Below are 56,073 nucleotides of genomic sequence, written 5' to 3'. Positions count from 1 at the left end.
GTTCCAGGGAGATGTCGATCAGCGGCCGCATGAAGCCGTCGAGCTTGTTCTTCGGGCAGTGGTCGGTGTGCAGCGCCACCGTGACGGGATACTTGGCGGCCACCACCCTGGCGTACTCCGCCAGCGCCGTGGCGCCCGTGACCATGTCCTTGACCGTCGCTCCCGAGAGGAACTCCGCGCCACCCGTCGAGACCTGCACGATGCCGTCGCTCTCCGCCTCGGCGAAGCCGCGCAGGGCGGCGTTCAGCGTCTGCGAGGACGTCACGTTGATCGCCGGATAGGCGAACCCCCCGGCCTTGGCCCGATCGAGCATCTCGGCGTAGATCTCTGGAGTCGCAATAGGCATGGATTCATCTCCCTGAGAAGTTGCGGCGGCACGCCGAGCCCCAGTATTCCGGGTCACTACCCGCTCGGGTAGACACAACGCGTGCTTGTTGGTCATCTCCCCCCACGCCGCTCCAGGTAGGCTCTCGGCGTGGACTGGCTTCTGAATCTCCTCGACCCGACGTGGTGGCTCACGATTCTGGGTGCTTTCGCCACCGTCGGCGTTCTCGCGATCATCTTCGCCGAAACGGGTCTGCTGCTCGGCTTCTTCCTGCCGGGCGACTCGCTGCTGGTGGCCGCGGGGATTTTCAGCTCGGCGTCGGTCGCCGCGGGAATGGGCATCGAACCGCTCTCCTTCCCCGTCCTGCTGATCGGCACGCCCCTGTGCGCGATCGCCGGGGCCCAGCTCGGGCATTTCCTCGGGGCACGATTCGGCCGCAAACTCTTCGACAAACCCGATTCGCGGTTGTTCAAGAAGGATCACGTGCTCCGGGCCGAGGAGTTCTTCGAGAAGTTCGGCCCCGCCAAGGCGGTCATTCTGGCCAGGTTCGTCCCGATTGTGCGGACGTTCATGAATCCCGTCGCGGGCGTCCTGGAGATGGCCCCGAAGCGTTTCTTCCTGTGGAACGTCGTGGGCGGCCTCGTCTGGGTCGAGGGCCTGCTCCTGCTCGGCCATTTCCTCGGCGGGCAGGTGGACCCGAAGCAGATCGACCGCTACATCCTGCCGGGCGTCTTCCTGATCGTGCTCATCTCGCTGATCCCGATCTTCGTCGAGGCCGTCAAGCACCGGCGGGCCGGCAAGCAACTGCCGAGCCCCAACGGCAAGCACCACCGCGTGCCGTCCAGCTTCGACGGCCAGAGCTGACCCACCCGACCTGACCCCGGGCCGGGCCCGCTCCGGCGGTTGTCCGCCACAGACGGCGACGGTGGATCACCGCGAGGTACGCTGCCCCTTGTGGGACGCCACAGGTCAGATCCGATGGGCCTCGCCCGATTAGCGCTCGCCGTCCTGGCGGTGGGAGCCGTGGTGACACTCCTGGTCATCGGCGGTCGCGCGCTGCTCGACCTGTTCGACACGCCCCCCGAACGAGGGCCCTCCGCGGCCCCCGCCTCCAGTACGGCCACCGGTCCGGCCTCCGCCGCCGCGCAGGTGCCCACCGTGCGCATCGAATGCCTCGCCGAGACCTGCCCCCTCGTCACCGTCCGCGTGCCGGGGGGCGACGTGCTGCAACATCGGGAGATGAGCAGGGGCGAGGAGGTGCGCTACTTCGAGCCGGAACTCGACGTGGTGCTCAGCGACGCGGGCACCGTCCGCGTCACGGAGAAGGGCACGCCCCGCGCGCCGGGCGCACCCGGCGCCCGTGCGGCCTTCACCGTCCACGACGACTGACCTCACGGAGCGGCGGGCGGTCAGAGCCCCAGGTCCGGCAGGGTGAAGGCGGTCCGGTACGCCAGCCCGCGCTCCTCGATCCGCTCCCTGGCCCCCCGGTCGACGATCGTCGCCACGGCCACCACCTCGGCCCCCGCCTCGCGCAGCGCCTCCACGGCGGTCAGCGGGGAGCCGCCGGTGGTGGAGGTGTCCTCGACGGCGAGCACCCGCCGCCCTTTCACCTCCGGCCCCTCGATCCGCCGCTGCATCCCGTGGGCCTTCTGCGCCTTGCGCACCACGAACGCGTCGAGGGAGCGGCCCCGTGCCGCCGCCGCGTGGAGCATCGCGACCGCCACCGGGTCGGCCCCCATCGTGAGCCCGCCCACCGCCTCGTAGTCGAGGTCGGCCGTCAGGTCGAGCATCACGCTGCCGACAAGGGGCGCGGCCACCCCGTCGAGGGTGATGCGCCGCAGGTCGAGGTAGAAGTCCGCCTCCTGGCCGGAGGAGAGCGTGACCTTGCCGTGAACGATGGCCTTGCTCTTGATCTCGGCCAGCAGGTTGTCGCGATCCGTCATGGCCCCAAGCTTAGGACCGTCGCCGCCGCCCGCTTCGGGCCGGTGCGCGGGCACGGGACGTCCTGGGGCGGGTCGCCGTCACGGCTCCGTGCCCAGCATCCTGATCATGGCCAGGGCCTGCCCGTACGCCCGGGGCAACGGCCGTACGCTGACCCGGGGGCGCCGCCCGTACAGGATGTCGGAGGCCCGTAGCCGCGCCACCTTCGCGGGCAGCCGCTCGTCGATCCGGGTCACCGCCCCCACCCGTACGGGCCCGAGCAGCGCCAGCGTCTCGTCCCCAGGGAAGGCCCGGCGCAGCGCGGTCGCCAGGTTGAGCGCCGTGGCGAGCCGTTCGGCCAGTTCCTCGGGGGCCGCCGCCGGCTCGGCGGCCACCAGGCACGTGCCTCTGGCGGTGTCGCGGTAGAGCTGCGCGAGCCGGGTCCGCAGGTACGCCGCCGAGGCCAGCCCGGTCAGCGGGTCCTCGCAGTGCAGTTCGCCGAGGGGCGCGAAGCTGTGCTCGGCCCACCCCGCCGCGAACGAGCGCAGCACCGCGAACGGCGGCCCGCCGGCCCCGGCCACGGCGAACAGGGCCGCCAGGTCGTTCAGCCCCTCGTCGACGCTCACCCCGGCGCCCGCCCGCGCCGAGCCGAGCGCCCAGCACGCCTGTGCCAGGTCGCAGCCGCCGCACAACGCCTTGACCACGACCTCCACCTCTGGTGTCCACCAGTCCGCGGCGAGCGACCAGCCCGCCGCCAGGCTCCTGCGCCGCCAGCGCGACAGCACGTCCTCCTCCATCTCCATCTGTCCCCTCCGGTTCGATCTCCCGGAGTAAAGACGCGCGTGCGGTTTAGTCATGACGGGGAATGCGGAATGATTGCGCGTGGCAACCCCGCGTAATCATGAGGTCACTATGGGTGGCGATTTGCCGCAAAGCGATGCACATCTGCTTCAAGCGGCCAGAGACGGCGACGCAGCCGCGTACGGGCAGCTCTACGAGCGCCACGTCGCGGCGGCGCGTGCGCTGGCCCGGCAGCTCGTTCGCGGCGCCGAGGTCGAGGACGTGGTCGCCGAGTCGTTCACGAAGATCCTCGACCTGGTGGGCCGGGGCGGCGGGCCGGAGTCCGGCTTCCGCACCTACCTGCTCACGGTGGTGCGCCGCACGGTCTACGACCGCTCCAGGGTCGAGAGCCGCCAGGTGAGCACCGGCGAGATCGAGATGTTCGACCCGGGGGTGCCCTTCGTCGATCCCGCGCTGGTCGGGCTGGAGCGGTCGCTGATCGCCAGGGCGTACCTGTCGCTGCCCGAGCGCTGGCGGGCGGTGTTGTGGCACACCGAGGTCGAGCGGGCCAAGCCGGCCGAGGTGGCGCCGCTGCTCGGCCTGACGGCCAACGGCGTGGCGGCGCTGGCCTACCGGGCCAGGGAGGGGTTGCGGCAGGCGTACCTGCAGATGCACCTGGGCTCCCCGCCGCAGCACGAGTGCCGCCCGGTGCTGGGCAAGATGGGCGCGTACGTACGGGGCGGGCTGGCCAGGCGCGACTCCAAGGCGGTGGACGAGCACGTCAACGCGTGCGAGGAGTGCCACGGCGTGCTGCTGGAGCTGACCGACGTCAACCGCGGCCTGCGCGTCATGGTCGGGCCGCTGATCGCGGGCCCGCTGTTCGGCGGGTACGCGGCGGCACTGGTCAAGGCGGTGGCCGGGCGCACCGGGGCGACCGGGGCGCTGCGGCTGTTCGGCAGGCTGCGGCGGGTGCCGAAGCAGCAGGCGGCGGTGGCCGGCGGCACGGCCGTGGTCGCGACGGCGGCCGTGCTGGGCGCGCTGCTGCTGGTCTCCGACGAGGAGCCGACCGCCCGCCCGCCCGTGGCCACCCAGGCCGCGCGGCCACCCGCGTCGGCGGTCCCGGATCCGGACCCGGTGCCGCGGCCGAGCGAACGTCCGGCGCAGGTGCCGCCACCGGTCAAGAAGGACAAGCCGGGCAAGGCGCGGCTGCGGGCCACGATCGACGCGCTCGGCTCCCTCGTCCGCGCCCAGCCCGGCATCGTCGGCATCCGCCTGCGCAACTACGGCGGGGGCCCCAGCGAAGAACTGGCGGCGCACGTCGACCTGCCGCCGGGCGTGACCCTCATCCCCCCGGCGCGGCGCGGCCAGAGCGCCGCCCTGCTCACCCCGGTCGGCACCGTGGACGGCTGGGCCTGCCGCCCGGCCGGCGGCGGCGCGCGGTGCGCGCGGGCGCCGCTGCCGGCGGGGCAGGGCACGGCGCTGTTCCTGCGGGTGCTGGTGGCCGATGAGGCGCCGGAGGGCTCGGGCCCGGCCGTCCGCGTCGCCGCGGGCTCGCTGCGCGTGCGGGCGCGGGCCCAGGAGGGGGTACGCATGTCCGGCGCGCCCGCGAGGTTCGCCACCGACGGGAAGGTGACGGTGCGGGCGATCGGCAACTCGCTGCTGAGCTGCCCCGAGGAGCGGGCCGGCTGCCTGGAGGCCAGGCGGCGGCAGGGCGAGCAGCGCGACAACGACCTGTGGCCGATGACCGCGCTCGACCAGGACGACCGCTCCGACACGGCCGCCTCCAGCGGGGCGGTGCTGTCGCTGCCGAAGGGCAGCGAGGTCGTGTGGGCGGGGCTCTACTGGTCGGCGTCCGGGGAGGCGGCCGGGCCCATCAAGATCCGGCCCCCTGGGCGGCGGAAGTACCTCACGGTCCAGCCGAGCGAGGTGACGGTCAGGGACCTGCCGCTGGGCCCCGCCTACCAGGCGTTCGCCGACGTCAGCGAGCTGGTCGGCGACGCGCGCAGGAACGGCACCTGGTGGGCGGCCGACGCCCCGATGCGCGAGGGGGTCTCGCGCCACGCGGGCTGGAGCCTGGTGCTGATCGTCACCGATCCGGCGGAGCCGTACAGCCAGGCCGTGGTGCTCGACACGGCGACGGTGGTGGGCGGCGGGTCGCGGCGGGTGCGGATCCCGCTGGGCGGGCTGAGCCCGGCCGCCGCGCCCGCCCGGGTCGAGCTGGTCACCTGGGAGGGGGACGCCGACCTCCGGGGCGACAAGGTCTCGCTCGGGTCCGGCGCGCTGACTCCCGTGGGCGGCGACCGCGACCCGGCCAACGTCTTCGACGGCTCCTCCAACGGCGTGGGGGAGATGACGTTCGGCACCGACGTCGACACGGTCGGGGCCGAACTCGGGGTCGATCCCGGGCTGACGATCGCCACGGACAAGGACGTCGTCCTGTTCGGAGTCGCGGCGCTGAGCGTGCGAGCGCGCTCATGACCGAAAACGGGACAAAATGGTACGGTCTGCCTAAGTGGCCTGGCGTGATGGCGAGCGGGGGCCGAATCGTCGGGATTAACCCTCGCGCGATCACCTGCTTTCATTACTCTGAGAGAGGGCCGCCGAGTCCGGTCTCTGACGGTGCAGAGCCAGCAAGGTCGGACCACCAGGAAAGGGGCGGGGTCAGTGGATCGCTGCGCGCTGTTCGTGGACGCTGGCTATCTGCTGGCTGACGGAGCGATGGCCGTGCACGGCACGCGTCATCGCGAAGCGGTTTCCTGGGATTATCCAGGGCTGCTGCAACTGATGACCAACCTCTCCCGCGAGCGCACCGGGCTGCCGCTGCTGCGGTGCTACTGGTACGAGGCCACGGTCGAGGCCCGCCGCACACCAGAGCACGACGCGCTGGCCGACATCCCGGGCCTGAAGCTCAGGCTGTCGCGCATCCGGCCGGGCCGGCGCGAAGGCGTCGACGCCCAGGTCCACCGCGACATCATGACGCTCGCCCGCAACAACGCCATCTGCGACGCGGTGGTGGTCAGCGGCGACGAGGACCTCGCGCAGGTCGTGTGCGACGCCCAGGACCTCGGCATCAGGGTGAGCGTCATCCACATCGCGGCCGACGGCGGCTGGGCCGTGTCGCGGTCGCTGCGGCAGGAGTGCGACGACCTGGTCGAGCTGGGCGCGCCCCACCTGCGGCAGTACGTCAACCTGGTCGCAGGCGTCACCGAGTCCTCCAACGGGCACCACCAGCCGGTCAGCAACGGGCAGGCGTCGCTGCCGCCCGCGCAGCCGCAGTCGCTGCCGCCCACCTCGCTGCCCTCGTCGTTGCCGTCCTCACTGCCGACTTCACTGCCTTCCTCGCTGCCCGCGCCGCTGCCGCAGGCGCCGAGCGGCAGTCACGCGGCGCCCTCCTCGGCCTCCGGCAGCAACGGCCAGTCGCCCAACGGGTCCGTCCCGTCCGGGCGCGGCCAGCCGGCCACACCGCCCACGTTGCCGACGTACGGCAGCTACCAGCAGGCCGAGCAGCCGCCGCCGCCCGCCGCGCCGGTGACCGGGCCGATTCAGTCGCAGTCCCCGCCGTCCAGCCCCACGACCGGGCAGTTCTCCACGTCGTCGAGCGGCACGTACCAGCCGTCGCAGCTCGGGCCGTACACCGGCCCGCAGCCGGCGCCGGTCAACCCGCCCGCCGCCGCCACGGCCGGGGCCACCACGCTGGCCGACGCGGTCAAGGCCGCCCACCGCGAAGGGCACGACTTCGGCGAGTCGGTGGCCCGCGACGCGCCCGCCCTGTGGCTGGAGGCGGTGCTGGCCCGCAAGCCGCGCATGCCGTCCGACCTGGAGGCGAGGCTGTTGCAGGGCTCGTCGCTGCCGATCGACTTTCTGCTGCACGACGAGGTGCGGCACGCGCTGCGGCGCGGCTTCTGGGACGCTTTGGAACGCGCCCGTCACTGACCTCTCACCAACCACCACCCGGGGCCGGCCCTGGCCCCCGGGATGGGGTGGAGACGCTTCAGGAGAGCGCGTCGAAACCGGCGCGCAGATGGTTCAGGCGATCGGTCAGGTCCGTCAGGGGCACGGCCAGCGCCGGGTCCTGAGACTTGCGGGCCAGCTCTCTGACCCGGGTCAGCTCGTCCTCCACGGCGGTCAGCCGCCGCGATAGCTCGGGCAGGACCGACCCCTGGTCTCCCGCGCCCGGCGGCAGCTCGCTGGTGAGCCGGTCGCGCAACATCGACGCCTGTTCCGCCAGGCGCTTGTTCATGTTGTACAACTCGGCGAAGACCGACACCTTCGCCCGCAGCACCCACGGGTCGAACGGCTTGGTCAAGTAGTCCACCGCGCCCGCCGCGTAGCCGCGGAAGGCGTAGTCGGGGGCGCTGTCGACCACGGTCAGGAAGATGATCGGGATGTTGCGGGTACGCTCGCGCCGCTTGATGTGCGCGGCGGTCTCGAAGCCATCCATGCCGGGCATCCGCACGTCCAGCAGGATCAGCGCGAACTCGGTGTTGAGCAACGCTTTGAGCGCCTCCTCGCCCGACCTGGCGCGCACCGGCACCAGGTCGAGAGAGCTGAGGATGGCTTCGAGGGCGATCAGATTCTCCTCGCGGTCATCGACGAGGAGGATCTTGGCACGATCCGGCATCGATCACGACCCTTCGGCTGACGAGGCTGACGCGTCGGACGTGGAGCCCCGCCCACGGCTGAGCCAGCCGCGCAGCCGTTCGAGCAGCCGGTCGACGTCGACCGGCTTGGGCACGTAGTCGGAGGCGCCCGACGCGATGGACTTCTCCCGATCGCCCCGCATGACCTTGGCGGTCAGCGCGATGATCGGCAGATCGGCGAACTGGGGCATCCGGCGGATGGCCGACGTCGTCGCCCAGCCGTCCATCTCCGGCATCATGATGTCCATCAGCACGAGTGCGACGTCCTCGTTCCGTTCGAGCTGTTCGATGCCCTCCCGCCCGTTTTCAGCGTAGACGACGGTCGAGCCGTGCCGCTCCAGCACGCTGGTCAGCGCGAACACGTTACGGATGTCGTCGTCCACGATCAAGATTTTGGCACCGCTGAGCGGGTCGTCGCCCTGCCACTGGCTGGGCGTCTCGGCCGGCGGCTCGACCAGCTCGGGCAGCGGCAGGTCCAGCGGCAGCGGCGGCTCGGGCGCCGCGGCCGCGATCTCCTCGGCCGGCGGCGTCATGAGCTGCCTGCGCGTCGTGCCGGGGTCAGTCGCGGCCAGCGGGCCGGTGTAGGAGGCCGGCAGGTAGAGCGTGAACGTGCTGCCCTTGCCCAGCTCGCTGTCCACGTGGATCTCGCCGCCGAGCAGCCGGGCGATGTCGCGGCAGATCGCCAGGCCGAGGCCCGTGCCGCCGTACTTCCTGCTCGTGGTGCCGTCGGCCTGCCTGAACGCCTCGAAGATGACGTCGCGCTTGTCGGGCGCGATGCCGATGCCGGTGTCGATCACCTGGAACGCCAGCAGGTCGGTGGCGTCGTGCAGGCTGTCGTCGTCGTAGTCGACCCCGGGCGGGGCCGCCGAGACGCGCAGCTTGACCTCGCCCCGCGGGGTGAACTTGACCGCGTTGGACAGCAGGTTGCGCAGCACCTGCTGCAACCGCTGCTCGTCGGCGCGCAGCTCGTGGGGCACGTCCGACTCGAGGTCGACGGTGAACGACAGGCCCTTGTCCTGTGCCAGCGGCGCGAACGCGGCCTCCAGCAGGTCCACCATCTTCGGCAGCGACACCTGGATCGGGTGGATGTCCATCCGGCCCGCCTCGACCTTCGACAGGTCGAGCATGTCGTTGATGAGCTGGAGCAGCGCGGAGCCGGCGCTGTGGATCGTCCGGGCGAACTCGACCTGCTGCGAGGTCAGGTTGCCCTCGGCGTTCTCGGTCAGCAGCTTGGCCAGCACCAGCAGGCTGTTGAGCGGCGTGCGCAGCTCGTGCGACATGTTCGCGAGGAACTCGGACTTGTAGCGCGAGGACACCGCGAGCTGCTCCGCGCGCTCCTCCAGGGTGCGGCGGGCCTGCTCGATCTGGAAGTTCTGGATCTCGATGGCGCGGTTCTGCTTGGCCAGCAGCGCCGCCTTGTCCTCCAGCTCGGCGTTGGACCTGCGCAGCTCCTCCTGCTGGCGCTGCAGCTCGTCGGAACGCTCCTGCAACTCGCGGGTGAGCCGCTGCGACTCCGTCAGCAGGTCCTCGGTACGCGAGTTGGCGATGATCGTGTTCATCGTGACGCCGATGGTCTCGACGAGCTGCGTCAGGAAGTCGAGGTGCACCTCGCCGAACGGCGTGAACGAGGCCAGCTCCAGGACGCCGAGCACCCGGTTCTCGAACAGGATCGGCAGCACCACGATCTGCGCCGGCGTGGAGCGGCTGAGCCCGCTGTCGATGGTGACGAACTGCGGCGGCACGTCGTCCAGCACGATGTGCCGGCCCTCGGCCGCCGCCTGGCCGACGATGCCCTCGCCGATCCCGAAGCGCTGGCGCGGGCCCCGGTCGGGACGTACGCCGTAGCCGCCGATGAGGATCAGCTCGTGGTCGCCCTCGGGGTCGATGCTGTAGAAGGCCCCGTAGCGGGCCGAGACCAGCGGCGTCAGCTCGCTCATCGTCAGCTTGGCCACTTCGAGCAGGTCGCGGTGGCCCTGCATGAGCCGGGAGATGCGGGCCAGGTTGGACTTGAGCCAGTCCTGTTCCTGGTTGGCCTGCGTGGTCTCGCGCAGGCTGCCCACCATCGAGTTGATGTTGTCCTTCAGCTCCGCCAGCTCGCCCTGCGCCTCGATGGCGATGGAACGGGTCAGGTCGCCGCGCGCCACGGCGCTGGTGACGGTGGCGATGGCGCGGATCTGCGTGGTGAGGCTGCCCGCCAGCTCGTTGACGCTCTCGGTGAGCCGCTTCCACGTGCCCTCGACGCCCTCGACCCGGGCCTGGCCGCCGAGCTGGCCCTCACTGCCGACCTCGCGGGCGACTCGGGTGACCTCGGAGGCGAACGAGGAGAGCTGGTCGACCATCCGGTTGACGGTCGTCTTGAGCGCGAGGATCTCGCCCTGCGCGTTCACGTCGATCTTGCGGGTGAGGTCGCCGTTGGCCACGGCGGTGGTCACCTCGGCGATGTTGCGCACCTGGTAGGTGAGGTTGTTGGCCATGGAGTTGACGTTGTCGGTGAGGTCCTTCCAGACGCCCGACACGCCCTTCACCCGCGCCTGGCCGCCGAGTTGCCCCTCGGTGCCCACCTCGCGGGCGACTCGGGTGACCTCGTCGGCGAAGGACGAGAGCTGGTCCACCATCGTGTTGAGGGTGTCCTTGAGCTGGAGCATCTCGCCCTGGGCGTCAACGGTGATCTTCTTCGACAGGTTGCCCTGCGCCACCGCGGACGACACCGCCGCGATCTGGCGCACCTGCGAGGTGAGGTTGTTGGCCATCGAGTTGACGTTCTCGGTGAGGTCCTTCCAGACCCCGGACACGCCCCGGACCTGCGCCTGGCCGCCGAGTTGCCCCTCGGTGCCCACCTCGCGGGCGACTCGGGTCACCTCGGAGGCGAACGACGAGAGCTGCTCAACCATCGTGTTCATGGTCGACTTGAGCTCGAGGATCTCGCCCTGGGCGTCGACGTCGATCTTGCGGGTGAGGTCGCCGTTGGCCACGGCGGTGGTGACCTGGGCGATGTTGCGTACCTGGTAGGTCAGGTTGCGGGCCATGGAGTTGACGTTGTCGGTGAGGTCCTTCCAGACGCCCGAGACGCCCTTCACCTCGGCCCGGCCGCCCAGCTTGCCCTCGGTGCCCACCTCGCGGGCCACCCGGGTGACCTCGTCGGCGAAGGACGAGAGCTGGTCCACCATCGTGTTGAGGGTGTCCTTGAGCTGAAGGATCTCGCCCTGCGCGTCGACGTTGATCTTCTTCGACAGGTTGCCCTGGGCCACCGCCGTCGCCACGGTGGCGATGCTGCGCACCTGCGAGGTGAGGTTGTTGGCCATGAAGTTGACGTTGTCGGTGAGGTCCTTCCAGACGCCCGACACGCCGGTCACCTGCGCCTGGCCGCCGAGTTGCCCCTCGGTGCCCACCTCGCGGGCGACCCGGGTCACCTCTTCGGCGAACCCGGAGAGCTGGTCGACCATCGTGTTGACGGTGTTCTTCAGCTCGAACATCTCGCCCACGGCGTCGACCGTCACCTTGCGGCTCAGGTCGCCCTTGGCCACGGCCGTGGTCACCACGGCGATGTCGCGCACCTGCGCCGCCACGCGGGACGACATCGTGTTGACCGCCTCGGTGAGGTCGCGCCAGCTCCCCGACATGCCGCGCAGGTTGGCGCTGCCGCCCAGCCGCCCCTCCGTGCCCGCCTCGCGCGCCACCCTCGTGACCTCGGAGTTGAACAGCGCGAGCTGGTCGACCATGCCGTTGATGGCCTTGCCCAGGCGCCGCACCTCCCCGCGGGCCGAGCGGTCGAGGTCGATCCGTCGTGACAGGTCGCCCTTGGCGACCGCGTCGATGACGTCGGCCGCGCCGCTGACTGGGCTCACCAGGGCGTCGATGAGCATGTTGACCGACTCGACGCTCTCCGCCCACGCGCCGACACCGGGGCCGGGTGTCAGCCGTTCGGCGAACCGGCCTTCCTTGACGACTTCTTTGCGCACCCGGACCAGCTCGTTCGCGAGATGCTCGCGACGGTCGGCCACTTCGTTCAGCAGCAGCCGCACCTCGCTGAGGATGCCCGGAGGCGCGTGAGGGACCCGACGTCGGAAATCGCCGTCACGCCAGGAGAAGAGGGTCTCCAGGATGGGAACGAGATCCGATTCGGTGTAAGTCCTCTCCTCTGAGCTTGTCGCGGCCTTGGCCGTGGTCATGGGGCCTCCTTCACTCGTCGCTGCCGCCGGCGAGTGATTCAAGTCTGTCACGATGAGTAGCTCGTAGTCCTGTCCTTGGATTTACCCCAAGTCAGCGGGAAGTGTGGTAGGCACGTTGGGATGACTGCTTCTCCCCATGCGGTGCTCGCTGCGACGTTCGCGCCGGGCGATACCGCTGTGACGGCTGCGATGAGGTTCACGCGTGAGGTGATGACCGCGTGGGCCACCGGCGGCGTGCTCCATTCCGCCGAGCAGGCTGCCGGAGATCTGGCCGAGCAGGTCGCTGACGAGCCGTTCGAGGTGATCTGGAAGCACTTCGGGGACGCAGTCCAAGTGGAGCTGCGGCAGCGAAATCTTTCCCAAGCCGATCCGAAGGCTCCTTCCGTGCACGTCGAGGAGTGGGGAGTCACCTTCGCGGGCGATTCCCGTGTCCGTTGGGCAAGGCTCACGCTACCTGGCTCCGCGGACCGGGTCGCCGCCGAATGGATGGAGGAGAGCAGCCGCGGGCCGCACTGGCTGGGGTTCCTGGCCGACGCCAGCGACCTACTGGCGGGCACGCTCGACCCCGACATGGTGCCGGCCATCATCGCCCAGGTGGTGGTGCCCCGGCTGGCGAGCTGGTGCGCCGTCTACACCTCCGACAACTCCGGGCCGCAGCGGCTGGTCTACCTCTGGCACGCCGACGAGGCCAGGATCGACGGCCTGCGCGAGCAGCTCGCCGAGATGGACATCGGCGCCGCCGACCCGCGCGTCACCTCGATGATCCACCTGCCCGAGTCGCAGGCGCTCGCCGTGCCGCTGACCGCTCGTGGCCGCAACCTCGGCATGATGTGCCTGGGCCGCTCCGACCGCTTCCCCGACGAGGTCATCCAGTTCGCCGAGGACATCGGCCGGCGTGCCGCGCTGGCCACCGACAACGCCCGGCTCTACGCCCAGCAGGCCGCCGCCAACCGCGCCCTGCAGCGCAGCCTGCTGCCGCCCAACGAGCCCGAGGTGCCCGGCCTCGACTACGGCGTCATCTACGAGCCCGCCGGCGAGGCCAACGAGGTCGGCGGCGACTTCTACGACCTGTTCAAGGCCGGCGACGACTCGTGGCGCTTCGCCATCGGCGATGTCTGCGGCACCGGCCCCGAGGCCGCCGCCGTGACCGGCCTGGCCCGCCACACGCTGCGGCTGCTGGCCCGCGAGGGCTACGGCGTGGCCGCCGTGCTCGGCCGGCTCAACCAGGCGATCCTGGAGGAGGGCGAGCGGGCCAGGTTCCTCACCCTGCTGCACGGCGACATCACGCCGGTGCCCGACGGGCTGGAGGTGCGGCTGGTCTCCGCCGGTCATCCGGAGGCGCTGCGGCTGCGGCCGGGCGGCAAGGTGGAGGCGGTGACCACCCCGCAGTCGTTGCTCGGGGTCTTCCAGGAGGTCGTCTTCGAGGCCGACACCCTGCATCTCGACCACGGCGACGTGTTGCTGGCCGTGACCGACGGGGTGACCGAGCGCCGCTCGGGCGGGCGGCTGCTCGACGACGACGGCGGGCTGGCCAAGCTGCTGGCCGAGTGCGCGGGTCTGTCGGCCAGGGCCGTGGCCGAGCGCATCCGCAGGGGCGCGGCGGATTTCGCCTCCGAGCCGAGCGCCGACGACCTCGCGATCGTGGTCCTGCGCGCCCGCTAGGCCGCCCCGCCGCCAGGGCGGGAGGTGCGGCGGACGAGCTGCCGCCGCGAGCGCGGGCGTTGCCGTCATGCGTTCGCGGCTGCGGGCGTCGCGGCGGCGACGATCGCGGAGGTACAGGGCACGATGCGCCTTTCCGGCTGAGCTACGTGGGCGAGATGTTGACAGCCGGGCCTGCCGACGTTCAAGGACAAGAGTCAGGAACATTCTTACAGTTCGTCAAGAATTCTGGCTAGCCCACGTGCTTGTGCGCGAACTCGAGCTGCAACGCCGTCTGCGCGATCCGCTCCGCGACCACGAGGGAGCCGCGCATCGCGTCGTAGGTGTACACCTCGTGGTGCCGGCCGTGCTCTTCGAGCTTCTTGACGTACTTCTCGATCTGGCGCAGCGGGCAGCGGGTGTCGTTCTCGCCGGCGAGGATCAGCAGCGGGCTCTTGACCTGGTCGACGTAGGTGATCGGGGAGCTGGCGGCGTACCGCTCGGGCTGTTCGTCGGGCGAGCCGCCGAACAGCGCGCGGTGGTAGGCGCGCAGGCTCTCGGCCTCGTCCTCGTACGACGTCTGGTGGCAGGCGATCGGCACCGCGGCGATGCCGCACGCCCACAGGTCGGGTTGGGTGCCGAGGCCGAGCAGCGTCAGGTAGCCGCCCCACGCCGACCCCGCCAGCACCGTCCTGGCCGGGTCGGCGATGCCGTGATCGATCACCCACTGCCGGACGGCCGCCACGTCGGTCAGCTCGATGTGCCCCACGTCGCCGTGCAGCGCGTCGCGCCAGGCCGAGCCGTAGCCGGTCGAGCCCCGGTAGTTGACCCGCACCACCGCGAACCCGGCGTCCACCCAGGCCGCCACCGTCGGCGAGAACGTGTCGCGGTCGTGCGCGGTAGGGCCGCCGTGCAGCAGGAAGACCGTGGGGTGCGGTGACGTGCCGGTCTCCGGCCTGGAGACCAGCGCGTGGATGCGGCCGCCCGGGCCCTCGACGTCGATGTCCTCCACCGGCACGCTCGGCGGCGCGGGCGGGCCGATGGGGTTGACCACGACCTGGCCGTTGCTGGACCGGATGACCGGCGGGCGCGAGCCGCTGGACCAGGAGTACTCGACGTGGCCGCCGGGCCGGGGCGCGGCCTCCTCGATCACGCCGTGCGGCGTCTCGATGGGGGTCAGGCCGCCGCCTCTGAGGTCGTAGCGGTGCAGGTAGCTGCGGGCGCGGTCGTCGCGCAGGATGAGCAGGCCGCGGCCGTCGTCGTACCACTCGGCCGTCAGGTCGCCGGAGTCGCGCAGCCAGATCTCGCGCTGCTCGCCGGTCGCCGGGTCCCAGACCAGCGGTTCCTGGCGTTGGCGGCGCTCGTGCAGGGTCAGCAGGCGGCGGTCGCCTGCGACCGGGGCGAAGCTGAGGCCGGTCACGCCCTTGCCGGGGCCGTCGTGCAGTTCGCCGACCACGTGGCCGTTCGGGTGCACGACGCGCAGCGCCGGGTGCCGGAAGTCGCCGTACTCGCCGTGGTTGATCGCGATGAGGGAGCCGTCGAGCGACATGGCGGCCACCCAGGCGGCCTCGGTGTGCTCGTACAGCGTCTCGGAGGGCTGGCCCTGGCGGGCGAGGTGGATGCGGAAGGTGCCCTCCCCGGCCAGGCTGATCGCCGCGGTGCCGGTGGTGGACAGCGCGATGCCGCCGGGCTGGCCCGGTGGCAGGTCGGGTCCGACCGGTTCGCCGGGGCCGCCGGTGAACGGCTGGCGCCACCAGCCGCCGTACTCGTCGCCGTCGGTGTCGGCGAACCAGTAGATCCACTGGCCGAGGGGGTCGACGGCGGCGTACGCGGTGCCCTTGGGCTGGTCGGTGACCTGGCGGTTGACGCCCGCCACGCGGTCCCAGGCGTACACCTCCCACTTGCCCGTGGCGTTGGAGCGGTAGATGGAGCGGTTCGGGGCCTGGCGTGCCCAGGACGGCAGCGTCATGCGCGACGCGCGGAACCTGGCCTGCCAGCGTTCCTCCGCCTTCATCCGGTGCGCCCCCTCCCGTTGATGTCCCGTGCCTCCGGGCCCGGGATGCCGTCCAGTATTACGCGTGTACCGAGGAAATACTCCGAGAATGTGGGGGAATTTCGGACTAAACGCCCCATGAGTAACACCAGTCACACGGTTCCGTCAAGGAACAGGTCTTGTGGGCTGTGCCGGCTCGTAGATAGACAGGTGGAACGCGGCACGCGTAACTACTTTTTGCTGCCTTTTCATGACGCTTCGGGAGACAAATGCGGCGATTCGCTCATTGAGCGTATTCGCCTGGTTATGCCACGCACTCGGACCCATCCCGACGACCTCCGCGATGTCGTCATGATCCAGCTCCATCTCGAAGTCGATCGAGCGCCGCCCGGTCTCGGTGAACCCGTCGAGACTCCGGGCCACCCTGCGCTCCTTCTCCTCGTCGACGGAGAGCAGCCCGAGTTCCTCGACGAGCGGGCTGAGGTGCGCGGCGGCCGGGGTGACGACCACCGCGGCGCCGCCGGGCCGCAGGATCCGCCGGAACTCGGGCCCGTTCCTGGGCGCGAAGACGTCGATCACCACGTCGGCCACCCCGCTCCTGATCGGGAGCGGGCGCCACACGTCGGCCACGAACGCCCCTGCCCTGGGATGCACTCGCGCCGCCCGGCGCACAGCGTGCTTCGACACATCGAACGCCATCCCGATGCCATCGTTGACCGCGTCGAGCGTGGCCGCCAGGTAGTGCCCGGTGCCCGCGCCCGCGTCGACGATCACCGGCGCGGTTCTGCCCTCCGCGTGACGATCATCGACTGTCTCCGGCCCGCCGCCCGCGGGCACCGTGCCGGAACCGGCCTCCACTCTCGTACCACGGTACGCCCTCAACCCCGTGCCGTCATAGGTTTCGGTAGAGGACTCATGTTTTTCTGGAACGTTCTCAAGTGTCAGATATGACCGCACTGCGTCCGCCACCGCCGTCGCGAGCGGGGCGTAGTGGCCCTTGTCGAGGAAGGCCGCCCTGGCGGCCACCATCTCGGGGGTGTCGGCGGTGCCCGGGGGCCTGGAACCGGTGAGGAGGCTCACGTAGCCCTGCCTGGCCACGTCGAAGGTGTGCTCGCCGGCGCATCGCACGGTCGTGCCCGTCAGGCGCAGGTCGGCGCGGCAGACGGGGCAGATGAGGTATTCGACGATGTCAGCCAGCATGCGGCCCATTCTCGTGCACGTCCGGGACACGGGACGGCCCGCTGCGCTCAGGGCGGACAGCCCGGTCAGGCGCCGGCCGCCTCCATGAGGAACGCGGCGTTGGAGGGGGTGGCGCGGAGCTTGTCCTGGAGCATCTCCAGCCCCTTCTGCTTCTCCAGCGCGGTGAGCATGCGCCGCAGCCGCCACACCACCTGGCGCTCGGCGGGGTGCAGCAGGATCTCCTCGCGCCGGGTGCCCGAGGCGTCGAGGTCGACGGCCGGGTAGAGGCGGCGCTCGGCGAGTTCGCGGACGAGGTGCACCTCCATGTTGCCCGTCCCCTTGAACTCCTCGTACAGGCTGTTGTCCATCCGCGACCCCGTGTCCACGAGGGCGGTGGCGAGGATGGTGAGGGAGCCGCCGTCCTCGACGTTGCGGGCGGCCCCGAAGAAGCGCTTGGGCGGGTACAGCGCGCGGGCGTCGATGCCGCCGGTCAGGACGCGCCCGCCGCCGGGCGCGAGATTGTTGTACGCCCGGCCCAGCCGCGTCAGCGAGTCGAGCAGCACGACCACGTCGCGGCCCGACTCCACCAGGCGCTTGGCGCGGTCGATGACGAGTTCGGCGAGCGCGGTGTGGTCGCGGTCCGGGTGGTCGAAGGTGGAGGCGAAGACCTCGCCCGCGATGGTGGCCCGCATCTCGGTGACCTCCTCCGGACGCTCGCCCACCAGCAGCACCATGAGGTGCGCCTCGGGGTGGTTGCGGGAGATCCCGTCGGCCAGCGCCTGCAGGACCATGGTCTTGCCGGCCTTGGGCGGCGCCACGATGAGGCCGCGCTGCCCCTTGCCGATGGGCGCGAACAGGTCGATGACGCGCGTGCTGAGCGACTCGGTCTCGACGTTGAGCCGCTCGGTGGGGTGTATGGGCGTGAGCTCGTCGAAACGCGGCCGGTCGCGCCACGAGGTGACGCCGTTGACCGACTCGACGCGGACGAGCCGGTTGCCGTCGAAGGACGCGGTGACGTGGTCCCCGGGACGCAGGTCCCACTGGCGTGCCTTCTCGGCGGTCACGCGTACGTCGCCCGGCCCCGGCAGGTGCGCCGCCCGGATGTACGCGGATTTATCGCGTATATCCAGGAGGCCGCCGACCTGACGGACCGGGGCGGAGGCACGCTGTTCAGGAATGGTGTGCACAGACATGATGAGCCCCTTGGGGGAGATGCGCCGGGCACTGTGGAAAAGGCCCCGGCGGGGTGATGAAAGCGGTCAGGCCGGGCCCTGCGGAAAACGCGATCAGGGGAGGCCGGAGCCGAATGGAAGATCAAGCGGAGCTGAAGCTCGACGCTTGGTGGCAAGGTACCACACGTTCCGACCCATACAACGCCTAGCCCTTGTGGGCTATTCCCGGACTGTTCTCGTGTCTTCGCCCACGTACGCGGGCGCGAGGGGTGACAATGTTGTCCTCGGCGCCGTCAAGCGAGGAAGTCGCCGCTCCCGGTGTGCCGAGGGACACACAACCCCCATCAATGCAGCGTCATCGTGTCAAGTGGCATGCAGGGTCCCTGCAACTCGGTGAGGGTTCGATAGGGACTACAGCGAGACTCCTTGGGGGAGCATCATGAAGACCGTCACCCACTGCCCGCGGTGCCACCACGAGCTCGACGAGGGCCCGATCATGTACCGGTGCGCCCACTGCTGCCGCGCCGTCTACGCCGCCGACCTCGAGAACGAGTACGTTCCGGTCGAGCCCGTCGCCGCCTAGTCTTACCGGGTGCCGCATCAACCGATAAGCGTCTCCGGCGTCGAGGTGACACCGCTCTGCGACGCCGTGGGCCCCATGGGGGCGGCGATCCGCCGCCCGCTGCCCGAGATGTTCGCCGGCTCCGGGCTCCGCGACGAGCCCTGGGTCCTGCACTTCCACTGCTACCTGATCCGTGACGCCGCCGACCGGCTGACGCTGGTCGACACCGGCATCGGGGCCGCCGACTCGCCGGCGTCGAGCTGGGCGCCGGTCCCCGGCACGCTCGCCGGTGAGCTGGCCGCGGTGGGGGTCGCGCCGGCCGAGATCAGCACCGTCATCCTCACGCACCTGCACAGCGACCACGCCTCGGGCGCGGTCGCCGGCGGGGAGCCGATGTTCGCCAACGCCCGCTACGTGGTGCAGAAGGCGGACCTGGACGTCGCGCAGGGGCCGGTGCTCGACGAGATCGTCTCCGCCATCAAGGCGCAACTCCACGTCGTCGAGGGCGACGCGGAGGTCACGCCGGGCGTGCACGTGCGGCACACCCCCGGCCACACCCCGGGCCACCAGATCGTCCGGGCCGGGGAGGTGGCGATGACGGGCGACCTGGTCCTGCACCGCGCGCAGCTCGACGACCCGAGCCTCCCCTACCTCTACGACGACGACCGGGAGGCGGCGACGCGCATCAGGACCGAGGTGCTGGACGCGCTGCGGGCCGAGCGGGCGATCCTCGCCACCGCTCACTTCAGCGAGCCGTTCCTGCGTCTTCACCCTCTCCTCGGGCACGATGTCTTGTCATGAAGATCTCCCTCGCGGCAGGCACCGTCGCGCTCACGGCCTTCTCGCTCCCGGCCTCGGCCGCCACGCCTGAGCTGTCCGGCGCCGCGGTCTACGCGGGCAGCCCGAGCAACCAGCTCAGCCGGTACGAGTCCGGCGAGTGGAGCACGATCGCCCGACCCGGCTCCATGCCGCAGTTCGCCGCCGCCCCCGACGGGAAGAAGGCGGCCTGGGTGACGACGAACGGCCGCCTCGAAGTCAGGGACGGCACCAGGACCGCCACCGTCGTGAGCGGGCTCCAGGGCGGCACGCCGTGCCTCACGCCGGTCTGGTCGGCCGACTCGACGCAGGTGGCGTACGCCGTGGGCGACACGATCATGGCGGTCAAGGCCGACGGGAGCGGCGCGCCGCGCAAGCTGGGCGGCTCGCCGGGCGTCTGCCACCTCGCGTGGTCGGCCGACGGCCGCTACGTCGCGGGGTACACCGGCGAGGCGAACGCCCTCTACCGGCTCGACGTCAAGACCGGCAAGGCGGCCAAGGCCAAGGGCGTCAAGTGGATCACCCACGTGCAGAGCCTGTCGCCGAACGGCCGCAACGCCGTCGTCGAGTTCCCCGCCAACGCCGACACGCTCGGCGACGGGAGCTGGCCGGCCGCGTTCAAGCCGGTCGTGCTCGACATGGTGACCGGCAAGCGGCACGCGCCCGCGGTCAAGGGCAAGCTGCTCGGCGCGCTCTACCTGAAGGACGGGCGGATGGTCGTGCGGGTCGCCGGCTCCGGGCACAACACGCTGGTCGTGCTCGACGCCGCGGGCAAGGAGGTGCAGCGCGTCGTGGAGCCGGCCAGGGCGAAGAAGCAGGCGCTGCTGCAGGTTCTGCCATAGTGCCTGTGTGAGCGATGATTTCTGGTCCACGGTCAATCGCGTGGTCACGGGCGCATCGGCGTACATCACCGACGAGCGCGGCCGGGTGCTCCTGGTCGATCCCAACTACCGGGAGCACTGGTCGTTCCCCGGAGGCATGATCGACGCCGGCGAGCATCCCGCCCAGGCGTGCGCCCGGGAGGTGGCCGAGGAGGTCGGCCTCACGGTCGAGGTCGGCAGGCTGCTGACCGTGAGCTGGGTGCACGGCCTGTCGCACGTCCCGTACCCGGTGGTGCTGTTCACGTTCGACTGCGGCGAGATCGCCTCCGACACCCCGATCACGCTCCAGACCGAGGAACTCGACGACTACGGCTTCTTCACGCTGGAGGAGGCCGAGCGGGTGCTGGCCGGCCACGCGTACGAGCGCCTGCGGGCCAGCGCCGCCGCCCGCGACTCGGGTGTCCTCACCTACCTGCCGCCCGGCTCACCGCCCGGCCAGGGCGGGCTGGTCGGCGAGCAGGGCTGAGGGCAGGGCGACGATCGCGGTCAGGCCGCCGTAGGGCGAGGGCGCCAGCACAACCTTGACGTTGTGCCTGGCCGCGAGCCTGGCCACGACGAAGAGGCCGAGCCGGTCGCTGTGCGCCAGGTCGAACTCGGGCGTGCGCGTCAGCCGGTCGTTCAGCTCGTCCAGCTCGGTGCGCGGCAGGCCGAGGCCGCGGTCCTCCACCTCCACGACGAGGCCGTGCGGGGTGATGGAGCTGCGCACGTCCACCCTGGTCTGGGGTGGTGAGAAGAGGGTGGCGTTCTCGATCAGCTCGGCCATCAGGTGGGCCACGTCGGTGACCGCCGCGCCGCTCAGCGCGACGGGCGGCGGCTGCATGACCTCCACCCGCTCGTACTCCTCGACCTCGGCCACGGCGGCGCGCAGCACGTCGAGCATCGGCACGGGGTTGCGCCAGCCGCGGCCCGGCACCTGGTCCGACAGGATGATGAGGCTCTCGGCGTGCCGGCGCATGCGCGTGGTGAGGTGGTCGAGCTTGAACAGGTCCGCCAGCGTCTCCGGCGCCTCCGTGGCCCGCTCCATGCCGTCGAGTTGGAGGAGCTGGCGGTGCAGCAGCGACTGGTTGCGCCTGGCCAGGTTCACGAAGACCTGGTTGACGCCGTGGCGCAGCCTGGCCTGGTCCACGGCGGCCTCGACGGCGGTGGACTGCACGTCGTCGAAGGCCCGTACGATGTCGACCACCTCGGAGGTGTGCGCCTTGACCTCCAGCGGCGCGACCTCGGCGGCCGTGGGCGGCCCGGAGTCGGAGCGCAGCCGTCTGACCAGCCCGGCCAGGCGCACCTCGGCCAGCTCCGTGGCCGCGTCGCGCAGCCCGGCCAGCTCGCGGACCAGGCGCTTGCGGAAGCGCAGCGAGAGCAGGACCGAGGCGATGACCGCGATGAGGCCGACGCCGCCGGCCACGCCGAGCTTGACGAGCAGGCCGATGGCGGTCGGCATCACCCGCTGCACGATGTCGCCGGTGGCCTGGGCCTGGTTGCGCTCGACGGCGGCCCACAGGTTCTCGCCGTCGACGGGCCAGGTGGCCGCGGTGGCGGGCAGCCCGTTGGCGACGGCCTGGCTCCTGATGGTGTCCTCGGCCTCCAGGAACTCCTTGTAGACCGGCGAGGTGGACAGCCTCTCGTACGGCCCGCGCAGGCCGCTGTCCAGGTGCGACAGCGCCTGGGAGAACAGCAGCCGCCGGGTCGCCACCATGCCGGTGAACGCCTCCCGCTCCCGCGCCTCGACCCGGCCCCTGGCCAGCACGATCGCGATCAGCGCCCGCTCCCTGGAGAGCACGTCCTTGGCCTCGCCGAGCATGGTGACCGCGCGGGCCTGCTGGTAGAGGGCCATGTCGGGGACCAGGACCATGGAGTCGTACATGCGGAAGGAGGCGTCCACGATCTGGCTGTAGGCGTCGATGACGTCGAGCGGCGTGATGACCCCGCGGTCGACGCCGCGGCGCAGGTCCGCGAGCTGCTCCAGCCTCAGGTTCAGCGCGGTGAGCTGCGTGCTCAGCTCGGGCGACAGGTCGTGCAGGTTCCGGCCCAGCGACCGGTACGTCGTCACGGCCCGGTCGGTCCGGCCGCGCTGCTTGGCCATCGCGTCCGCGCCCTGTCCGGTCACCAGGAACTCCACCGAGGCCAGCCGCTCGTTCTGCAGCTCGATGTTGACCTGTTCCGACGGGGTGGCCAAGTTGGTGGCCAGGTCGTTGATCGCCAGCAGGCGCATGCCGGCTCCGCCGGTCAGCCCGGCCGCGAACGCCCACAGGCCCACCAGGGACAGCAGCGGGACCAGCAGGAGGATGAGAAGTTTCAGCGCAATGGGACGGCCACGCGTGGGGGGCATGCGACCTCCGGGTGCATGATGAGATCGCCTCGCAGAGTACACCCCCCTTTGGAAGGATTTCTGTGCGTCTTCCGCGTTCTTTCTCCGGCTGGACCATCGCCGTGTTCGGATTTCTCGCCTTCGCGCTCGGTCTGCTCGGACTGATCTCGCCCGACACCCTGCTGGGCATGCTGGGGTTCGAGGTGCTCGACGTGCGGCCGGCCGGCGACTACACGCTGGTGTACATGGCGGCCAGCTCGATGGCGGCCGTGAACATGGGCGTCTACTACCTGTTCGCCTCGTCGCACGACTACACGCCGTTCTTCCGCTGGACGGTGCCGTTCCGGCTGGTGACGTTCGTGGTCTTCAGCACGCTGGTGCTGACCGGGGCGGCGCCGGGCGAGTTCTTCGGCGTCGGGCTCTGGGAGGGGCTGGGGGCGGTGATCACGGGGTTCGCGCTCTGGCGCGAGGGCAAGCTGTTCCCCTCGCGCCAGAGCGCGGACGTGGTCTAACGCGGGTCCTCCGCGCCGGCGACCAGACGGTCGCCGGGCACGGCGGTGTGCTCGCGCTCCAGCTTCCGTTCCAGATCGCGCTTCTCGCCCTCCAGCCGGGCCATCCGGTTGGAGGTCTCCGCCCTGGCGGCGCGCAGCCTGCGACGCTGCCTGGCGGCCCGGCGCGACCCCGAGCCCAGCAGCCAGACGCCCGCCAGCAGGACGGCCGCGGCCGCCGCCCCCGCCAGGAACATCTGGACGTGGCCGAGCTCGAAGGTGTAGCCGAACAGGATGTACCTGGCGCTCTCCTCAGTGAGCACCAGCGCGAACGCACCGCCGGCGAGCAGGACCAGGAGCAGTCCCAGTACGATCACCTAACTCACCCCTTGTCGTAAGAGGGGTTTCTTCTGCCCGGAGATCGACCGGGTATGCGCGATGATGGCGTTCATGAGACCCGAACCGGGCCAGGTGCTGCACTTCTCCGAAGACCCGACGATCGAGCGCTTCGTCCCGCACATGGCGGTGACGAGCGTCCTGAGCGAGCCGTACGTGTGGGCGGTCGGCTACGACCGGTGCCCCGACTACTGGTTCCCGCGGGCCTGCCCGCGCGCGATGGCCTGGGTCGGGCCGCGCACCACCGAGGCGGACACGGCCCGGATCGTCGGGTCGGGCTGCGGCACGCGGGTGCACGCCATCGAGTACTGCTGGCTGAAGGCGCTGGTGGAGGTGCGCCTGTACGCCTACCGTCTGCCGGCCGACGGGTTCGCGCCCATCGGCGAGCCGCCGCACGCCGTGGTCTCCCAGGCGCCCGTGGTGCCGCTGGGCCCGCCCGAGCCGGTCGGCGACCTGTTCGAGCTGCACGAGGAGGCGGGCATCCAGCTCAGGGTGCTGGACAACCTGTGGCCGTTCTGGAACCAGGTGACCGACAGCACCCTGGAGTTCAGCGGGATCAGGCTGCGGAACGCCCGTCGATGAGGGCCAGCAGGGTCTCGGGCGGCATCGAGCCGGGCGGCAGCTTCTCGCGGGCGGCCCTGTTGGCCTCGCGCCGCAGCGTCTCGTTGACCGGCGTGGGCAGCCCGTGCTCGCGGCCGAGCAGGACGATCTCGCCGTTGAGGTAGTCGGCCTCGATCGAGCCGGCTCCTCTGGCCAGGCTCTGCCACGACGACCCGCCGCTGCGGTCGATGCCCTCGATGGGCTGCGCGTCGACTTTGTGGCCGCGGATCTCGGCCTCCTCCTCGGCAGTGGCGTACGCGATGCCGGCGTGCTCCAGCACGGCCCTGGCCTCGGCTCTGGCGCGGCCGACCACCTCGTGCAGGGCAGGCCCGTGGCCGAGGAGCGCCTCGGCGGCGTTGCCCAGGTTGCTGAGCAGCTTGGCGTACTTCCAGCGCATCACGTCGGGGACGGCGCGTCCCACGAGGCCGCGTTTGCCGAAGTCGTCGGCGATCTTCGCGGCGAGGTCGTCCACACCCTGTGGATAGCGGCCGAGGTGCAGCATGCCGGAGTAGGGGTGGGCGTGGGCGGCGATGACGCCCGGCTGGGGGATCTGGGCCGGCAACCACACGCAGACGCCGTAGACGCGGTCGAAGCGGCGCAGGACCATGCGTTCGTTGGCGACGCCGTTCTGGGCGCACACCACGGGCAGGTCGGGCGACCACGGGGCCAGCGCGGAGATCGTGTCCTGCGACTTGGTCGCGAGGATGAGCACGTCGTCGTCGCGGGTGGGCACGGGGCCGTCGGAGGCGGGGATGTCGAGGGTCTCGGAACCGTCAGGGGTGACCAGGCGCAGGCCGTCGCGCTTGATGGCCTCGTAGTGGGCCCCTCTCGCGATGAGGTGAACGTCGTGCCCGCCCTGGTACAGGCGGGCGCCGATGGTTCCCCCGACTGCTCCTGCTCCGATCACTATGTAGCGCATTGTCCGAGGATGTCACTCCCTACTTGGCCAGCGCCACTTGGGCCTGCGCCGTCACGGCGGTGCCGCGGGCCCGCTCGCGCAGGATGGTCTTGAGCACCCGCCAGCCGTCGCGGACGGCGTTCAGGTTGCTCACGCCGTGGATGCGGGAGCGCTCGTGGCTGGGGACCTCGCGGATGATGAGGCCGGCCTGGGCGGCGCGGACGTTCATCAGGGTCTCGATCTCGAAGCCGTCGCAGTCGAGGGCGAGGGCGTCGAGGTGGCGGGCCCAGAAGGCGTTGTAGCCGTAGCAGAGGTCGGTGTAGCGGGTGCCGTAGAGGATGTTCGTGAGCCCCGTCAGGACCTTGTTGCCGAGCGAGCGGATCGGACTGAGGTCGTCCGAGCCGCCACCAGGGGCGTAGCGGGAGCCCTTGGCGAAGTCGGCGCCGTTCATGAGGGTGGCGACGAAGGAACGGATCTCCCTGCCGTCGGTGGAGCCGTCGGCGTCGATCATCACGATGATGTCGCCCCGGGCGGCCTGGAAACCCTCGATGAGCGCATTGCCCTTGCCACGTCGGCTCTGGACGACGACCCGCAGGTCGGGGCGCAGCCCTCGCGCGACGGCGATGGTGTCGTCGGTCGAGTTGCCATCGACGAGGACGACCTCGTCGATCCAGTCGGGCAGCGTCGCGAAGACGTGGGGGAGATTCTCGGCCTCGTTCATCGCGGGCACGATGACGCTTACGCTGGCGGCGAAGGGCTGCTTGTTCATGGAACCAAGGTTCCTCCGGACGCATGCAGCCCGCTTGACACCGCCTTGCATAAGATCAGCGCAACGGCGGGCCCTCCGCGACGACGGCCTCCGCGGCCCTGGAGAGGATCTCCTCGACCGTCTCCGCCACGCTCTGCCGCGAGGTGTCCAGCCACAGGCCGATGCGCGCGCTCTCCTGCCGCAACACGGTGTCGAGCCGGGCCGCCGTCCATCCGCCGCCGTAGCCGGACTTGGCGCGGGCCCGCTCCCGGCGCTCGACCTCGGCGGGGCCGGGCGCCAGGACGATCACGTGCAGCGGACGTGACCGAACCGTCTTCGTGAAGTGTTCCAGTTCACCTCCGATGACCACATCCTGCACCACCGGCGTGAAACCCGCGTCGACGTACATGTCCGCGACGGTGGCCGCGATCCGGTGCCGGAGACGGAGCTGGCGCAGCGCCTCCGGCGTCGGGTCCGGCGTCATGTCGGCGCGGTCGCTGACCACCATGCGCCGGAACGCGTCGCCCCGCACGTGGACCGAGCGGGGCAGCCGCTCGGCCAGTGCCTGCGCCACGGTGGACTTGCCGGCCGCCGGCACACCCGTGACGAGGACGACGCCCTTCACTCACCCACCAGCTTGCGCACCCGGTCGGCGCCCACGGCCATCAGCAGCGTGGGCAGGCGGGGGCCGGTGTCACGGCCGACGAGCAGCCGGTAGAGCAGGGCGAAGAAGGCCCGCTGCGCCGTCTTCAGCTCCGGCGTGGCCTTGGCGTCGGCGGGCAGGCCCGCCTGGAGCTTGGGCACGCCGTACACCAGCGCCGTCAGCGCCTCCAGCGTCCAGTTCTCCAGGCCGTCGGCCAGCAGCCGCAGCGCCTCCCGCTCGGAGCGGCCGAGGGAGTCGAGCAACTCGTGGTCCGGCGACTCGCGCACGCGGGTGCGCTGGTCGGCGGCCAGGTGGGTGTCGACCCAGCGCTGCGCCCGGTCGAGGCGCGGCCGGGTCTCGTCGAGCGTCTCGACTCCGTCGAGGTCGCGCAGGATGCGCAGCGTCTGCTCGGGGTGCCCGGTCGTGATGTCGGCCACGGAGGCCAGCGTGCGGTAGGCGACCGGGCGTGGCGTGGCGGGCAGCGGGCCCGCGGTCGTGGCCACCGCCCGGTTGTAGGCGGCCAGCTCGGCGGGCTGGGCCTGACCGGCGGCGACCTTGCGGCCCAGGGCGTCCCACTCGTCGTAGAGCCGCTGGATCTCCTGGTCGAAGGCGATCTTGAAGGACTGGGCGGGCTTGCGGCGGGCGTACAACCAGCGCAGGACCGGCGCCTCCATGATCTCCAGCGCGTCGGCCGCGGTCGGCACGTCGCCCTTGGAGCTGCTCATCTTGGCCATGCCGGTGATGCCGACGAAGGCGTACATGGGGCCGATCGGCTGCTCGCCGCCGAACACCTCGCCCACGATCTGGCCGCCCACGATCCAGGCCGAGCCGGGGGAGTGGTGATCGACCCCGGACGGCTCGAAGACCACGCCCTCGTAGGCCCAGCGCATCGGCCAGTCGACCTTCCACACCAGCTTGCCGCGGTCGTGCTCGGCCAGGCGCACGGTCTCGCCGAAGCCGCACTCGCAGGTGTAGGCCAGCTCGGTCGTCTCGTCGTCGTAGGCGGTGACCGTGGTCAGGTCGCGCTCGCACAGGTCGCAGTACGGCCGGTACGGGAAGTAGCCCTCGGCCGCGACCTGCTTGGCCCGGTAGCGCGACAGCACGGCGTCGATCCTGGCCCGCTCGCGCACGGCCGTCAGGATCTGCTCGCGGTAGACGCCCGACGTGTACTGCGCGGTCTGGCTGATGCCGTCGAACTCCACGCCCAGCTCCGCCAGCGCGGCCACCATGGGCGCCTTGAAGTGCTCGGCCCAGTTGGCGTGCGGGCTGCCGGGCGGGGCGGGCACCGAGGTCAGCGGCTTGCCGATGTGCTCGGCCCACGACGGGTCGATGCCCGCGGGCACCCTGCGGAAGCGGTCGTAGTCGTCCCACGACAGCAGATGGGTGCACTCCAGGCCGCGTCGCCTGATCTCGTCGGCGACCAGGTGAGGTGTCATGACCTCACGCAGGTTGCCCAGGTGGATCGGGCCCGACGGGCTCAGCCCGGAGGCGCAGACGATCGTTTTTCCCGGGGCGCGTCGCTCCGCCTCGGAGATCACCTCGTCCGCGAACCTGGAGACCCAGTCGGTCTCGGCACTGTCAGCCATCGCGCCATTGTCGCGGGTCCGCCCGCTTCAAGCCAACGCGTCACTCCTCTCCCGGCTTCCGCGGGCCGGAGAAGACGACGACCAGATGCCTTTGCGCAGCTTCACGTGGGCGGCGACGGAGCCGTCGCCGCCCGCGCGGTCACGACAGGGTGGCGGCGTACGGGTCCCAGCCCGCGGGCAGCGGTTCCGGGGCGGCCGTCGTCGAGGTGATCGGCCGGAACTCGGCGCGTTCCCCCGACTCCGTGATGGCCGTCATGAGCTCCAGCACGTGCTGGGCCAGCCCGCCCGACGCGCGGTGCGGCGTGCCCGCGCGGATCGACCTGGCCAGGTCCAGGACGCCGATGCCGCGCCCCGCCGTGGTGCCCGACAGCGGCAGCTCCCGCCAGTCGGCGTCGGCCGGCCCGCGGGCCAGCAGCGGGCCCTCGAACGTGTTGGGGTCGGGCAGCGACAGCGCGCCCTCGGTGCCGATGATCTCGATCATCCGGCGGTTCACGGCCGAGTCGAAGCTGAACGTGGCCGCCGCCGTGGCCGTGCCGGGGAAGTCGAGCAGGGCGTTGACGTGGGTGGGTACCTCCACGGGGAAGAGCGTGCCCGCCTTGGGCCCCGAGCCGATGACGCGCTGGTCGCGGGCCCTGCGCGTGCCGGCCGCCACCCGGGTGACGGGGCCGAGCAGGGACACGAGGGCGGTCAGGTAGTAGGGGCCGAGGTCGAACAGCGGGCCGCCGCCGCGCGCGTAGAGGAACTCGGGGCTGGGGTGCCACGACTCGGGGCCCAGGCTCTGCGTCGCGGCCGTGACGGCGACCGGCTCGCCGATCAGGCCGGAGCGCAGCGCGTGGGCGGTGGACTGGAGCCCCGCGCCGAGGAACGTGTCGGGGGCGCCGCCCACCCGCAGGCCCCGGCTCTCGGCCTCGGCCATCACCTTGGCGGCCTCGTCCATGTCCATGGCCAGGGGCTTCTCGCCGTACACGTGCTTGCCGGCGCGCAGGCTCTCCAGCGCGACGGCCGCGTGCGCGGCCGGGATCGTGAGGTTGACGACGAGCTCGACCTCCGCCAGCGCGAGCACGTCGCCGAGGGTGCCGGACACCCGGACGTCGTGCTCCCTGGCCACGGTGGCGGCCCGGTCGGTGTCGATGTCCGCGACGGCGACCACGCGCACGTCGGGGAAGGAGGTGAGGTTGCGGAGGTACTGGCCGCTGATGACTCCGGCGCCGACGATCGCGACGCCGACCGGGCCGTTGCTCAAGAGCTCTCCAGGGAGGTGAGGTAGGCGTGACTGCCGGCGAGCGCGGCGAAGACGTCGCCCGCGCACTCGTCGAGTTCGACGACACGCCAGGCTTCGGGGGCGGCGGCGAGGATCGCGGGCACGGGCATGACGCCCCCGCCCACCGCGACGTGCGGCTCGCCCTTGACGCCCGGGCCGTCCTTGACGTGCAGCGCCAGGACCCGTTCGGCCAGGCGGCCGAGCAGGGCGGGCACGTCGGCGCCGCCCACGGCCGCCCAGTAGGTGTCGATCTCCAGGAAGACCTGCGGATCGAGCAGGCCAGCCAGCGTCTCGATGGCGGGCCGGCCGTCCACCTCCGGCTCGATCTCCCACCAGTGGTTGTGGTAGCCGATCCGCATCCCGTGGGCGGCGGCCTGCTCGCCCAGGCCGTTGAGCAGGTCGGCCGTGCGCGAGAGGCCGTCGCGGGTGGTGAACTCCGTCTCCGGGATGCCGCCGGGGATGATCACCTGGTCGGTGCCGACGGTGGCGATCGCGTCGAACACCCTCGCGGGCTCCTCGCTGAGCAGCGCGTACGCGTGCGTGCTCGACACGGTGAGCCCGAGGTCGTCGGCCACGCGGCGGAATCCCTTGGGGTCGGTCATGGGGTCGTAGGGCTCGACGGCCCGGTATCCGATCTCCGCGACGCGGCTCAGCACCGCGTCGCGGTCGGCGGCCAACTCGTCTCTGACGGTGTAGAGCTGGACACTGATCGGTCGGGTCATCCGCGTACCCCCATGAGGTGTTCGAGCGCGAGCTGGTTGAGGTGGGTGAAGTGGAAGCCGCGGGCGGCGGCGGCCTCGACGTCGAAGTCGTCCTTGGCGAGGTCCTGCCAGGTCTCGCCGGCGGCCAGCGTGGGCTGGGCCAGCTCGTCCACGCGGGAGGCGCGCAGGGCCTCCTGGACCTCGGGGTCGGCGCGGAAGGCGCGCGACTTCTCCTTCAGGATCAGGTACGTGCGCATGTTCGCCGCCGCCGAGACCCACACGTCCTCGGGGTCCTCGGTGCGCAGCGGCTTGTAGTCGAAGTGGCGGGGGCCGTCGTAGCCGCCGTTCTCCAGCAGGTCCACCAGGAAGAACGCGCTCTTCAGGTCGCCGTGGCCGAAGATCAGGTCCTGGTCGTACTTCGGGCCGTGCTGGCCGTTGAGGTCGATGTGGAAGAGCTTGCCGTGCCACAGCGCCTGGGCGATGCCGTGCACGAAGTTGAGCCCGGCCATCTGCTCGTGGCCGACCTCCGGGTTGAGTCCCACCATCTCAGGGTGCTCGAGTTCGCCGATCAGCGCCAGGGCGTGGCCGATGGTGGGCAGCAGGATGTCGCCGCGGGGCTCGTTCGGCTTGGGCTCCAGGGCGAAGCGGAGGTCGTAGCCCTTGTCGATGACGTACTGGCAGAGGAGGTCCAGGCCCTCCTTGTAGCGCTCCATCGCGGCCTTGACGTCCTTGGCGGCGTCGGACTCGGAGCCCTCGCGCCCGCCCCAGCACACGTACGTCTTCGCGCCCAGCGAGGCGGCCAGGTCGATGTTGCGGATGACCTTGCGCAGCGCGTAGCGGCGCACGTCGCGGTCGTTGCTGGTGAAGGCGCCGTCCTTGAACACCGGGTGGGTGAACAGGTTCGTGGTGGCCATGGGGACCTTCATGCCGGTCTCGTCCAGGGCCTTCCTGAAGGCGGCGACGGCCTTGTCCCGGTCGGGCTCGACGGCGAGCAGGTCGTCGTCGTGGAAGGTGACGCCGTGCGCGCCCAGCTCGGCCAGGCGGTGCACGCTCTCGACGGGGTCGAGGGCGGGACGGGAGGCGTCGCCGAACGGGTCGCGGGCCTGCCAGCCCACGGTCCACAGGCCGAAGGTGAAGCGGTCGTCGGGAGTGGGCGTGAAAGCGGTCATTTCCATCCTTCGTCGGCTTTAGTCCATAATCTGTATTAATCCTGAGGAGGTGGGTGTGGTGTCGTCAAGGGGTGTCCGGCATGATTCCATGCGCGCCCGTAACCTGGCCGTAGTCCTGGCGACCATTGACCGATCAGGACCTCACACCCGCGCCGCGCTGGCCGAGAGGACCGGGCTCACCAAGACCACGGTATCCAGCCTGGTCGCGGACCTGCTGGAAGCGGGCGTGGTGACCGAGAGCGGCGCCGTACGGGGTGGCGAGCGGGGGCGGCCGGGCGTCGCGGTCAGCATGAGCGGGCACCGGGTGGCCGCGCTCGGGCTGGAGATCAACATCGACTACCTGGCGGCGTGCGTGGTCGATCTCACCCGGGCCGTGCGGCTGCGGCGGGTACGTCCGTCCCGCAACCGCGACTCCGACCCCGCCGAGATCCTCGAAGGGCTGCGGGACCTGGTGAAGGAGGTCGCGGCCGAGGCGGAGGCGGAGGGGCTGCGACTGGCCGGCGCGGCCCTGGCGGTGCCGGGCACGGTCGAGGACGGGGTGCTGCGCAGCGCGCCGCATCTCGGGTGGCGGGACGTACGGGTGGCGGGCCTGGTGGACCTGCCGGTCGATGCCGTTTCCGTCAAGATCGACCCCTTCGAGATCGACAACGAGGCGAACCTGGCGGCGCTCGGCGAGTTGTGGTTCGGCTCGCGGGAGCCGGACTTCCTGTACGTGTCGGGCGAGATCGGCATCGGCGCGGGCCTGGTGGTCGAGGGGCGCGTGTTCAGGGGCACGTTCGGGCTGGCCGGCGAGCTGGGGCACGTGGTGGTCGTGCCCGACGGGCCCGCGTGCCGGTGCGGCGGGCGGGGCTGCCTGGAGGTGTACGCGGGCCAGGACGCGCTGCTCGGGGAGCTGTCCTCGGTGGGGGAACTGGTGGCGCGTCTGGAGGCGGGCGACGGGAGGGCGCTGGAGGCGTGCGAGGTGGCCGGGCACGCGCTCGGCGTGGCGCTCACCTCGGCGGTGCACCTGCTGGACCCCGGCCGGATCGTGCTCGGCGGGATCTTCGCGCCGCTGTACCGCTGGCTGGAGCGGCCGGTCTCGGAGGGGCTGCGCGCCCGGCTGGCGCAGATGCGGGGGAGGCCGCCCGCGCTCGTGGTCTCGGCGACGGGCGGTGACGCGGCCGTGCTCGGGGCGGCCGGGCTGATCGTCCAGCAGATCCTGGCCGAGCCCGCCCGACTGCTCGGGCTGTGACGCCGGGTTGTGGCGCCGGGGCGCAACGCGGGGCCGCAACGCTGGGGCTGTAACGCCGGGATATAAGCGGACATTTCGTACTATGGCGAGGTGAAGATCGAGGAGCGGCCCGCCACGGACCACGAGCTCGCCACCCTGCTCGACGCGGCCTTCGCCGAACTGGTGGCCCGCTACGGGCCCGAAGGCCGCTCGCAGGTGAAGGAGGGCGCCAGGTTCCTGGTCGCCTCCGTGGACGGGCAGGCCGTGGGCTGCGGCGCCGTCCAGCCGATGGCCGACGGCGCCGGAGAGCTCAAACGCATGTACGTGGTCCCGGCGCAGCGCGGGCGCGGGATCGCCACCGCGCTGCTGTCGGCCCTGGAGGACCTGGCCAGGAGCCTCGGCCACCACCGGCTGCTGCTGGCGACCGGGCTGCGCCAGCCGGAGGCCATCGCGCTGTACGAGCGGTGCGCGTACACGCTGACCGAGCCGTACGGCCGCTACGTGGGCGCCCCGCTGACCCGCTGCTACGTGAAAGCGCTGTGCGCAGCGGATGCAGGGGGCCTGGCCTGAGCGGACAGGCCGCGGGCCCAGGCGTCGAGTGGCTGTCACCCGCCGAGTTCGACGCACCGACCAGGCACCCGGCGCGAGCCGACACGGGATGAGCCTCCGTCAGAGGTCTCGGGCGCCCTGGTGGCGGGTGGGGCGGCCGGGGAACGAGGCGCTCAGCGCGCGGGGGTCTGGGCGGCAGGCGTGGGTTTCGCGTTGTCTGGGCTGTTCGGGGCGAACGGGCGGGCGGCCCGTCGCCCGTGCCACGGCCGCGGCGCGCGTGTCGTGGTCGTCCTCCTCGTGGGCGCGTTCGGCGGAGAAGAGCCGTACCAGGCCGGGCAGGTCGTACCGGGTGGCCTCGGGGGTGTCCCCGTGGTGGGGGCGGGCGAGTTGCGCGTCCACGAGGTTCTCGCACAACGTCTCCGCGTCCGGGAGCGGCACCTCGGCGAGCGCGGCCACCGTGCGGGCGGTGAACCCGCCGGGCAGGCTGAGCAGCCCCAGCCGGCGGAAGGCGCGCCTGGCCGTGGGCGGCAGGTGCCGGTAACTCTGTGCCAGGGCCTTGCGCACCTCCAGCTCGTCGTGGCTCAGCTCGTCCAGGCGGCTCTGCTCGTTCTCCAGGCGGGCCGACATGCAGGAGAGCGTCCAGTCGCTCCGGGACAGCAGCTTGGCCCCGGCGATCCGCAGGGCCAGCGGCAGCCGGTCGCACAGCTCGCCGACCCTGCGGGCGGCGCCGCGCTCACCGGCCGTCCGCTGGGCGCCCACCATCCGTTCGAGCAGTTCTTCGGCCTCCTGGGGGCTGAGCTCGTCCAGGCCGAGGCAGCGGGCGCCGTCCTGGGCGACGAGCCCCCCGAGCGGCGAGCGGGCGGTGACGATCACGCAGCAGGAGGCCGACCCCGCCAGCAGCGGGCGCACCTGGGTGGCCGAGGCGGCGTCGTCCAGCACGATCAGCACGCGCCGGTTCTGGAGCAGGCTGCGGAACAGCGCGGCCCGCTCGTCGAGCCCGTCCGGGACGGCTTCGGACCCGACGCCGAGCGCGCGCAGGAACCTGGCCAGCACGGCTTCCGGCGGCAGCGGCGGCGCGTACGGGTCGTGGCCGCGCAGCCCGGCGAACAGGTGCCCGTCGGGGAACCGGTCGGCCACGCGGTGCGCCCACGTCACCGCCAGCCCGGTCTTGCCGACCCCGGCCATGCCGTACACCACGCAGAGCGGCAGCTCCCCGCGGTGGTCCTGGCGATCGAGCAGCCGGTCGAGCGCGGCCAGTTCCGCGCCGCGGCCCGTGAAGGCCGACACCGCGGGAGGCAACTGGGCCGGACGGACCCTCGGGGGGCCGCCGGCGGGTCGCCTCCCGGCGCCGGCCCAGCGGATCCCGGGCTCGTCGCGCAGGATCGCCGCGTGCATGTCGCGCAGCGACTGACCCGGACGCAGCCCCAGCTCCTCCGCCAGCACGGTACGGCCACGGTCGTAGACCGTCAGTGCCTCGGCCTGACGTCCGGAACGGTGCAGCGCGAGCATGAGCTGCGTGCGGATGCGTTCGCGCAGCGGGTGCTCGGCCACCGCGACGCCCAGCGTCCCGACCAGCTCGCGATGCCTGCCGAGGGCCAGTTCCGCCTCGGCCCAGTCCTCCAGCACGCTCAGCCGCAGCTCCTCCCACCGGCCGGCGGCGGCCCGCAGCGGCGGGCTGGTGATCCCCACGAGCACCTGGCCGCGCCACAGCCCGAGCGTCTCCCGCAGCAACGCGGCCTTCTCGGCGGGCGGCGAGCGCCGGGCCCGCTCCCGATTCGCCTCCGCCTGGTGGGCGTCGAGCTCGGCATGACGGATCCGGTAGCCGGAGCCCACGGTCTCGATCAGGTCGGGATCGCCGCCGGCCGTCCGGAACGACTTTCGCAGGGTGGAGATGGCGATCATCACCTGGTTGCGCCCGGAGGCGGGTGGCTCGTCGCCCCACACCTGGTCGATGAGCCGGTCGATGGGCACGATCTGGCCGCCCGACAGGAGCAGCGCGGCGAGCGTGGCCTGCGCCCTCGACCCGCCCAGGCGGACCGGACGTCCCGCGATGGTGACGGTCAGCGGCCCCAGGATGCCGAACCAGGTCCGGGAGCCGATTGTCCGGGCTCGCGCCCGGGGTGCGTTGATGTTCTCGTACATGACGACGATCCCCCTGATGCCCGGCCCCCTGACGCCGGCCCCATGGCACCGGCCCCCATGTTCTCCGGCCCCCCGAATGGCCGGATCCCCGCTCGACGGCCGCTGAACTGCCGGATCCCCGTTCCGCCGGCCCCTGTTCCGCCGGATCCCCGTCCCGTGCGTTCCTCGGCCGCGGCCGAGGTCAGCCGCAGTTCCACTCGCAGTGCCCGCCCGCCTGGACGCTGGTGGGAGCCTCCTGGGCGGCGCTGAAGGAGGCTGCCCCGGCGGTCGCCCCCACGACCGCCGAGAGCGCCAGGACCAGCGCCGCGATCTTGCCCTTGAACATGTGAATGCTCCTTCCCTGAGGTTCCAGATCACGGAGTATGCTGCCAAGATCCGATTTCAGTTCGTTTACAGCGGATTGGCAGGGGCTTCTCACCTCGGGCAGCCAGTTCGTACCCCGGGGGGATACGAATGGTTCACCAGCCGGAACGGCCCGTGCCGGCGATCCGCGTGCTCGGGCCCCTGGAGGTCAGGGTCGCGGGGCGCGAGCTGTCCGTCCCGGGACGCAACGGGCCGTGGCTGCTGTCGGGGTTGGCGCTCGCGGCCGGCCGGCCGATGCCGGAGGACCGGCTCGTCGAGTGGGCCTGGGGGCCGGGCGGGGCCAGCGTGGGGGCGCTCCGTACCGGGATCTCGCGGATCCGGGCCTGGCTGCGCGACCAGATGGCGCTGACCGACGCCATCGAGCTGACCGGGCACGGCTACCGGCTCGACATCACCTGCGTACGGCTGGACGCCGCGCGCTTCATGGAGTTGTCCGAGGCGGCGGCGGCCGAACGCGAGCCCGCGCGCCGGTTCGATCTGCTCCGGCGGGCGTCGGCGGAGTGGCGGGCGCCCGTGCTGCTCGGCGCCCCCGAAGGGCTGCGCTCCTGCCCCGAGGCCCACCGGCTGGAGACGACGCGGCTCGCCTGCGTGATCGACCTCGCCGACCTCGCCCTCGCCCTCGACCGGCCGGAAGAGGCGGTGGACCACCTGGCCCCCCTGGCCGAACTGCATCCCTATGACGAGCGGCTGCACGCGCGCCTCGTCACCGTGCTCGGCGCGTCCGGCCGCCGGGCCCAGGCGCTGCGCTGGTTCGAGGCCACCAGGAGGAGGCTCGCCGACGAACTCGGCGTCGATCCCTCGCCCGGACTCCGCGACGCGCACGCCGCGCTGCTGGCGGAAGACGGGCGCACAGGCGGGCGCATGGATGGGCGCACGGGCGGGCCCGCGGGCGGCCAGGAGGCGGACCGCCCGGCGGCGCCGAACATGCTGCCCCCCGACGTGCCCGACTTCACCGGGCGCGAGGGCATCCGGCAGGAGCTGCGGCGCTACCTGGAGGACACGGACAGGAACACCGTCGCCATTGCCGCCCTCTCGGGCATGGGCGGCATCGGCAAGACCGCGCTCGCCCTGCACCTGGCGTACGAGGCCCGCGCCCGCTTCCCCGACGGGCAGCTCTTCATGGACCTGCACGGCACCGGGACGCAGGTCGAGCCGGTCGGCCCGGCCGAGGTGCTCAGCCGGTTCCTGCGGATCCTGGGGGTGGGCGGCGACTCCGTCCCCCCGACGCTCGACGAGCGGGCGGAGCTGTTCCGCACGCTGATGTCCGACCGCCGGGCGCTGATCATCCTGGACAACGCCTCCGACGCTGGCCAGGTCATGCCGGTGCTTCCGGGAAGCCCGTCGTGCGCCGTCATCGTCACCAGCCGCAGGTCGCTGGGCGCGCTCGCCGGAGCCCGGCACGTCGATCTCGACGTGCTCAGCCCCGCGCAGTCGGCGACCCTGCTGGAACGCATCGTCGGCCGGGACCGGCTGGCCCGCGATCCCGCCGCGCTCAGGGACCTGCCGTCCCTGTGCGGGCACCTGCCGCTGGCGCTGCGCATCGCCGGGGCGCGGCTGGCGGCCAAGCGGCACTGGAGCACGGCCACGCTCGTGGCGCATCTCAGCGACGAGCGGCGCAGGCTGGACGAGTTCGCCTACGGGCCGATGCACGTGCGTGCCGTCTTCGAACTCAGCTACCAGGGGCTGGAGGAGGACGAGCAGCGCGCCTTCCGGCGGCTGAGCCTCGTCGAGGTCACCAGCTTCCCGTCGTGGGCGGCGGCGGCGCTGCTCGACATCGGCGTCCCCGAGGCGGACCGGCTGCTCGAGACCCTGGTGGACGCCCAGTTGCTGCAGGTCGCGGCGAGCGACTTCGCGGGGCGCACCCGCTACCGCTTCCACGACCTGGTGCGGCTGTTCTCACGGGAGATGAGCGAGGCCGAGGACCCGGCCCCGGTCCGCAACGACGCCCTCGGCCGTATGCTGAGCTGCCTGCTGTCGGTGTGCCGGGCGGCCTACAGCGCTCTGTACGGCGGTGAGCACCAGATCGTCCGCGGTTCGCCCAAGCGCTGGTCCCTGCCCGACGGCTACGTGCGGGAGATGGTCGCCGACCCGGTGGAGTGGTTCGAGACCGAGCGGCTGACCATCGTCAACGCGGTGCCGCTGGCCGCGGCCACCGGGTACGAGGACCTGTCCTGGGACCTCGCCTGCACGACCGCGATCTTCTTCTCGCTGCGTACGTACCTGGACGATCAGCGCGCGATGCTGGAGATCGGCTACGCCGCCGCCGAGCAGGCGGGGGATCTGCGCGGGCAGGCCGCGGTGCTGCACCGGCGCGGGATGTTGCACGCCGACAAGGCGCTGTACGACGGGGCCGCGGCCGACTTCGAGCGCTCGCTGCGCCTGTTCGAGCAGGCGGGCGACGTCCACGGCCGGGGCATCGCCCGCGCCTACCTGGCCATGGTCGACCGGTTCGTGGGCCGTCCCGACCAGGCCATGCCCCGTTACGAGCGGGCGCTGGAGGAGCTGCGGGAGGCGGGCGACGCGGGCACCGAGGCGCATGTCCTGCGCTCCGTCGGTCAGATCCACCTCGACCACGGCCGGCTCGGGCGGGCCAGGGCCGGCTTCGAGGCCGCCCTGGCGATCTACACCGAGCTGGACGCGCAGCGCGGCCTCGCCCAGACCCGCTACTGGCTGGGCAACCTCGAACTGCGGGAGGAGCGCTACGCCGAGGCCCGCGAGGTCTTCACCAAGACCCTGCTCAGCGTGCGCACGATCGGGGACCGCGCGGGGGAGGCGCTGGCCCTGCACGGCCTGGGGGTGTCGAGCCTGCGGCAGGGGCTGCTGGAGGAGGCCGAGGCCGCCCTGACGGGCGCCACGGAGATCACCAGGAGCATCAAGAGCCTGCTCAACGAGGCTCGCGTGCGGACGGCGCTGGGCGAACTGCACCACGTGGCCGGCCGCGCCGCTGAGGCCGTCGCCCAGTTGGAGACGGCGATGACGATCGCCGCGGACATCGGCGCCAGGCCCGTCGAGCAGCAGGCCGCGAAGCTCCTGGCCGAGGTCCGTGACGCCGGCCTCGGCGACTGAACCGGGGAGGCTACGCGGCGGCGTAGCCGAGCAAGTGCTCGCGCAGCAGCGCGCCCGCCGCCGGATCCCCGCTCTCGAACGCCGCCACGAGGGGTTCGTGGTCGGCGGCGTTCTCCACGGCGTGCGTGCGGAACAGCCGGATCGACACGTGCGTCCACACCTCGATGCCGAGTGACTCCCACGTGGACAGCAGCACCTCGTTGCCGGAGGCCCTGACGATCTCGCGGTGGAAGGCCACGCCGTGGCGCACCTGGTCGGTCAGGGAGCCGGCGGACGCCTCGCGCAGGCCGTCGAGGTGGGCGCGCAGGGCCGCCACGGGCGGGGGGCCGAGACGTACGGCCGTCTCCTCCAGCCCCGCCCGCACCTCGTAGACCTGGCGCAGGTCGGTCTGGGTGAGCGTGCGCACCCGTGCGCCCTTGTGGGGTGAGAACTCGATGAGGCGCAGCGCCTCCAGTTCGCGCAGCGCCTCGCGCACCGGGGCCTGGCTGACGCCGGCCTCGGCCGCGATCTGCCGCTCGACGAGTCGGTCGCCCGGACCCCAGCGGCCGGCGATCAGGCCGTCGAGCAGGAGCCGGCGGATGTGTTCACGCAAGGGGGAGCGTACGACGGGCTTCACTCGTCCAGCATAGAGGTCGGATGATCGATCATAGGGTGTTTAATGGGATTATGCAGAAGGACCTGGATCCGCAGGAGACCGCCGAATGGCTCGAATCGCTTGAGGCGGTACGACGGGCGGCCGGCCCCGAACGGGCCGACTACCTGCTGAGAAGGCTCACCACGAGCAGCCGCCCCATCAACACGGTGCCCACCTCCGAAGAGCCCCCTTACCCGGGCGACCTGGCGCTGGAGGAACGCGTCGCCGCCTACGACCGGTGGAACGCCGCCGTCATGATCAGCCGGGGCAGCAAGCTCGGCCTGGGCGGCCACCTGTCCACCTACGCCTCGGCCGCCTGGCTGTACGAGGTGGGCTTCAACCACTTCTTCCACGGCGAGCACGACCAGATCTACTTCCAGGGCCACGCCTCGCCGGGCATCTACGCCCGCGCCTTCCTGGAGGGCCGGCTGAGCGAGGAGCAGCTCGACCTGTTCAGGCGGGAGCCCGAGGGCGGGCTGCCGTCGTACCCGCATCCGCGGGCCATGCCGGGCTTCTGGCAGTTCCCGACGGTGTCCATGGGGCTGGGGCCGCTCAACGCGATCTACCAGGCCAGGTTCAACCGCTACCTGCACCACCGCGGCATCAAGGACACCTCGCACGGCCACGTATGGGCCTTCCTCGGCGACGGCGAGATGGACGAGCCCGAGTCCACCGCCGCCCTCACCCTGGCCGCCCGCGAGGGGCTGGACAACCTCACCTTCGTGATCAACTGCAACCTCCAGCGGCTCGACGGCCCGGTCCGCGGCAACACCAGCATCGTCCAGGAACTGGAGGGCGTCTTCAGGGGCGCGGGCTGGCACGTGGTCAAGGCGCTGTGGGGCTCGGAGTGGGACGGCCTGCTCGGGTCCGACGAACTGGTGGCCCGGCTGGCGGCGGTGCCCGACGGGCAGTTCCAGACGTTCGCCGCCTCGACGGGGGCCTACATCAGGCAACACCTGTTCCAGGGGCTGGACGTGCCGTACTCGGACGAGGACCTGCGGCGCGTGGTGGGCGGGTCGCGGGCGGGCCACGAGCCGCGCAAGGTCCACGCCGCCTACCGGCGGGCGCTCGGCAACCGGGGCGCGCCCACCGTCGTCCTCGTGCAGACCGTCAAGGGCTGGACGCTCGGCGCGGGCGTGGAGGCGCGCAACGCCAACCACCAGATGAAGAAGCTCTCCCAGGACGAGTTCCGCGCGCTGCGCGACCGCCTCGGCCTGCCCGTGCCGGACGCGGCGCTCGCCGGTGAGCTGCCGCCCTACCTGCACCCGGGCCCCGACTCCCCCGAGGCCCGGTACGTGGCCGAGCGGCGTCGCGCCCTCGGCGGCCCCGTCCCCCGCCGGGTGGTCTCCCACCACGGGCCGGTGCTGCCGGGCGAGCGGGCGTTCCAGGCGCTGGAGAAGGGCTCGGCCCAGCCGGTGGCCACCACCATGGCCTTCGTCCGCCTGGTCAAGGACCTGATGAAGGAGCCGGAGACCGGCCGCCGCTGGGTGCCGATCGTGCCCGACGAGGCCAGGACGTTCGGCATGGAGTCGCTGTTCCCCACGGCCAAGATCTACTCCCCGCTGGGGCAGCGCTACGAGGCCGTGGACCGCGACCTGCTGCTGTCGTACAAGGAGGCGACGGACGGGCAGATCCTGCTCGAAGGCATCACCGAGGCGGGGTCGATGGCCTCCTTCGCCGCCGCCGCGACCAGCTACGCCACGCACGGCGAGCCGATGATCCCGTTCTACATCTTCTACTCGATGTTCGGCTGGCAGCGTACGGGCGACCAGATGTGGGCGCTGGCCGACCAGCTCGGACGCGGGTTCCTCGTCGGCGCCACCGCCGGTCGTACGACGATGACCGGGGAGGGGCTCCAGCACGCCGACGGCCACTCCCAGCTCCTCGCCTCCGCCAACCCGGCCTGCCTGGCCTACGACCCGGCCTTCGCCTACGAGGTGGGCACGATCGTCCGCGACGGGCTCAGGCGCATGTACGGCCCGGCCGCCGAGGACGTGTTCTACTACCTGACCGTCTACAACGAGCCGATGCCCCAGCCCGCGATGCCCGAGGGCGTCGAGGAGGGCATCCTGCGCGGGATCTACCGCTACGCCGAGGGCGGCGGCCAGGCCCACCTGCTGGCCAGCGGCACCGCCATCCACTGGGCGCTGGAAGCGCAGCGGCTGCTCCAGGAGGACTACGGCCTGGGCGTGGACGTCTGGTCGGTCACCTCGTGGAGCGAGCTGCGGCGTGACGCCATGACCGCCTCCGGCGTGCCGTACCTGCGGCGGGCCCTGGCGGGGGCGCGCGGGCCGGTGATCGCGGTCAGCGACTGGATGCGTGCGGTCCCCGACCAGATCCGGCCGTGGATCGACCAGCCGTGGACCTCGCTCGGCACCGACGGGTTCGGGCTGTCCGGCACCCGGGAGGCCGTGCGCCGGCACTTCGGCGTCGACTCCCGCTCGATCGCCGACGCCGTCTTCAAGGCCGTCGAGGAGGACGCCCGCCGCTAATGGCGGACCCTGCCGGCTGAGCGGCCCGCCGCCGTTCAGCCGGTCCGGCTCCCCGTGACGGCCAGCAGGTGGCGGGCGCCGCGCTGGAACTCGTACGGGACCTGCCGGACCTCGCACGACAGCCCCGCGGCGCGCAGGTCCGCCAGGAGTGCGCCGAGGAACGGCACCGGCTCGCCGTCGCCCATGCGGACCAGCGGGAAGATCCGCACCTCGCCCCGGCTGACCCGGGCCAGCTCCGTGATCGCCGCCCGGTGCCACTCCTGGTCCAGCCGGTCGGCCCAGGTGAACAGCAGGTGCGAGCAGAGCACCAGGTCCACGCTCCGCGCGGCCAGCGGGAGCCGGGGCAGGCCGGCGGCGAGGTAGGAGCCGGGCCGCCGCCTGATGTCGGCGGCGAACGCGCGCCGCGCGGCGCGGCGCAACTCGTGGCGGCGCTCGGCGGAGCCGTACCACGTCCACACGAACCGCTCGGCGTTCGCGTCGATCATCGCGTCGCCCTGCTCCAGGCCGGCCGACAGGCGTTCGGACAACACCGCGGCCCCGTGCGCGTAGAGCGGGTCCGCCGCCACGGCGCGGACGCCCCTCGTGCCGGCCTCGGCGACGAAACCGGACGCGCCCCCCGCGCAGTCGAGGACGACGCCGTCGAGGTCGCGCTCCTCCAGCGCGAACATGGCCCGGTATTCCAGGAACGAACGGGACGACATGATCATGTCTGCGTGGCCCACACCCCGATGATGCCCGCGGCCCCGCCGGGCCACGGAGGCGGGGCGGGCCCTGCGTCGTTCATCCGGCCCGCCGGGCGTCGTTCATCCGGGCGCCGGGCGTGGTCGGCGCGGGCCCCCGCGAGTCGCGCCGATCAGCCCGCCGCCTGCTTCACGAGCGCGGCGATCCGCGCCTCGGCGTCGGGGGTCAGCTCCGTCAGGGCGAAGGAGGCTGCCCACATGACGCCGTCGTCCAGGTGGGCCTCGTCGCTGAAGCCGAGGGTGGCGTACCTGGTCTTGAACTTCTGGGCGGGCTGGAAGAAGCAGACGACCTTGCCGTCCCTGGCGTAGGCCGGCTGGCCGTACCAGAGCTTCGCCGACAGCTCCGGAGCGTTGGCCTTGACGATGGCGTGGATGCGCCCGGCCATCACGCGGTCCGGCTCGTCCAGCTCGGCGATCTTCGCGAGCACGTCGTTCTCCAGGTCGGCCGCACGCGCGCCGCGACGCGCGGCCTTCTTCAGCTCCTGGGCGTGATCCTTCATGGCGGCCCGCTCCTCCTCCGAGAAGCCCTCGAACGTGCTGCCGGCGGTGCGCTTCGTGTCCTTCATCGCGAGCTTTCCTCCTGTGCGTGTCCCGTTGGGCGAGTCTCACCCTAGGGAGCCGCCCCGGACGCCCGCTTCTCGAAACCTGACCGGTTCGCCCGCGGCCGTCACAGGGTGGAGGTGAGCCCTTCCGCGACCTTCCACAACTCGGCGCGGACGGCCTTGTCGCCGGGGAACCTCTTGACGTAGACGGGGCTGAAGATGATCTCGGCCCACTGCCGGTCGCCCATCTTGAGGAAGAGGGTGGGGCTGCCCTTCATGCCGTCCTCGCCGACGTTCGCCAGGACCAGGTATCCGCTGCGGTCGCCGACGGTCACGTCCTCGCCTTCCTCCTCGTCGCGGTACATCTGGATGCGGTCGGCGATCTCCTGGAGTGCCGTGTCCTCGTGCACGAAGAGCTGCATCCGGTAGGTGCTGTCGCTGTCGCCGTCGAAGTTGTAGGAGGCCGTGTACCGGTCGCCGTCATCCAGCGACCACCCCGACCACCGCAGCCCCTCGGGCAGGTAGCCCACCTTGACGTGCCGGACCTCCTTCCCGTCGCCCAGATCGCCGAGGGTCGCCGGTTCGGTCCGCTCGGGCGGGACGTCGTCGATGGCCGGCGGTTCCGGGATCGCGGAGGTCGTGGCCCGCTCGTCGGCCGCGGTCCGGTCGCCGGGCGTGGGCGCCGCGGTCAGGTGCACGACGGGCGCGGCCACGACGACCACGGACGCGGCCACCGACGCCACCACCGCCGCGACCCTGGCCCTCCTCCGCCTGCCGCGGTGCCCGCGCAGCACCCGCTCCAGCAGGTCGGGGGCGGCGTGCAGCCTCGATGTCTCGTCCGCCATGAGCCGGCGGATCTCGTCCTCAAGCGTGGGCATTCCTGATCACTCCTTCCACTGTTTCCCTGCCGAGCGCCGAGCGGAGCTTGGCCAGGGCCTTCGACGCCTGGCTCTTCACCGTGCCGGCCGAGCACCTGAGCGCCTCGGCGGTCTGTGCCTCGCTGAGGTCCTCCCAGTACCGCAGGACGATCACCGCCCGCTGCCGGGGCGGCAGGGCGCGCAGCGCGTCCATGAGCACGTGCGTCAGGTCGGGGTCCTTCGCGCGGGCCGTCGTCTCCGGTGGGCTGTGCATCGGGATGATGTTGAGGATCGCGCGGCGGCGCGCGCGGCTGATGGCGGCGTTGACGATGACGCGGCGCACATAGGGCTCGGCGGTGTCGTGGTGGATCCGGTCCCAGTTCCGGTAGGTGCGTTCAAGCGCCGTCTGCAGCAGGTCCTCGGCTTCCGTCTCGTCACCACAGGCGAGATAGGCGACCCGCAGCAGGCTCGTGGCGCGTGCGGCCACGAAGGCGCCGAAGTCATGTTCCATGCCGCGCCCGGCCGGCTGTTCGATGTCTGTCCGATTTCACGTCCCCTAATACGCCCCGGCCGCCGCGATCGTTGCCCCGGGCGCGAAAACTCGGTCGCGGGCAACGCTTCGAGCGGCTCACGCGTATGGAGGGTCATGACTTCGTATTCATCGGGCGAGCGGACGGCCGCCCCGGCCCGGCGGCTGGTCATCCTCGGCGTCGCCCTGGCCATGGGCGCCACCGTCCTGGGCGGGGCCGTTCCGGCCGCGTCCGCGTCGGCTCCGCCGGAAGGCGCCTACTGGCACACCAGGTCGCTGATGACCAACTCCCACCCCTGGCGCTTCGGCTCCAAGTCGGATCCCTACTCGCTGGTTCAGCGATCGATCATGGAGGAGTGGAGCGCCCCCGACGCCACCCGCTGGTTCGGATGGCGTGAGCTGGAGACGCTCCCGGCGACCGCGCGGGACCGGAAGGCGTGGCAGCGCGACGGCTCCCCGTCCAGGTGGAGCGAGTCGATCGACGGCAAGACCGTCAAGCTGTCCACCGAACCCGCCAAGGGACGCGTGAACCAGGTGCGGGACCAGCGGCAGTGGCCGGAGGCGCGCAACAAGTTCGAGCTCGGCGGGCAGTGGCTGACGTACGAGGAGGTGCAGCGCCTGCCCGCGGACCCGGACCGGCTCAAGGGCTGGCTCACGGAGGCGGCCAGGGTCGGCCGGATCGAGCAGGGCTCCGTGGACCACTGGCTGTCAGCGACCCTGCGGGTGCTCCTGTACAACCTGCCCGCCCCGAAGGAGGTCCGCGCCGCGGCCTACCGCGCCCTGCTGACGCTGCCGCACGTCCGCTCCGGCGGTGACGGCGTCCGGGACCCCCTGGGCAGATCCGGCTCCGCCGTCGTGATCGACCAGTCGACCGGGACCGGCAAGAAGGCCACCGCATCCACGGTCAGGCTGATCGTCGACACCGGCAGGATGGTGCTGCTGTCCTCCGAGCAGACGGTGTCCCTGGCGGGCGAGCCGATGCCGGGCAAGTCCTACACCCAGACGATGATCGAGGTCGGCTGGACCGACTCCCGGCCTGCCGTGCCGGCCCTGCCCTGAGCCGCTCTTGGTCGAGGTGTTGTCGCACACGATCGTGGACGGCAGGCAGCGCCGGGCGCGGACCCGCACCTTGGTGTCCGCCACGCTGCCCCACGCTCTCCCGGCGGCCGGCGGTATACGGGCAGTATGGCCGCACCTTGGTCACCCCGGCCCGCGCCGAGGGGCCACTGCGGGAGCACCCGAGCCCGGGAGCGGCCGGACGGAGCCGCGGACGACGATGTGGGTGCCGAGCAGCACGTGCCCGGCCGCGGACGTCCTGTCCTGGCCGCGCCGCAGCGCGAGGCGCACGGCGGTGCGGCCGAGTTCCTCGTACGGGACGTGCACGGTGGTCAGGTCGATGTCGGCGGACGGCGGCAGGTCGCCGAAGCCGGCCAGGGAGATGTCGCCGGGCACCCGCAGCCCGTGCTCGCGCAGCGCCTGGCGGGCGCCGGCGGCGACCAGGTCGTTTCCGGCGAGGACGGCGGTGAAGTCGGGCGGCCCGGCCGCGAGCCGGTCGCGGATCATCCGGTGGCCGTCCTTCCGCTCCATCGCGCCCTCGACCTCCAGCCGGGGATCGTGGGGCGTCCGGAAGGCGGCCAGCGCGGCGCGGTAGCCGGCGAGGCGGTCGCCGGGTCCCTGACCGAGGAACAGGATGCGCCGGTGGCCGGCCGAGAGCAGGTGGCTGGTGATCGCGTACGCGCCGCCGGCGTCGTCGTACCCGACGGTGAGGGCGGGCAGGCCGGGTCCGGGCGGCGGGTGCCCGCACAGGACGGGCCGCAGCCCCGCCGCGGCCAGGACGTGGGCGTAGCCGGACCCGCGATCGACGGCGGCACCGGCGATGATCACGCACGCGGCGTGCTCCCGGCGCGCGAGCCGCACGGTGGCCAGTTCGCGCTCGGGATCGCCGCCGGTGACGCCGACGACGCACAGCCTGCCCTCGGCCGCCGCCTGGGCCTGCACGCCCTGCGCGACGTACGCGTGGCGACCCCTGGCGCACGGGGTACACAGAACCCTCCCAGCAGCCTGGAACCACGGAACCGCCCCCGCAGGCCGCAACCGCGCACGGCCACACGGGCGCCGAGGCCGCCCAGGGCCGGGACGCCATCGGGACCGCCCGGGGCCACGGCGACGTGAGGTCGGGGTACGGCCGTGATGGCGTGTCCGGTCCCGGTGATGTGCGCGGGCAAGGGGATGCGCGGGTGCCCGGCAGCATGGAGACCGCGCGGGGCCACGGTGGTGCGACGGCGCGGGCGGCCGGGCGGGGCAGCGCGGGGAAGCCGGTGCTGGCCGCCGCTGCCGTGGTGGCCGTGGTCGGGGCGGGAGTCGTCGCGTACGCGTACCTGCCGGGCGAGGAGCCCGCGAGCCCGCGCGGCGTCGCGGCGGCGAGCACGCCGAGCGGCGCGACCCCGACACCGAGCGGCGCGACCCCGACGCCGGGAACCGCGTCCCGGAAGGCGTCACCGCGGGCCCGCGCCGTCACCTCCGGCCCGGCCTGCGGCGCGGGGCTGGACCGGGTGTGGGCGAACTGGCCGATGCCGAACCCGAGGACGCCCGGCCTGCCCAACCCGGCCCGCTACACCGCCAGGGGCGACGGCACCGTCCGCGACCACGTGACCTGCCTGGTCTGGCAGCGCGTCCCCGCCCCCAAGACCTACACGTTCACCCAGGCGAAGACGTACTGCGCCGGCCTGCGGCTGGCCGGAGGCGGCTGGCACCTGCCCACCCGCATCGAGCTGACCTCGATCATCGACGTCACCCGCGCGAACCCGGCCATCGACCCGGCCGCCTTCCCCGGCACTCCGCCCGGCTTCTTCTGGACCTCCTCACCGTGGGCCTACCGCAAGGAGCCCCTGCGTGCCTGGATCGTCAACTTCTACGAGGGGCTGGCCGGCAACGCGGCCCACCAGTCCGGCGCGTTCAAGGCCCGCTGCGTACGCTCCCCGTCCGGTGCCGGCAGGCCCGCCTACCGGATCACCGGCGGCCAGGTCACCGACCCCGCCACCGGCCTGACCTGGCAGCGCGCCACCGCGCCCGGGACCGTGTCCGCCCCGGCCGCCACCGCCTACTGCGCCCGGCTCCGGCTGGGCGGGCACACGTCCTGGCGCCTGCCCAGTATCAAGGAGCTGGCGACCACCGTGGACGAGTCCCGCGGCGGCCCGGCCGTCGACCAGGCCGCCTTCCCCGGCACGGTCGGCAAGGGCTGGTACTGGTCGTCGAGCCGGTCCCACCCCCAGCCCGCCAAGCGCTGGGGCCTCAGCTACGACGACGGCTACACCGACTACCGCAACATCACCACCGGCCACGCGCGCTGCGTACGCGGATGAGGTCTCTCAGATGTGCTCGCCCACGAGCGCCAGGCACTGGAAGGCGGCCAGGCCGAACTGGGCGCTGGCGTTCGTGCTGAGTTGTGCCTCGTCGATCGGGTTGAGCACGGCGGAGCCCTCGACGCGGACGGAGCCGAAGGGATGGTTGTCGGGGTACCCGGCGTGGCCGGTGCGCAGTTCCTGCCAGGCGCGTTTGGCCAGGGCCTGGTCGTCGAGCTGCACGGCGGCGTAGGCGGTGGCGCGGGAGTAGGCCTGGCGCAGGTTGAGGCCGCCCCAATAGGCGCCGGTGACCGCCTCCTGCTCGGCCCTGGTGCCGTTGTACAGGCGGCAGAACTCCACCCACTTGGCCTTGACGGCGGCGTCGTCGATGAGGCCGATCAGCTCGTTCATCACCTCGATCAGGCCGAACACGGAGCTGAGGCTGCCGATGGCCACCGATTTCTCCGTCATCGGGTTGTAGCGGCCGTCGGCCAGGTTGTAGGTGACCCCGGCCTGCACCCAGCCGTTGGGCAGCGCCGCGATCGTGGTGGCACCGTTGATCAGCTTGGTGCGGGCGATCGGATCGCCGTTGCGCTCCCACTCCGTCAGCCAGGCCATCGCCAGCGCGCCCCAGTCGGTACTCTGACCGACGCCGAGCGCCTTGGGGTCGGGGTCGAAGGGGTCGCCGCCCAGCTTGCGGCCGGGATCGAGGATGAGGAAGGTGCGGTCGGAGTCGATGAGTTCGTGCAGGACGTCGCCGATGCGTTCATCGGCCGTGAGGAAGTAGTAGAAGCGTTTGTAGCCGGCGTTGCTGATGCGGACCTGTTTGGCGCTGTCGGCCCAGTGCTGGACGCCGTGCCGGGTGCCCAGGCCCCGCCACTTGCCGAGGTGGTACATGTCGACCTCGCTGGTGTGCCGGGTCATGGCCTCGGCGAAGCGGTACGCCTTGGCGTCGCCGGTGCGCAGGTAGTGGTACCAGAGCCACAGGTCGGTGGACAGCTCGGAGTTGTCCCAGGCGTAGCCGCCGATGTCGTAGCGCCACACGTGTCGGTCGCCGTCGTAGCTGTGCATGACGTCGCCGTAGTCCCAGAAGCCGTACCAGGAGCGCTGGTCCACCTGCTCGCGGTGGTACTGGTGCATGAGGTCGAGCTTGTCCTCCAGCGCGGCCTTGGCCGGGACCGACCGGTCGGCCGGGGCCCACGGGCCGAACACGCCGGCGGTGTGGTTGTGCTGCGGCGGGCTGATCAGCAGCGGCGGGGTGGCGTTGGCGGCGGCGAGCTGGGCGAAGCGTTCGCCGGCAGGGGTGGTCTCCAGAGCCCAGAAGGTCAGCTCGGTGGTGCGGGCGACTCCGTATGGGGTGCCGAAGCCGGGCTCGTAGTCCTCGTAGGTGATCTCCAGGGCGTCGAGCTGCTCGGGATAGGTGTCCTGGCCCAGGCCGTCGTGGTAGAAACGCAGGTCCATCGCGCCGGCCCGGGGCGACCACATCCACACCCTGGCCTTGGCCTCGTCACCGGCCGCGCCGGTGATCTCCAGCTCGGTCGGGTGGAGCTGCCAGAAGTCGCGCATGCCGAACGCCAGCCCGCCGGTCGGGCCGCCCAGGTAGGCCAGCCCGGCGGCGCGGCGGCCGCCGTCCACCTTGATCCAGGAGTGGCCGTCCTTGGTGCGCTTGCGGATCTCGAAGCCGTGCGCGTTGAGCTGGCTCAGCCGGTAGTCGCCCCAGGTGGGGATCCAGTGCAGGCGGGTGGTGACGCGCTGGTCCCAGGTGGCCGGGTCGGGGGTGGCCTTGCCTTCGTACTGGGCCTGACGGACCGCCGCGCCGGGGTCGCGGCGCAGGCCGGTGATGCCGCGCACCGCCTCGGCCAGCACTCCGCCGTTCTCGCCCGCGAAGCGGACATGACGGTCGTGCGGCTCGCCGCGCATCGGCACGGTGAACTCGACGCCCAGGCCGTTGACGAAGTCCTTGGCCTCGTTGCCGTCGTAGACGAAGGTGTGCACGACACGGACGGCGTCGGAGCCGGCGTACAGGTAGAACCGCACGGTGAACGGCAGCCACTCGCGCCGCCCCTTCTTGTGCTTGCCCTCCACCTTGACCACCGCCCGCACCGGGCCGCTCTGCTCGACCTTGACGGACGAGACGTGGCTGGTGAACGCCTCGCTCTTGCCGGGCTCGTCGGGCTTGTCCTGGCGGGAGGCCATCAGCCGGCCGTCCTTGGCGATGACCGTGCCGCCGCGGGTGATCGACTTCACCAGATGCTCGCCGGAGCGGGCGAAGACCACGGTGATCACACCGGTGTCCACCGTGACCTGCCCGTCCGTCCTGACCACGACCGGCTTGGCGGGCTGCGCCGCCGTCCCGGCGCTCAGCCGGTAGGTCTCGGCACGCGGGTCGGTGCCGCTGACCGCGTGCGCGGTCCACTTCACCGACCCGTCCGGCCACCAGCCGATCGGCCACGACTGCACCGGCACCTGCGCGCCCGCCGCCGTGGCCAGCGAGAACTGCTGGTCCGGCGCGAACGCGCCACGCGGCCACGGCACACCCCACGTGACGCCGCCGGTCACCTCGGCCGGGGCGCCGCCCTCCAGCCACTTCACCGAGATCGGGTCATGGCCGCCGGTCGCCGGAGGGGCGGCCTGTGCCTGCGCGGGGGCCGGGCTCGGCCCCCGGAAGGCCAGCGCGGCGGCGGCTCCCGCGGCGGTCGTGGCGAGCATGGAACGTCGGCTCAAATCAACCACAGGGTCAGCTCCTCGAATGGAACAGGGGGTAGCGGCTCAGCTACCGACATAGGAGATGTTCGGGCGGGGCGGCGTGGCCATGCCGGTGCCGAGGTAGTAGTCGACGTGGTGGTCCTGGAGGTAGCCCTTGACCGTCATGTCGTTGCGGTAGGCCGGGTTGTGGGCCAGCGTGTACAGCCGGGTGATGGTCGGCTTGTCGGTGGTGAAGATGACGAGTTCGTCGTAGGCCGCGTTGGTCATCACGACCTCCTCGCGCCAGTCGCCGAAGATGTCGCCGATCATGGCGGGGTACTGGGTGCCGATGTTGACCGCGCCGTGGTGCCAGGTGGTCACCTGCCGTGCCACGCCGCCGGTGGCCGGGTCCCACTTCTCGATGCGGCCGTCGTTGAACAGCTCCATGCTCAGGTCGCCGTCCCAGAACACGCCCAGGTGCGGCCACGGGCCGGTCGCCTGGGTGAGCGTGTCGGAACGGGCGTTGTAGACGCCGGAGAACGACCAGACCTCCATGCCGACGTAGCGCGGGTCGATGTCGCCGGCCATGCCGCGCCCGACGTCGGCGACGCCGTCCTCGACGTGCTGCCAGAGCATGTTGCCGTTCTTGGCGCCGTAGTAGTACTCGCGCAGGCCGCTGGGGTTGTCCTGCTGGACGCCGTACCCTTCCAGGCCGGGACGGGAGGGGTCCATGTCGGCGATGTGCCAGCGGTCGCCGTGGACGACGCCCTCGTCGGACAGCGAGTAGCGCAGCGTGCCGTCGCCGTTGAGCGCGAACCCGATCTCGGCGATCTCGTCGTCGCCGTCCTGGTCGAGGTCGATGATGCGGGTGTTGTGCCCGTCGGGGAGGTTCTGGTCGCCGCGCAGGAACTTCCACTGCCGGGTCAGGGCACTGCCGGTGAACCGCCAGGCGGTGTACATGAGGTTGAAGTCCTTGTTGTCCTGCCGGTTCTTCATGTACGCGACCAGGCTCGGGGTGAGGCCGTCGAGGTAGCCGACGCCGAAGCGGGTGCCCATCGAGCCGTCGGAGAGGTAGTCGGTCGGGACCGGGGCGGTGGCCCGGGGCACGCCGGTGCGGCCGTCGAGGATGGTGATGGCCTGGTGGGTGTCGCTCGGCAGGGCGGTGTAGGTGACGCCGTTGCCGAAGACGACCCCGTTGGCGATCTGCAGGGCCACCTCGGCGCGGCCGTCGCCGTCGAAGTCGTAGACGGTCATGCCGTCGGCGTGGCCGAGGTTGATGGTGGACGAGCCGCTCTCGATGGTGCTCTGGTCCAGGCTGTTGGGCCCCATGTCGACCGACCACAGGAAGGTGCCGTCGCCGCGGTAGGCCTCGACCGTCTGAGGGGCGGTCTGCCGGCCGAGCACGTAGTCGTAGCCGCCGTCGCCGTCGAGGTCGCCGACCCAGACGTACCTGATCGGGCCGCCGGCCCGCAGCGGCACCCGGACCACCGGCTCGACGGCGTGGTCCGCGGTCAGCAGGAACGACTCGCTGGCCGGCTGCCAGACGCCGTCGATGATCGGGCGCACGTAGTAGCTGTTGCGCCGGGTGAGGTCGGCCGTGGAGTCGACGAAGTTGGTGCCGCCGGTCAGCAGGTCGGTGTTGAGCTTGACGCCCGCGCCGCCCGCGGTGGATCGGTAGACGTTGAAGCCGATGCCGTCCGGGTCGAGGCCGAGCAGCCGCCAGGTGATCAGGACGTCGGTGTCGCTGGCCCGTACGGCCACGACACCCCGGTTGAGGTTCTCCATCGGACGGGCGGCGGCGGCGTGGGCGGGCTGCGGGACGGCGGCCGGGGCGGCGCCGAGGAGGAGGATCGCCGAGGCGGCGACGGCTCGTAACCGGTGCGTGACGCGCATGATGACCTCCGTGGTCACGAGGGGGTGCCGGGCCCGCACTCGTCGAAGGGCGGGTAACCCGGCCGAAACCCAGGAGAGTTGAAGCGTTTACATAGACCGGATGGGACCATGAACGAAGGATGAAGTCAAGCATGGTGTTAACAGCGCCGCACACCTGGTTCCGGCGGGTTTGACGGGCCGTACCGCATCCGTCATCATCGCTGCAAGCGGTTACATCGAGCGCGACAAGGGATGGCATGAGCATCCGCAACCCGGTCCTGCCCGGCTTCCACCCCGATCCCGCGATCGTGCGGGCCGGGACGGACTACTACATCGCGACCTCGACCTTCGAATGGCACCCGGGCGTGCGGTTGCACCACTCCCGCGACCTGGTGCACTGGCGGCCCCTCGGCGGTGTGCTGGACTCGGCCGAACTGCTGGACCTGCGCGGCGTGCCGGACTCCGGCGGCGTCTGGGCGCCGGACCTGACGTACGCCGGCGGCCGGTTCCACCTGGTCTACGCCGTCGCGGACGCGTACGCCGCCGGGCAGAAGGACGTCACCGTCTACCTCACGTCGGCAGCCTCTGCCGAAGGGCCGTGGGAGGTTCCGGTCCCCCTGCCGAGCCGCGGTTTCGACCCGTCCCTGTTCCACGACGAGGACGGCTCGACCTGGCTGGTCAACATGGCGATCGACCGCGCCGTCGGCAGCCGCGGCTTCGCCGGTGTCCAGGTGCAGCGCCTGGAGGGCACGGCGGCCGTCGGCGACCCCGTGTGGATCCACCCGCTGACCGAGCACGGCATCACCGAAGGCCCGCGCGTCTACCGGGTCGGGGGCTGGTACTACCTGGTCGTCGCCGAAGGCGGCACGCACTGGAGGCACGGCGCGCTGGTGCTGCGCTCGCGCGACCTGCTCGGGCCGTACCAGCCGGACCCGGACGGAGCCCTCGTGACCTCGCGCGACGACCCCCGCCTCGACCTGCAGAAGGCGGGCCACGCGAGCCTGGTCGCCACCCCGGCGGGCGAGTGGTACGCCGCCCACCTCGCCTCCCGCCCGTACGGCGAGCGCGGGACGTGCGTGCTCGGCCGGGAGACCGCGTTGCAGCGGGTCGAGTGGATCGACGAGTGGCCGCGGATCGCCGGAGGCGTGCCGGCGGTCGAGGTGCCCGCGCCCGGCCTGCCCGCACACCCGTGGCCCGAGCGGCCCCAGCCGTGGAGCGGGCTGCGCCGGCCGGTCGGCCCGGACTGGGTCGAGTTCGGGGAGTACGTCCGGATCCGGGGCGGGCAGTCCGCGTCCGGGCGCACGCCGAGCCTGCTCGCCCGGCCCGTGACCGACGTGAACGAGACCTTCGCGGCAACCGTCGAGTTCGCCACCCGCAGCCCGCACCAGTCGGCGGGGATCACCGCCTACTACAACAGCCGCAACTGGTACTTCCTGGCGGTCACCGCCGACGGTCTGACCCTCACCCGCTGCGACCACGGCCGGCGCACCGAACTCTTCCGGCGGGCCGACGTGCCGGGCCGGGTGGGGCTGCGGCTCACCTTCGACGGGCCCGCGCTGCGCTTCGCCGCGGACACCGGCGGCGGCTGCCAGGACCTGGGCGTCACGGCGGACGCGACCGTCCTGTCCGACGAGCACGCGGCCGAGCGCGTCGGCGACCAGGTGTTCACGCTCGGCTTCACCGGGGCGATGGCCGGTCTGTGGGTGCAGGATCTCGCCAGGGAGGGCTGCCACGCGGACTTCCGGCTCCTGCCGTGACGGCCCGGGTGATCGATCATCCGAGCCGTCGATCCCCGGCGAACGGCACCGGCTAGGCTGTGGCGCACCGAGCGAGCAGAGGAGTGCCTTGGACCAGGCTGAGACGCCACGCCTCACGATTCACGAGGTGGCCCGGCGCGCGGGCGTTTCCCACCAGACGGTCTCCCGGTACTTCCGCAACAACGCGACCCTGAAACCGGTGACCAGGGAGAAGATCGACCGCGTCGTCCAGGAGCTCAACTACCGGCCCAACCTGGTCGCCCGCTCCATGCGCACGCGCCGGACGAACCGGCTCGCCATCGCCATGCCCGCCTCCGTCCACCTCTGGCCGGTGCGCCTGCTGAACGCCGCCTCCGCCGCCGCGCACGCCGAGGGCTTCCAACTGGAGGTCGTCAGCGTCGAGGGCGACTCGCGGGCGCGGGGGAAGCACGTCCTGGAGCTGGCCGGCTCGGGGCAGGTCGAGGGCGTTCTCTCGCTGACGCCGCTGGAACTCGGCGCGGCGACCTCGCCCATCCCGATCGTGGTCACGGGCGACTACGACGAGGAACTGCACGGGGCCAACGAACTCGCGGACGCCTCACTGGTCGCGGAGATCATCGAATATCTCGCGTCCCTGGGCCACAAGGTGTTCTTCCACGTCGCGGGCAGGCAGAGCTGGGCCTCGGCCCGCAACCGCAAGCTGGTCTACGAGCAGACGACCGAGCGGCTCGGGCTCGTCTCGTACGGCGTCGCGCTCGGCGACTGGAGCGCCCGGTCGGGTTACGACGCCGTCCGCGGCCTGCCCGAGGGCTGCGGCGTGACCGCCGTCGTCGCCGCGAACGACCATGTGGCCATGGGCGCGGTCCGCGGAGCGCTGTCCCGTGGCTGGCGGGTGCCCGGCGACGTCAGCGTGTTCGGCTGGGACGACGAGGAACTCGGCCGTTTCGCCACCCCGTCGTTGTCCACGGTGGCGGTCGATCGCGAAGCCCAGGGGCGCGAGGCGGTGGCCAAGCTCGTCGCCGCGGTCCGGGGCGAGCCCGCGACGCCGCCCGGCCCGCGTCCGCTCAACCGGATCATCATCCGCGAGACGGTCGGCCCGCCGCCCGCCTGAACCCCGCGCCCGCCCGGCGGCTACCTGCCGCTGTGATCGATGACGTTGCCGTTGGAGCAGTTGTTCATGTGATCGCCCTTCCAGTCCCCCAGGCTCGGGATCACCGCCACCTCCTGCAGGCAGACGGCCGCGGCGGTGAAGTTCCAGTTGTTCGCCGCGTTCACCCCGCCGCCGAAGTTCGAGTCGTTGTCGGCGTGGGCGGGGCTCGCGATCCCCGCCGCGACCGCCGCGAGCATGATCGTCGCGAAAGCCTTGGGCATGCAGTCACTCTCCGTGGTTGAATTAACCTCCGTCAGCTACCAAGAGTAACTAAAGAACTGCCCACCGTGCACGTTTGCCGGCCTCGACACGGATGTGGTCCCGCGCAGAGGGGAGGGGTGAGCGCGCCGAAGCCGCCGAGACGCCGTGCGGCGCGTCCCGGCGGCTCCGCCCGGTCTCATCGGGCTAGGATGCGGGCAGCGGCCGCCACGTCCGCAACCTTCCGCACATGCCGAAGGCCCGCGGCCCGGGTTCGGGCATGGTCCTGACCACGGCGGCCTGCCCGAGATGGGCGGGATCGCCGGTCGCGACCGCCGCCAGCCGCGCCCGCGTGCGCTCGGTCTCCGCGGCCACGGTCCGCTCCCACAACTCCGTCCAGGCCGCGGCCCGCGGGCGCACGATCGCCGCCGCCAGCCGGTGGAAGTCCGCCAGCGCCGGCCCGCCCCGCTCCTCGACGTCCGCCAGAAGCTGACGGAACCCGGTGATCGCGAGGTCCCGCCGGGTCCGCGAACGCCGCCCGTTCGTCCTCGGACCCGTGGGCGGGCAGCGTGGCCGCCGCGAGGTAGGCGGCACGATCACGCAGGACGTCCGGGGGAAAGGTGAGCACGGCGTCCCCGGCCTCGGGCAGCCCCGCGTTCTGCATGATCACGACCAGGCGCAGGCCGTCCTCGTTGACCAGGCGGTGGATCGTCCCCGGCGAGAACCACAACACCGAGCCCGCCGCCAGCCGGTCCCGGGCGAACCCCGCGGCGCTGAGGGTGTGCACCTCGCCGCGTCCCGCGGTCACCACGTACGCCTCGGTCGAGACCGTGTGCAGGTGCGGGGTACCTCCCTGGACGCCGTCGGCGCACTCCCAGTCGTAGACCGCCAGGTCGCTGATCGAGGTCGCGCCGGGGAACAGCGGGGTCACAGGGCGAACTCCGCACCGAGTTCGTCCAGCTCGGCCCGGTCGCACATGCGGTCGACGAAGACGTAGCGGTGCGTGAGTTCGAGGGTCTCGCCGTCGGCCAGCGCGATCTCCTCGTCGAAGGACGGAGACGGGCTGATCACCGCGAACGCCGAGTTCCGGACGAACC

50 protein-coding genes (2 of these 50 cut by a window edge) are annotated in these 56,073 nt (G+C 71.9%); 20 read left to right on the top strand and 30 right to left on the bottom strand.

From position 1 onward, the window contains the following. Positions 1-346 carry the beginning of a class II fructose-bisphosphate aldolase gene (gene fbaA / locus FAF44_RS00560; RefSeq protein WP_237100943.1) on the bottom strand. The gene continues 677 nt to the left of window position 1, outside the view, so only the first 346 of its 1,023 coding nucleotides appear in the window; it begins with the start codon at positions 344-346; the stop codon falls past the left edge of the window. 129 nt (positions 347-475) lie between these two features. Between fbaA and FAF44_RS00555 the strand changes: the two genes are divergently transcribed. Together FAF44_RS00555 and FAF44_RS00550 are read left to right on the top strand one after the other, a co-directional pair. Further along, entirely contained in the window at positions 476-1,189 is a 714-nt protein-coding gene (locus FAF44_RS00555; protein WP_237100942.1) for a DedA family protein, read from the top strand. Between the two features lie 162 nt (positions 1,190-1,351). Further along, positions 1,352-1,714: a hypothetical protein gene (locus FAF44_RS00550; RefSeq protein ID WP_237100941.1), complete on the top strand. Its 363-nt coding sequence runs from the start codon at positions 1,352-1,354 to the stop codon at positions 1,712-1,714. A gap of 20 nt (positions 1,715-1,734) precedes the next feature. Here FAF44_RS00550 and pyrE read toward each other — a convergent pair whose 3' ends face one another. Both pyrE and FAF44_RS00540 read right to left on the bottom strand, forming a co-directional pair. Continuing rightward, positions 1,735-2,268, bottom strand: a complete 534-nt coding sequence (gene pyrE / locus FAF44_RS00545) for an orotate phosphoribosyltransferase (RefSeq protein ID WP_237100940.1) — start codon at positions 2,266-2,268, stop codon at positions 1,735-1,737. Positions 2,269-2,346: 78 nt separating this feature from the next. Continuing rightward, positions 2,347-3,048 carry a hypothetical protein gene (locus FAF44_RS00540; RefSeq protein ID WP_237100939.1) on the bottom strand — a complete coding sequence of 234 codons (702 nt, stop codon included), beginning with the start codon at positions 3,046-3,048 and terminating at the stop codon, positions 2,347-2,349. A gap of 121 nt (positions 3,049-3,169) precedes the next feature. Between FAF44_RS00540 and FAF44_RS00535 the strand changes: the two genes are divergently transcribed. Continuing rightward, the gene (locus FAF44_RS00535; protein ID WP_237100938.1) at positions 3,170-5,503 is read left to right on the top strand and encodes a sigma-70 family RNA polymerase sigma factor; all 2,334 of its coding nucleotides are present in this window, start codon (positions 3,170-3,172) and stop codon (positions 5,501-5,503) included. A 186-nt stretch (positions 5,504-5,689) separates the two neighbouring features. Beyond that, the gene (locus FAF44_RS00530) at positions 5,690-6,958 is read left to right on the top strand and encodes an NYN domain-containing protein (RefSeq protein WP_237100937.1); all 1,269 of its coding nucleotides are present in this window, start codon (positions 5,690-5,692) and stop codon (positions 6,956-6,958) included. Between the two features lie 58 nt (positions 6,959-7,016). Here the strand turns inward: FAF44_RS00530 and FAF44_RS00525 are convergent, their stop codons facing one another. Both FAF44_RS00525 and FAF44_RS00520 read right to left on the bottom strand, forming a co-directional pair. Beyond that, positions 7,017-7,646: a two-component system response regulator gene (locus tag FAF44_RS00525; RefSeq protein ID WP_237100936.1), complete on the bottom strand. Its 630-nt coding sequence runs from the start codon at positions 7,644-7,646 to the stop codon at positions 7,017-7,019. Positions 7,647-7,649: 3 nt separating this feature from the next. Further along, positions 7,650-11,834, bottom strand: a complete 4,185-nt coding sequence (locus FAF44_RS00520) for a HAMP domain-containing protein (protein ID WP_237100935.1) — start codon at positions 11,832-11,834, stop codon at positions 7,650-7,652. A gap of 189 nt (positions 11,835-12,023) precedes the next feature. Between FAF44_RS00520 and FAF44_RS00515 the strand changes: the two genes are divergently transcribed. Beyond that, positions 12,024-13,496: a PP2C family protein-serine/threonine phosphatase gene (locus tag FAF44_RS00515; protein WP_237100934.1), complete on the top strand. Its 1,473-nt coding sequence runs from the start codon at positions 12,024-12,026 to the stop codon at positions 13,494-13,496. 229 nt (positions 13,497-13,725) lie between these two features. Here the strand turns inward: FAF44_RS00515 and FAF44_RS00510 are convergent, their stop codons facing one another. From FAF44_RS00510 to rho, 3 genes are all read right to left on the bottom strand, one after another. Continuing rightward, positions 13,726-15,486, bottom strand: a complete 1,761-nt coding sequence (locus tag FAF44_RS00510; protein WP_237100933.1) for a prolyl oligopeptidase family serine peptidase — start codon at positions 15,484-15,486, stop codon at positions 13,726-13,728. A gap of 144 nt (positions 15,487-15,630) precedes the next feature. Then, the gene (locus FAF44_RS00505) at positions 15,631-16,665 is read right to left on the bottom strand and encodes a putative RNA methyltransferase (protein WP_237100932.1); all 1,035 of its coding nucleotides are present in this window, start codon (positions 16,663-16,665) and stop codon (positions 15,631-15,633) included. Positions 16,666-16,730: 65 nt separating this feature from the next. Beyond that, entirely contained in the window at positions 16,731-17,837 is a 1,107-nt protein-coding gene (gene rho / locus FAF44_RS00500) for a transcription termination factor Rho (protein ID WP_272893862.1), read from the bottom strand. Between the two features lie 418 nt (positions 17,838-18,255). On the opposite strand from rho, the gene FAF44_RS00495 reads away from it, so the two are divergent. The 4 genes from FAF44_RS00495 to FAF44_RS00480 are packed head-to-tail and all read left to right on the top strand — an operon-like array spanning position 18,256 to position 20,541. Beyond that, positions 18,256-18,399: a hypothetical protein gene (locus FAF44_RS00495; protein ID WP_237100931.1), complete on the top strand. Its 144-nt coding sequence runs from the start codon at positions 18,256-18,258 to the stop codon at positions 18,397-18,399. A 9-nt stretch (positions 18,400-18,408) separates the two neighbouring features. Then, on the top strand, positions 18,409-19,179 hold the full coding sequence (locus tag FAF44_RS00490) for an MBL fold metallo-hydrolase (protein ID WP_237100930.1): 771 nt from the start codon (positions 18,409-18,411) through the stop codon (positions 19,177-19,179). Next, positions 19,176-20,036: a hypothetical protein gene (locus FAF44_RS00485; RefSeq protein WP_237100929.1), complete on the top strand. Its 861-nt coding sequence runs from the start codon at positions 19,176-19,178 to the stop codon at positions 20,034-20,036. The genes FAF44_RS00490 and FAF44_RS00485 overlap by 4 nt, the downstream gene beginning before the upstream one ends. Positions 20,037-20,043: 7 nt before the next feature. Continuing rightward, complete coding sequence (locus tag FAF44_RS00480; protein ID WP_237100928.1) at positions 20,044-20,541, top strand: NUDIX hydrolase; 498 nt, start codon at positions 20,044-20,046, stop codon at positions 20,539-20,541. Here the strand turns inward: FAF44_RS00480 and FAF44_RS00475 are convergent. Beyond that, positions 20,500-22,401: a nitrate- and nitrite sensing domain-containing protein gene (locus FAF44_RS00475; protein WP_237100927.1), complete on the bottom strand. Its 1,902-nt coding sequence runs from the start codon at positions 22,399-22,401 to the stop codon at positions 20,500-20,502. The two genes, FAF44_RS00480 and FAF44_RS00475, sit on opposite strands and share 42 nt — an antisense overlap. A 101-nt stretch (positions 22,402-22,502) precedes the next feature. Between FAF44_RS00475 and FAF44_RS00470 the strand changes: the two genes are divergently transcribed. Then, positions 22,503-22,892, top strand: a complete 390-nt coding sequence (locus FAF44_RS00470; RefSeq protein ID WP_237100926.1) for a hypothetical protein — start codon at positions 22,503-22,505, stop codon at positions 22,890-22,892. Here FAF44_RS00470 and FAF44_RS00465 read toward each other — a convergent pair. Further along, positions 22,889-23,245, bottom strand: coding sequence for a hypothetical protein (locus FAF44_RS00465; RefSeq protein WP_237100925.1), 357 nt, complete (start codon positions 23,243-23,245; stop codon positions 22,889-22,891). The two genes, FAF44_RS00470 and FAF44_RS00465, sit on opposite strands and share 4 nt — an antisense overlap. Positions 23,246-23,318: 73 nt before the next feature. Here FAF44_RS00465 and FAF44_RS00460 point away from each other — a divergent pair, with 73 nt between their 5' ends. Further along, the gene (locus FAF44_RS00460) at positions 23,319-23,846 is read left to right on the top strand and encodes a DUF6886 family protein (RefSeq protein WP_237100924.1); all 528 of its coding nucleotides are present in this window, start codon (positions 23,319-23,321) and stop codon (positions 23,844-23,846) included. Here FAF44_RS00460 and FAF44_RS00455 read toward each other — a convergent pair. From FAF44_RS00455 to xylA, 7 genes are all read right to left on the bottom strand, one after another. Next, positions 23,821-24,783: a ketopantoate reductase family protein gene (locus FAF44_RS00455; RefSeq protein ID WP_237100923.1), complete on the bottom strand. Its 963-nt coding sequence runs from the start codon at positions 24,781-24,783 to the stop codon at positions 23,821-23,823. The two genes, FAF44_RS00460 and FAF44_RS00455, sit on opposite strands and share 26 nt — an antisense overlap. A 19-nt stretch (positions 24,784-24,802) precedes the next feature. Further along, on the bottom strand, positions 24,803-25,531 hold the full coding sequence (locus tag FAF44_RS00450) for a glycosyltransferase family 2 protein (protein WP_237100922.1): 729 nt from the start codon (positions 25,529-25,531) through the stop codon (positions 24,803-24,805). Positions 25,532-25,586: 55 nt separating this feature from the next. Next, positions 25,587-26,135, bottom strand: coding sequence for an AAA family ATPase (locus FAF44_RS00445; protein ID WP_237100921.1), 549 nt, complete (start codon positions 26,133-26,135; stop codon positions 25,587-25,589). Beyond that, positions 26,132-27,739 carry a lysine--tRNA ligase gene (gene lysS, locus FAF44_RS00440; protein WP_237100920.1) on the bottom strand — a complete coding sequence of 536 codons (1,608 nt, stop codon included), beginning with the start codon at positions 27,737-27,739 and terminating at the stop codon, positions 26,132-26,134. The genes FAF44_RS00445 and lysS overlap by 4 nt, the downstream gene beginning before the upstream one ends. 139 nt (positions 27,740-27,878) lie before the next feature. After that, a complete protein-coding gene (locus FAF44_RS00435) occupies positions 27,879-28,982 on the bottom strand; it encodes a Gfo/Idh/MocA family protein (protein ID WP_237100919.1) in 1,104 nt (367 codons plus the stop codon). Next, positions 28,979-29,722, bottom strand: coding sequence for a sugar phosphate isomerase/epimerase (locus tag FAF44_RS00430; protein WP_237100918.1), 744 nt, complete (start codon positions 29,720-29,722; stop codon positions 28,979-28,981). The genes FAF44_RS00435 and FAF44_RS00430 overlap by 4 nt, the downstream gene beginning before the upstream one ends. Next, entirely contained in the window at positions 29,719-30,870 is a 1,152-nt protein-coding gene (gene xylA, locus FAF44_RS00425; RefSeq protein ID WP_237100917.1) for a xylose isomerase, read from the bottom strand. The genes FAF44_RS00430 and xylA overlap by 4 nt, the downstream gene beginning before the upstream one ends. A gap of 88 nt (positions 30,871-30,958) precedes the next feature. Between xylA and FAF44_RS00420 the strand changes: the two genes are divergently transcribed. Then, positions 30,959-32,101 carry an ROK family transcriptional regulator gene (locus tag FAF44_RS00420; RefSeq protein WP_237100916.1) on the top strand — a complete coding sequence of 381 codons (1,143 nt, stop codon included), beginning with the start codon at positions 30,959-30,961 and terminating at the stop codon, positions 32,099-32,101. A gap of 90 nt (positions 32,102-32,191) precedes the next feature. After that, positions 32,192-32,650 carry a GNAT family N-acetyltransferase gene (locus FAF44_RS00415; RefSeq protein WP_237100915.1) on the top strand — a complete coding sequence of 153 codons (459 nt, stop codon included), beginning with the start codon at positions 32,192-32,194 and terminating at the stop codon, positions 32,648-32,650. Positions 32,651-32,749: 99 nt separating this feature from the next. Here the strand turns inward: FAF44_RS00415 and FAF44_RS00410 are convergent, their stop codons facing one another. Next, positions 32,750-34,771, bottom strand: a complete 2,022-nt coding sequence (locus FAF44_RS00410) for an AfsR/SARP family transcriptional regulator (RefSeq protein WP_237100914.1) — start codon at positions 34,769-34,771, stop codon at positions 32,750-32,752. Positions 34,772-34,952: 181 nt separating this feature from the next. Further along, positions 34,953-35,096 (bottom strand): hypothetical protein, encoded by a 144-nt coding sequence (locus tag FAF44_RS00405; RefSeq protein ID WP_237100913.1) that lies wholly within the window; start codon positions 35,094-35,096, stop codon positions 34,953-34,955. A 152-nt stretch (positions 35,097-35,248) separates the two neighbouring features. Here FAF44_RS00405 and FAF44_RS00400 point away from each other — a divergent pair, with 152 nt between their 5' ends. After that, the gene (locus FAF44_RS00400) at positions 35,249-38,200 is read left to right on the top strand and encodes a BTAD domain-containing putative transcriptional regulator (protein ID WP_237100912.1); all 2,952 of its coding nucleotides are present in this window, start codon (positions 35,249-35,251) and stop codon (positions 38,198-38,200) included. A 10-nt stretch (positions 38,201-38,210) separates the two neighbouring features. Here the strand turns inward: FAF44_RS00400 and FAF44_RS00395 are convergent, their stop codons facing one another. Then, the gene (locus FAF44_RS00395; RefSeq protein ID WP_237100911.1) at positions 38,211-38,816 is read right to left on the bottom strand and encodes a GntR family transcriptional regulator; all 606 of its coding nucleotides are present in this window, start codon (positions 38,814-38,816) and stop codon (positions 38,211-38,213) included. 50 nt (positions 38,817-38,866) lie between these two features. Here FAF44_RS00395 and aceE point away from each other — a divergent pair, with 50 nt between their 5' ends. Next, positions 38,867-41,326: a pyruvate dehydrogenase (acetyl-transferring), homodimeric type gene (gene aceE, locus FAF44_RS00390; protein ID WP_237100910.1), complete on the top strand. Its 2,460-nt coding sequence runs from the start codon at positions 38,867-38,869 to the stop codon at positions 41,324-41,326. 35 nt (positions 41,327-41,361) lie between these two features. Here aceE and FAF44_RS00385 read toward each other — a convergent pair whose 3' ends face one another. From FAF44_RS00385 to FAF44_RS00370, 4 genes are all read right to left on the bottom strand, one after another. Continuing rightward, on the bottom strand, positions 41,362-42,048 hold the full coding sequence (locus FAF44_RS00385; protein ID WP_237100909.1) for a methyltransferase: 687 nt from the start codon (positions 42,046-42,048) through the stop codon (positions 41,362-41,364). A gap of 131 nt (positions 42,049-42,179) precedes the next feature. Beyond that, positions 42,180-42,632 (bottom strand): iron chaperone, encoded by a 453-nt coding sequence (locus FAF44_RS00380; protein WP_237100908.1) that lies wholly within the window; start codon positions 42,630-42,632, stop codon positions 42,180-42,182. Positions 42,633-42,733: 101 nt separating this feature from the next. Beyond that, positions 42,734-43,486 (bottom strand): hypothetical protein, encoded by a 753-nt coding sequence (locus FAF44_RS00375; RefSeq protein ID WP_237100907.1) that lies wholly within the window; start codon positions 43,484-43,486, stop codon positions 42,734-42,736. Further along, entirely contained in the window at positions 43,473-43,976 is a 504-nt protein-coding gene (locus FAF44_RS00370) for a SigE family RNA polymerase sigma factor (RefSeq protein WP_237100906.1), read from the bottom strand. The genes FAF44_RS00375 and FAF44_RS00370 overlap by 14 nt, the downstream gene beginning before the upstream one ends. A gap of 135 nt (positions 43,977-44,111) precedes the next feature. Here FAF44_RS00370 and FAF44_RS00365 point away from each other — a divergent pair, with 135 nt between their 5' ends. Beyond that, positions 44,112-45,053, top strand: coding sequence for a hypothetical protein (locus FAF44_RS00365; protein WP_237100905.1), 942 nt, complete (start codon positions 44,112-44,114; stop codon positions 45,051-45,053). A gap of 141 nt (positions 45,054-45,194) precedes the next feature. Here the strand turns inward: FAF44_RS00365 and FAF44_RS00360 are convergent, their stop codons facing one another. Beyond that, complete coding sequence (locus tag FAF44_RS00360) at positions 45,195-45,992, bottom strand: LacI family DNA-binding transcriptional regulator (RefSeq protein WP_237100904.1); 798 nt, start codon at positions 45,990-45,992, stop codon at positions 45,195-45,197. Positions 45,993-46,231: 239 nt separating this feature from the next. Here FAF44_RS00360 and FAF44_RS00355 point away from each other — a divergent pair, with 239 nt between their 5' ends. Next, positions 46,232-47,356: a DUF1566 domain-containing protein gene (locus FAF44_RS00355; protein WP_237100903.1), complete on the top strand. Its 1,125-nt coding sequence runs from the start codon at positions 46,232-46,234 to the stop codon at positions 47,354-47,356. A gap of 6 nt (positions 47,357-47,362) precedes the next feature. Here FAF44_RS00355 and FAF44_RS00350 read toward each other — a convergent pair whose 3' ends face one another. Then, positions 47,363-50,068: a Tat pathway signal sequence domain protein gene (locus FAF44_RS00350; protein ID WP_237100902.1), complete on the bottom strand. Its 2,706-nt coding sequence runs from the start codon at positions 50,066-50,068 to the stop codon at positions 47,363-47,365. Positions 50,069-50,104: 36 nt separating this feature from the next. Next, the gene (locus FAF44_RS00345) at positions 50,105-51,913 is read right to left on the bottom strand and encodes an FG-GAP-like repeat-containing protein (protein ID WP_237100901.1); all 1,809 of its coding nucleotides are present in this window, start codon (positions 51,911-51,913) and stop codon (positions 50,105-50,107) included. Positions 51,914-52,149: 236 nt separating this feature from the next. Here FAF44_RS00345 and FAF44_RS00340 point away from each other — a divergent pair, with 236 nt between their 5' ends. Together FAF44_RS00340 and FAF44_RS00335 are read left to right on the top strand one after the other, a co-directional pair. Next, on the top strand, positions 52,150-53,649 hold the full coding sequence (locus FAF44_RS00340) for a family 43 glycosylhydrolase (protein WP_237100900.1): 1,500 nt from the start codon (positions 52,150-52,152) through the stop codon (positions 53,647-53,649). Positions 53,650-53,737: 88 nt separating this feature from the next. Continuing rightward, positions 53,738-54,739, top strand: a complete 1,002-nt coding sequence (locus FAF44_RS00335; protein WP_237100899.1) for a LacI family DNA-binding transcriptional regulator — start codon at positions 53,738-53,740, stop codon at positions 54,737-54,739. Between the two features lie 20 nt (positions 54,740-54,759). On the opposite strand, the gene FAF44_RS00330 is transcribed toward FAF44_RS00335, so the two are convergent. Both FAF44_RS00330 and FAF44_RS55635 read right to left on the bottom strand, forming a co-directional pair. Then, entirely contained in the window at positions 54,760-54,999 is a 240-nt protein-coding gene (locus FAF44_RS00330) for a hypothetical protein (RefSeq protein WP_237100898.1), read from the bottom strand. Positions 55,000-55,183: 184 nt separating this feature from the next. Then, a complete protein-coding gene (locus FAF44_RS55635) occupies positions 55,184-55,576 on the bottom strand; it encodes a hypothetical protein (RefSeq protein ID WP_237100957.1) in 393 nt (130 codons plus the stop codon). Between the two features lie 20 nt (positions 55,577-55,596). Between FAF44_RS55635 and FAF44_RS56305 the strand changes: the two genes are divergently transcribed. Further along, positions 55,597-55,860 carry a hypothetical protein gene (locus FAF44_RS56305; protein WP_368857749.1) on the top strand — a complete coding sequence of 88 codons (264 nt, stop codon included), beginning with the start codon at positions 55,597-55,599 and terminating at the stop codon, positions 55,858-55,860. Positions 55,861-55,903: 43 nt separating this feature from the next. On the opposite strand, the gene FAF44_RS00315 is transcribed toward FAF44_RS56305, so the two are convergent. Then, positions 55,904-56,073 carry the 3' portion of a PmoA family protein gene (locus FAF44_RS00315; RefSeq protein ID WP_237100897.1) on the bottom strand. Its footprint extends 739 nt past the window's final position, so 170 of the gene's 909 nt are visible here — the last part of the coding sequence; its start codon lies off the right edge, out of view; the stop codon is at positions 55,904-55,906.

The sequence above is a fragment of the Nonomuraea sp. MG754425 genome, from assembly GCF_021699195.1.
In the GTDB taxonomy this organism is placed as follows: domain Bacteria; phylum Actinomycetota; class Actinomycetes; order Streptosporangiales; family Streptosporangiaceae; genus Nonomuraea.
The sequence above is the reverse complement of the archived record's forward strand: the minus strand, read 5'-3'. Positions and strand labels throughout refer to the sequence as shown.

Excerpts from the sequence above, each read along its gene's own strand:
- pyrE (WP_237100940.1), bottom strand. The coding sequence starts at position 2,268 with ATGACGGATCGCGACAACCTGCTGGCCGAGATCAAGAGCAAGGCCATC.
- FAF44_RS00540 (WP_237100939.1), bottom strand. The coding sequence starts at position 3,048 with ATGGAGATGGAGGAGGACGTGCTGTCGCGCTGGCGGCGCAGGAGCCTG.
- FAF44_RS00525 (WP_237100936.1), bottom strand. The coding sequence starts at position 7,646 with ATGCCGGATCGTGCCAAGATCCTCCTCGTCGATGACCGCGAGGAGAAT.
- FAF44_RS00520 (WP_237100935.1), bottom strand. The coding sequence starts at position 11,834 with ATGACCACGGCCAAGGCCGCGACAAGCTCAGAGGAGAGGACTTACACC.
- FAF44_RS00515 (WP_237100934.1), top strand. The coding sequence starts at position 12,024 with ATGAGGTTCACGCGTGAGGTGATGACCGCGTGGGCCACCGGCGGCGTG.
- FAF44_RS00510 (WP_237100933.1), bottom strand. The coding sequence starts at position 15,486 with ATGAAGGCGGAGGAACGCTGGCAGGCCAGGTTCCGCGCGTCGCGCATG.
- FAF44_RS00505 (WP_237100932.1), bottom strand. The coding sequence starts at position 16,665 with ATGCTGGCTGACATCGTCGAATACCTCATCTGCCCCGTCTGCCGCGCC.
- rho (WP_272893862.1), bottom strand. The coding sequence starts at position 17,837 with ATGTCTGTGCACACCATTCCTGAACAGCGTGCCTCCGCCCCGGTCCGT.
- FAF44_RS00495 (WP_237100931.1), top strand. The coding sequence starts at position 18,256 with ATGAAGACCGTCACCCACTGCCCGCGGTGCCACCACGAGCTCGACGAG.
- FAF44_RS00485 (WP_237100929.1), top strand. The coding sequence starts at position 19,176 with ATGAAGATCTCCCTCGCGGCAGGCACCGTCGCGCTCACGGCCTTCTCG.
- FAF44_RS00475 (WP_237100927.1), bottom strand. The coding sequence starts at position 22,401 with ATGCCCCCCACGCGTGGCCGTCCCATTGCGCTGAAACTTCTCATCCTC.
- FAF44_RS00460 (WP_237100924.1), top strand. The coding sequence starts at position 23,319 with ATGAGACCCGAACCGGGCCAGGTGCTGCACTTCTCCGAAGACCCGACG.
- FAF44_RS00455 (WP_237100923.1), bottom strand. The coding sequence starts at position 24,783 with ATGCGCTACATAGTGATCGGAGCAGGAGCAGTCGGGGGAACCATCGGC.
- FAF44_RS00450 (WP_237100922.1), bottom strand. The coding sequence starts at position 25,531 with ATGAACAAGCAGCCCTTCGCCGCCAGCGTAAGCGTCATCGTGCCCGCG.
- lysS (WP_237100920.1), bottom strand. The coding sequence starts at position 27,739 with ATGGCTGACAGTGCCGAGACCGACTGGGTCTCCAGGTTCGCGGACGAG.
- FAF44_RS00430 (WP_237100918.1), bottom strand. The coding sequence starts at position 29,722 with ATGACCCGACCGATCAGTGTCCAGCTCTACACCGTCAGAGACGAGTTG.
- xylA (WP_237100917.1), bottom strand. The coding sequence starts at position 30,870 with ATGACCGCTTTCACGCCCACTCCCGACGACCGCTTCACCTTCGGCCTG.
- FAF44_RS00420 (WP_237100916.1), top strand. The coding sequence starts at position 30,959 with ATGCGCGCCCGTAACCTGGCCGTAGTCCTGGCGACCATTGACCGATCA.
- FAF44_RS00410 (WP_237100914.1), bottom strand. The coding sequence starts at position 34,771 with ATGTACGAGAACATCAACGCACCCCGGGCGCGAGCCCGGACAATCGGC.
- FAF44_RS00405 (WP_237100913.1), bottom strand. The coding sequence starts at position 35,096 with ATGTTCAAGGGCAAGATCGCGGCGCTGGTCCTGGCGCTCTCGGCGGTC.
- aceE (WP_237100910.1), top strand. The coding sequence starts at position 38,867 with ATGCAGAAGGACCTGGATCCGCAGGAGACCGCCGAATGGCTCGAATCG.
- FAF44_RS00380 (WP_237100908.1), bottom strand. The coding sequence starts at position 42,632 with ATGAAGGACACGAAGCGCACCGCCGGCAGCACGTTCGAGGGCTTCTCG.
- FAF44_RS00375 (WP_237100907.1), bottom strand. The coding sequence starts at position 43,486 with ATGCCCACGCTTGAGGACGAGATCCGCCGGCTCATGGCGGACGAGACA.
- FAF44_RS00370 (WP_237100906.1), bottom strand. The coding sequence starts at position 43,976 with ATGGAACATGACTTCGGCGCCTTCGTGGCCGCACGCGCCACGAGCCTG.
- FAF44_RS00365 (WP_237100905.1), top strand. The coding sequence starts at position 44,112 with ATGACTTCGTATTCATCGGGCGAGCGGACGGCCGCCCCGGCCCGGCGG.
- FAF44_RS00345 (WP_237100901.1), bottom strand. The coding sequence starts at position 51,913 with ATGCGCGTCACGCACCGGTTACGAGCCGTCGCCGCCTCGGCGATCCTC.
- FAF44_RS00340 (WP_237100900.1), top strand. The coding sequence starts at position 52,150 with ATGAGCATCCGCAACCCGGTCCTGCCCGGCTTCCACCCCGATCCCGCG.
- FAF44_RS00330 (WP_237100898.1), bottom strand. The coding sequence starts at position 54,999 with ATGCCCAAGGCTTTCGCGACGATCATGCTCGCGGCGGTCGCGGCGGGG.